At 59.9% G+C, this 57,324-nt stretch carries 51 protein-coding genes (1 of these 51 only partly in view); 27 read left to right on the top strand and 24 right to left on the bottom strand.

The window, feature by feature from the left end:
• A protein-coding gene (locus EIY72_RS16875) for a sigma-54 dependent transcriptional regulator (RefSeq protein ID WP_093220458.1) crosses the window boundary here: on the bottom strand, nt 1-1,244 show its 5' portion. Its footprint begins 82 nt before the window's first position; the window shows 1,244 of its 1,326 coding nt (coding positions 1-1,244); its start codon is at nt 1,242-1,244; its stop codon lies beyond the left edge, outside the window.
• A 343-nt stretch (nt 1,245-1,587) separates the two neighbouring features.
• Between EIY72_RS16875 and EIY72_RS16870 the strand changes: the two genes are divergently transcribed.
• The 3 genes from EIY72_RS16870 (at nt 1,588) to nhaB (ending at nt 4,997) form a co-directional block, all read left to right on the top strand.
• Nucleotides 1,588-1,854, top strand: a complete 267-nt coding sequence (locus EIY72_RS16870; RefSeq protein ID WP_093220455.1) for a hypothetical protein — start codon at nt 1,588-1,590, stop codon at nt 1,852-1,854.
• Between the two features lie 286 nt (nt 1,855-2,140).
• Complete coding sequence (locus EIY72_RS16865; protein WP_093220451.1) at nt 2,141-3,427, top strand: NHL repeat-containing protein; 1,287 nt, start codon at nt 2,141-2,143, stop codon at nt 3,425-3,427.
• 67 nt (nt 3,428-3,494) lie between these two features.
• Entirely contained in the window at nt 3,495-4,997 is a 1,503-nt protein-coding gene (gene nhaB, locus EIY72_RS16860) for a sodium/proton antiporter NhaB (RefSeq protein ID WP_093220447.1), read from the top strand.
• A gap of 47 nt (nt 4,998-5,044) precedes the next feature.
• Here nhaB and EIY72_RS16855 read toward each other — a convergent pair whose 3' ends face one another.
• The 3 genes from EIY72_RS16855 to gnd are packed head-to-tail and all read right to left on the bottom strand — an operon-like array spanning nt 5,045 to nt 8,360.
• Nucleotides 5,045-5,863: an HAD family hydrolase gene (locus EIY72_RS16855; RefSeq protein ID WP_093220442.1), complete on the bottom strand. Its 819-nt coding sequence runs from the start codon at nt 5,861-5,863 to the stop codon at nt 5,045-5,047.
• Nucleotides 5,860-7,383 carry a glucose-6-phosphate dehydrogenase gene (gene zwf, locus EIY72_RS16850; RefSeq protein ID WP_093220437.1) on the bottom strand — a complete coding sequence of 508 codons (1,524 nt, stop codon included), beginning with the start codon at nt 7,381-7,383 and terminating at the stop codon, nt 5,860-5,862. The genes EIY72_RS16855 and zwf overlap by 4 nt, the downstream gene beginning before the upstream one ends.
• Nucleotides 7,380-8,360 carry a phosphogluconate dehydrogenase (NAD(+)-dependent, decarboxylating) gene (gene gnd / locus EIY72_RS16845; protein ID WP_093220432.1) on the bottom strand — a complete coding sequence of 327 codons (981 nt, stop codon included), beginning with the start codon at nt 8,358-8,360 and terminating at the stop codon, nt 7,380-7,382. Before gnd ends, zwf begins: the two co-directional genes overlap by 4 nt.
• 272 nt (nt 8,361-8,632) lie before the next feature.
• Here gnd and EIY72_RS16840 point away from each other — a divergent pair, with 272 nt between their 5' ends.
• The 3 genes from EIY72_RS16840 to EIY72_RS16830 all read left to right on the top strand — a co-directional run bounded on the left by EIY72_RS16840 (nt 8,633) and on the right by EIY72_RS16830 (nt 11,121).
• Nucleotides 8,633-8,815, top strand: coding sequence for a DUF6026 family protein (locus EIY72_RS16840; RefSeq protein WP_093220427.1), 183 nt, complete (start codon nt 8,633-8,635; stop codon nt 8,813-8,815).
• A gap of 195 nt (nt 8,816-9,010) precedes the next feature.
• On the top strand, nt 9,011-10,747 hold the full coding sequence (locus EIY72_RS16835) for a phosphoethanolamine transferase CptA (RefSeq protein WP_093220422.1): 1,737 nt from the start codon (nt 9,011-9,013) through the stop codon (nt 10,745-10,747).
• 164 nt (nt 10,748-10,911) lie between these two features.
• The gene (locus EIY72_RS16830; protein WP_093220417.1) at nt 10,912-11,121 is read left to right on the top strand and encodes a hypothetical protein; all 210 of its coding nucleotides are present in this window, start codon (nt 10,912-10,914) and stop codon (nt 11,119-11,121) included.
• 80 nt (nt 11,122-11,201) lie between these two features.
• Here EIY72_RS16830 and EIY72_RS16825 read toward each other — a convergent pair whose 3' ends face one another.
• The gene (locus EIY72_RS16825) at nt 11,202-11,693 is read right to left on the bottom strand and encodes a GNAT family N-acetyltransferase (protein WP_093220414.1); all 492 of its coding nucleotides are present in this window, start codon (nt 11,691-11,693) and stop codon (nt 11,202-11,204) included.
• Nucleotides 11,694-11,787: 94 nt separating this feature from the next.
• A complete protein-coding gene (gene zapE / locus EIY72_RS16820) occupies nt 11,788-12,906 on the bottom strand; it encodes a cell division protein ZapE (protein ID WP_093220411.1) in 1,119 nt (372 codons plus the stop codon).
• A gap of 112 nt (nt 12,907-13,018) precedes the next feature.
• On the opposite strand from zapE, the gene EIY72_RS16815 reads away from it, so the two are divergent.
• Nucleotides 13,019-14,071, top strand: a complete 1,053-nt coding sequence (locus EIY72_RS16815; RefSeq protein WP_093220408.1) for an aldo/keto reductase — start codon at nt 13,019-13,021, stop codon at nt 14,069-14,071.
• A 114-nt stretch (nt 14,072-14,185) separates the two neighbouring features.
• Here the strand turns inward: EIY72_RS16815 and speB are convergent, their stop codons facing one another.
• Both speB and EIY72_RS16805 read right to left on the bottom strand, forming a co-directional pair.
• Nucleotides 14,186-15,142 (bottom strand): agmatinase, encoded by a 957-nt coding sequence (gene speB / locus EIY72_RS16810; RefSeq protein ID WP_093220404.1) that lies wholly within the window; start codon nt 15,140-15,142, stop codon nt 14,186-14,188.
• Nucleotides 15,143-15,160: 18 nt separating this feature from the next.
• Nucleotides 15,161-16,258 (bottom strand): polyamine ABC transporter substrate-binding protein, encoded by a 1,098-nt coding sequence (locus EIY72_RS16805; protein ID WP_093220401.1) that lies wholly within the window; start codon nt 16,256-16,258, stop codon nt 15,161-15,163.
• A gap of 101 nt (nt 16,259-16,359) precedes the next feature.
• On the opposite strand from EIY72_RS16805, the gene EIY72_RS16800 reads away from it, so the two are divergent.
• From EIY72_RS16800 to EIY72_RS16790, 3 genes are all read left to right on the top strand, one after another.
• Nucleotides 16,360-17,253, top strand: a complete 894-nt coding sequence (locus EIY72_RS16800) for a LysR family transcriptional regulator (protein WP_093220397.1) — start codon at nt 16,360-16,362, stop codon at nt 17,251-17,253.
• A 143-nt stretch (nt 17,254-17,396) separates the two neighbouring features.
• Entirely contained in the window at nt 17,397-18,503 is a 1,107-nt protein-coding gene (locus tag EIY72_RS16795; RefSeq protein WP_093220394.1) for an enoyl-CoA hydratase/isomerase family protein, read from the top strand.
• A gap of 3 nt (nt 18,504-18,506) precedes the next feature.
• Nucleotides 18,507-19,658, top strand: a complete 1,152-nt coding sequence (locus EIY72_RS16790; RefSeq protein ID WP_093220390.1) for an acyl-CoA dehydrogenase family protein — start codon at nt 18,507-18,509, stop codon at nt 19,656-19,658.
• Between the two features lie 107 nt (nt 19,659-19,765).
• Here the strand turns inward: EIY72_RS16790 and EIY72_RS16785 are convergent, their stop codons facing one another.
• The 6 genes from EIY72_RS16785 to EIY72_RS16760 form a co-directional block, all read right to left on the bottom strand.
• Nucleotides 19,766-20,539 (bottom strand): enoyl-CoA hydratase, encoded by a 774-nt coding sequence (locus tag EIY72_RS16785; protein ID WP_093220386.1) that lies wholly within the window; start codon nt 20,537-20,539, stop codon nt 19,766-19,768.
• Between the two features lie 14 nt (nt 20,540-20,553).
• Entirely contained in the window at nt 20,554-21,681 is a 1,128-nt protein-coding gene (locus EIY72_RS16780) for an acyl-CoA dehydrogenase (protein WP_093220381.1), read from the bottom strand.
• 156 nt (nt 21,682-21,837) lie between these two features.
• Nucleotides 21,838-23,031: an acetyl-CoA C-acyltransferase gene (locus EIY72_RS16775; RefSeq protein ID WP_093220377.1), complete on the bottom strand. Its 1,194-nt coding sequence runs from the start codon at nt 23,029-23,031 to the stop codon at nt 21,838-21,840.
• 12 nt (nt 23,032-23,043) lie between these two features.
• The gene (locus tag EIY72_RS16770) at nt 23,044-23,805 is read right to left on the bottom strand and encodes an SDR family NAD(P)-dependent oxidoreductase (RefSeq protein ID WP_093220372.1); all 762 of its coding nucleotides are present in this window, start codon (nt 23,803-23,805) and stop codon (nt 23,044-23,046) included.
• 15 nt (nt 23,806-23,820) lie between these two features.
• Complete coding sequence (locus EIY72_RS16765) at nt 23,821-25,500, bottom strand: AMP-binding protein (RefSeq protein ID WP_093220368.1); 1,680 nt, start codon at nt 25,498-25,500, stop codon at nt 23,821-23,823.
• Between the two features lie 136 nt (nt 25,501-25,636).
• Complete coding sequence (locus tag EIY72_RS16760) at nt 25,637-26,560, bottom strand: carbon-nitrogen hydrolase family protein (RefSeq protein ID WP_093220363.1); 924 nt, start codon at nt 26,558-26,560, stop codon at nt 25,637-25,639.
• An 84-nt stretch (nt 26,561-26,644) separates the two neighbouring features.
• Here EIY72_RS16760 and EIY72_RS16755 point away from each other — a divergent pair, with 84 nt between their 5' ends.
• A complete protein-coding gene (locus EIY72_RS16755; protein WP_093220358.1) occupies nt 26,645-27,553 on the top strand; it encodes a LysR family transcriptional regulator in 909 nt (302 codons plus the stop codon).
• An 8-nt stretch (nt 27,554-27,561) separates the two neighbouring features.
• On the opposite strand, the gene EIY72_RS16750 is transcribed toward EIY72_RS16755, so the two are convergent.
• The gene (locus tag EIY72_RS16750; protein WP_003224595.1) at nt 27,562-27,816 is read right to left on the bottom strand and encodes a hypothetical protein; all 255 of its coding nucleotides are present in this window, start codon (nt 27,814-27,816) and stop codon (nt 27,562-27,564) included.
• Nucleotides 27,817-27,982: 166 nt separating this feature from the next.
• Here EIY72_RS16750 and EIY72_RS16745 point away from each other — a divergent pair, with 166 nt between their 5' ends.
• The gene (locus EIY72_RS16745) at nt 27,983-28,300 is read left to right on the top strand and encodes an ElaB/YgaM/YqjD family protein (RefSeq protein ID WP_093220354.1); all 318 of its coding nucleotides are present in this window, start codon (nt 27,983-27,985) and stop codon (nt 28,298-28,300) included.
• A gap of 60 nt (nt 28,301-28,360) precedes the next feature.
• On the opposite strand, the gene EIY72_RS16740 is transcribed toward EIY72_RS16745, so the two are convergent.
• Nucleotides 28,361-29,401 (bottom strand): Ldh family oxidoreductase, encoded by a 1,041-nt coding sequence (locus tag EIY72_RS16740; RefSeq protein ID WP_093220349.1) that lies wholly within the window; start codon nt 29,399-29,401, stop codon nt 28,361-28,363.
• A 226-nt stretch (nt 29,402-29,627) separates the two neighbouring features.
• Here EIY72_RS16740 and EIY72_RS16735 point away from each other — a divergent pair, with 226 nt between their 5' ends.
• On the top strand, nt 29,628-34,466 hold the full coding sequence (locus tag EIY72_RS16735) for a dermonecrotic toxin domain-containing protein (protein ID WP_093220345.1): 4,839 nt from the start codon (nt 29,628-29,630) through the stop codon (nt 34,464-34,466).
• 110 nt (nt 34,467-34,576) lie between these two features.
• On the top strand, nt 34,577-35,578 hold the full coding sequence (locus EIY72_RS16730) for a FecR family protein (RefSeq protein WP_093220341.1): 1,002 nt from the start codon (nt 34,577-34,579) through the stop codon (nt 35,576-35,578).
• 56 nt (nt 35,579-35,634) lie between these two features.
• Here EIY72_RS16730 and pvdQ read toward each other — a convergent pair whose 3' ends face one another.
• A complete protein-coding gene (gene pvdQ, locus EIY72_RS16725; protein WP_093220337.1) occupies nt 35,635-37,980 on the bottom strand; it encodes a bifunctional acylase PvdQ in 2,346 nt (781 codons plus the stop codon).
• Nucleotides 37,981-38,226: 246 nt separating this feature from the next.
• Between pvdQ and EIY72_RS16720 the strand changes: the two genes are divergently transcribed.
• Nucleotides 38,227-38,598 carry a fe2+ zn2+ uptake regulation protein gene (locus tag EIY72_RS16720; protein ID WP_093220333.1) on the top strand — a complete coding sequence of 124 codons (372 nt, stop codon included), beginning with the start codon at nt 38,227-38,229 and terminating at the stop codon, nt 38,596-38,598.
• Between the two features lie 16 nt (nt 38,599-38,614).
• Here EIY72_RS16720 and EIY72_RS16715 read toward each other — a convergent pair whose 3' ends face one another.
• A complete protein-coding gene (locus EIY72_RS16715; protein WP_093220329.1) occupies nt 38,615-38,803 on the bottom strand; it encodes a hypothetical protein in 189 nt (62 codons plus the stop codon).
• 285 nt (nt 38,804-39,088) lie between these two features.
• Nucleotides 39,089-40,018 carry a LysR family transcriptional regulator gene (locus EIY72_RS16710; RefSeq protein WP_093220325.1) on the bottom strand — a complete coding sequence of 310 codons (930 nt, stop codon included), beginning with the start codon at nt 40,016-40,018 and terminating at the stop codon, nt 39,089-39,091.
• A 120-nt stretch (nt 40,019-40,138) separates the two neighbouring features.
• Here EIY72_RS16710 and EIY72_RS16705 point away from each other — a divergent pair, with 120 nt between their 5' ends.
• Entirely contained in the window at nt 40,139-41,134 is a 996-nt protein-coding gene (locus tag EIY72_RS16705; protein ID WP_093220321.1) for an aldo/keto reductase, read from the top strand.
• Between the two features lie 40 nt (nt 41,135-41,174).
• Here EIY72_RS16705 and EIY72_RS16700 read toward each other — a convergent pair whose 3' ends face one another.
• Nucleotides 41,175-41,705, bottom strand: a complete 531-nt coding sequence (locus EIY72_RS16700; RefSeq protein ID WP_093220316.1) for a hypothetical protein — start codon at nt 41,703-41,705, stop codon at nt 41,175-41,177.
• Nucleotides 41,706-42,088: 383 nt separating this feature from the next.
• On the opposite strand from EIY72_RS16700, the gene EIY72_RS16695 reads away from it, so the two are divergent.
• The 4 genes from EIY72_RS16695 to EIY72_RS16680 all read left to right on the top strand — a co-directional run bounded on the left by EIY72_RS16695 (nt 42,089) and on the right by EIY72_RS16680 (nt 45,051).
• Entirely contained in the window at nt 42,089-42,535 is a 447-nt protein-coding gene (locus tag EIY72_RS16695; RefSeq protein ID WP_093220312.1) for a DUF411 domain-containing protein, read from the top strand.
• A complete protein-coding gene (locus EIY72_RS16690; RefSeq protein ID WP_093230499.1) occupies nt 42,535-42,969 on the top strand; it encodes a YqaA family protein in 435 nt (144 codons plus the stop codon). Before EIY72_RS16695 ends, EIY72_RS16690 begins: the two co-directional genes overlap by 1 nt.
• Before the next feature lie 89 nt (nt 42,970-43,058).
• Nucleotides 43,059-44,084, top strand: a complete 1,026-nt coding sequence (locus EIY72_RS16685; protein ID WP_093220308.1) for an alpha/beta fold hydrolase — start codon at nt 43,059-43,061, stop codon at nt 44,082-44,084.
• A gap of 13 nt (nt 44,085-44,097) precedes the next feature.
• Nucleotides 44,098-45,051 (top strand): D-2-hydroxyacid dehydrogenase family protein, encoded by a 954-nt coding sequence (locus EIY72_RS16680; RefSeq protein ID WP_093220302.1) that lies wholly within the window; start codon nt 44,098-44,100, stop codon nt 45,049-45,051.
• On the opposite strand, the gene EIY72_RS16675 is transcribed toward EIY72_RS16680, so the two are convergent.
• The gene (locus tag EIY72_RS16675) at nt 45,048-45,821 is read right to left on the bottom strand and encodes a class I SAM-dependent methyltransferase (protein WP_093220297.1); all 774 of its coding nucleotides are present in this window, start codon (nt 45,819-45,821) and stop codon (nt 45,048-45,050) included. The genes EIY72_RS16680 and EIY72_RS16675 overlap by 4 nt on opposite strands.
• A 136-nt stretch (nt 45,822-45,957) precedes the next feature.
• On the opposite strand from EIY72_RS16675, the gene EIY72_RS16670 reads away from it, so the two are divergent.
• The 4 genes from EIY72_RS16670 (at nt 45,958) to EIY72_RS16655 (ending at nt 49,032) form a co-directional block, all read left to right on the top strand.
• Nucleotides 45,958-46,491: a tetratricopeptide repeat protein gene (locus tag EIY72_RS16670; protein WP_093220293.1), complete on the top strand. Its 534-nt coding sequence runs from the start codon at nt 45,958-45,960 to the stop codon at nt 46,489-46,491.
• A gap of 66 nt (nt 46,492-46,557) precedes the next feature.
• Nucleotides 46,558-47,043 (top strand): sigma-70 family RNA polymerase sigma factor, encoded by a 486-nt coding sequence (locus EIY72_RS16665; RefSeq protein WP_093220288.1) that lies wholly within the window; start codon nt 46,558-46,560, stop codon nt 47,041-47,043.
• The gene (locus tag EIY72_RS16660) at nt 47,040-47,801 is read left to right on the top strand and encodes an anti-sigma factor family protein (RefSeq protein ID WP_093220284.1); all 762 of its coding nucleotides are present in this window, start codon (nt 47,040-47,042) and stop codon (nt 47,799-47,801) included. The genes EIY72_RS16665 and EIY72_RS16660 overlap by 4 nt, the downstream gene beginning before the upstream one ends.
• 127 nt (nt 47,802-47,928) lie before the next feature.
• Entirely contained in the window at nt 47,929-49,032 is a 1,104-nt protein-coding gene (locus EIY72_RS16655; protein WP_093220280.1) for an RHS repeat-associated core domain-containing protein, read from the top strand.
• 17 nt (nt 49,033-49,049) lie between these two features.
• On the opposite strand, the gene EIY72_RS16650 is transcribed toward EIY72_RS16655, so the two are convergent.
• Together EIY72_RS16650 and EIY72_RS16645 are read right to left on the bottom strand one after the other, a co-directional pair.
• Entirely contained in the window at nt 49,050-50,354 is a 1,305-nt protein-coding gene (locus EIY72_RS16650; RefSeq protein WP_093220277.1) for an ATP-binding protein, read from the bottom strand.
• A gap of 4 nt (nt 50,355-50,358) precedes the next feature.
• Nucleotides 50,359-51,060, bottom strand: coding sequence for a response regulator (locus EIY72_RS16645; protein WP_093220274.1), 702 nt, complete (start codon nt 51,058-51,060; stop codon nt 50,359-50,361).
• A 265-nt stretch (nt 51,061-51,325) separates the two neighbouring features.
• Here EIY72_RS16645 and EIY72_RS16640 point away from each other — a divergent pair, with 265 nt between their 5' ends.
• From EIY72_RS16640 to EIY72_RS16630, 3 genes are all read left to right on the top strand, one after another.
• Nucleotides 51,326-52,483, top strand: a complete 1,158-nt coding sequence (locus EIY72_RS16640; RefSeq protein ID WP_093220271.1) for an efflux RND transporter periplasmic adaptor subunit — start codon at nt 51,326-51,328, stop codon at nt 52,481-52,483.
• A gap of 15 nt (nt 52,484-52,498) precedes the next feature.
• Nucleotides 52,499-55,597 (top strand): efflux RND transporter permease subunit, encoded by a 3,099-nt coding sequence (locus tag EIY72_RS16635; protein ID WP_093220267.1) that lies wholly within the window; start codon nt 52,499-52,501, stop codon nt 55,595-55,597.
• 178 nt (nt 55,598-55,775) lie between these two features.
• On the top strand, nt 55,776-56,417 hold the full coding sequence (locus tag EIY72_RS16630; protein WP_093220263.1) for a DUF1345 domain-containing protein: 642 nt from the start codon (nt 55,776-55,778) through the stop codon (nt 56,415-56,417).
• A gap of 26 nt (nt 56,418-56,443) precedes the next feature.
• Here EIY72_RS16630 and EIY72_RS16625 read toward each other — a convergent pair.
• Nucleotides 56,444-57,324: fibronectin type III domain-containing protein (locus tag EIY72_RS16625; protein ID WP_165939606.1), on the bottom strand; the 881-nt coding region annotated here is incomplete at its 5' end.

Raw genomic sequence — 57,324 nt, 5'->3', positions numbered from 1 at the left:
TCACTGTGTCGATTGAGCACATCGCACAGCGCCTGGCGTTCTGCACGAGTCTTGTAATCTTCGAGGGTGCCCATGGGCGTGGCGATGGTCAGTTGACTGATCAACCCCAGGTCACGCGCCTCGATTTGCCGACCTTCGGCCAATACCAGGCCACGGCGCACGCGGTTGGCCAACTCGCGCACATTGCCCGGCCAGTCATGCTTGCCCATGGCGATCAGCGCATCCTCACTGAAACTGCGAGGACGACGGCCGGTTTCGTGGCTGTAGAAATGCGAGAAGTGGTTGGCCAGCATCGACAAATCGCCATGCCGCTCACGCAGCGGTGCAGTCACCACTTGCAGCACGTTCAGGCGGTAGTACAAGTCTTCACGAAAGCGTTTTTTCTCGATGGCGGCCTCGAGGTCGACGTGGGTCGCGGCCAACACCCGCACATCCACCGGGATTGGCTGGCTGCCGCCTACTCGTTCGATGTGTTTTTCCTGGAGAAACCGCAGCAGATTGGCCTGCAACTCCAAAGGCAAATCGCCGATTTCGTCGAGGAACAATGTTCCGCCATTCGCCGCTTCGATCCGTCCAACTTTGCGTTGGTGCGCACCGGTAAAGGCACCTTTCTCGTGGCCAAACAGTTCGGACTGAATCAGGTGTTCGGGAATCGCGCCGCAGTTGATCGCTACAAACGGCTTGCTGTGGCGCTGGGACTGACGATGCAGCGTGCGCGCCACCAATTCTTTACCGGTACCGCTTTCGCCGCGAATCAATACCGGCGATTCGGTCGGTGCCAGTTTGCTCAATAACTTGCGCAGTTCGCGGATCGGTTTACTGTCGCCCAGCAACTCGTGCTCAGGCTGATCGATATGCACCGTGCCCTGCCCGCGCAGGCGTGCCATGCCGAAGGCGCGGCCGAGGGTGACCTGAACACGGGACACGTCGAACGGCAATGTATGGAAGTCAAAAAACCATTCGCAAACAAAATCGCCGACGTTTTGCAGGCGTAGGACTTCCTGATTCAATACGGCGATCCATTCGGTACCGCTGCGGCTGATCAGTTCTTTGACGGCATCGGGGCGCTCGAGGTGAAACGGCTGTAAACGCAACAATCCAACGTCACAACTTCGGTCGGCGGCGTTTTCCAATGTACAACTGTCGACATCCCACCCTACGGAGCGCAATCCCGGTAGCAGGCGATGGCAGTCGTCGCAGGGGTCCACCACTAATAGCCGTCGTAAAGCAGGCGCGTCGCTCATGACTATTCCTTGGCGCCAAATTTAAGAAAAAGTAGGAAAAACAGTCATTTGGCGGACTTGGCTGTAACATTAGCAAGAATTTGACAGGGCCTTGTACCGTTTGACTATAGGACCGCTATCAAATCAGTTATAAGAACCGACATAGTTAGTTACCTATCGAGTCTTTTCTTTCATTCAGCTTTCAAACGCGAGGCTTAATCCTGAGTATATGAAAGAAAGTGCAAATTTCTTTTGATTGGGTGTGACCCGAACCCCGGTTGCGGGCATCAGTACAAGTAACCAGCCGAACGGTAAGCCCAACCGTCGGCGGATCACTTGATTGAGCATACAGAGAGAAGACCCTATGAACGCCCCGCTCCGTATCAACGAAGCTCTTCTGATCGCCGACCGTGCATTTAAACCATTCAAATGCGTGGCCTGGGCACCACAAGATGGTCACGGTGAACTCAGCCTGACCGTGATCGACCGCACCAGCACCAGCATTGGTCGGACCCTGATTCCAAACAGCGCCTACACCGATCCGGCACAGCTCGAGCACCTGCTGGAACAAGCGCGCGCCGAATTGAGCCAGGAAGGCTACAAGTTGCAGTCGTGGACTATGCCGAACTAATTTTTTGTGCGGATTACTTGAAGGTAATCCGCGCCCTTTTCCTGTCATTAGTTAGCCGCTCGCGGGTATCACAGGTACTAATTTTCGCGTCCTTATTCGAACTTTTTGAGTCGGCAATACATCGCAGGCTTGTCAGTGGTTCGAAAAGACACTGTTGTGGCACACAACGACGCTCCACCTGTTAGTTCCGACAGTTGTGCATCTGCCCATTCAGGGATTGAATGTTTTCCTTATAAAGTCGCCAGCCAAACTTCCGGACCATGACGACTCGCAAGGAGATGCGTGCATGTCAATCCAGTCCGCTTTTGCCCTTCCCGATATTCGGCCGGATACCGGAACGCTCGATACGAGCTTCGCCCTCAACGGTAAAACCCAGATCTATTTTGCCAACAGTCTTTCCAGCATGGCCAACGGCATTACTCTCGATGCTCAGGGCCGCTTGCTGGTGGCCGCCAAGGTCGGCATGGCCGAAGGCAGTCGCTTTGGTCTGGCCAGAATGTTGGCAGACGGCTCGGCTGACCTGACCTTCGGCAAACAGGGCAGCGTCATCGGCCAATTCGAGAATGGTTTCGAAGCCACTGGCGCCAAGGTTCTGGTATTGCCCAATGGCAATATCCTGCTGGCTGGCCTGCATTACGAAAATGCCCACCGCACGCTACCCGCCCTTGCGCTGTTTGATCCACAGGGACAGCTGGTTGCACATTTCGGCGACAACGGACACTGTGTGGTGCGCTTGCCCGGTGGCCTTTCCCAAGGCGTGCGCGATGCCTGGTTGCCTCCCGGCGTGCCCGGTGCCGAAGCCTGTGACATCGGCGTGCAAGAAGACGGTCGCATCCTGTTGGTGGCCAATCACCATTTCGAACTGGCCGATCACGTCGGCCTGTTGATTCGCCTGGATGTCGAAGGCTCCCTGGACAGTTCGTTCAATGGCCGTGGCTTTGTCGTGGTCAGACACTTGTTGATGAATACCTGGCTCAGCAGCCTGCAGGTGCAGCGTGACGGTCGCGTGCTGGTGGGCGGGTCGATCAATTTTCCGGAAGAAGGTCTGTTGGCGCGCTACCACACCGATGGCAGCCTTGATACTACCTTCGCCGTGGACGGTTTCATGACGTTCCGGGTCCAGGGTCACGGCGCGCAAATCAGCCAGGTGGTGCAACAGGACAACGGTGACGTGCTGTGCTTTGGCAGCAGCCGTCAGCCGATGCACTGCCTGGCGTTCAAAGTGCACAGCAACGGGCGCCCGGACACGCATTGCAACGGCGGTCACCCGCAACGCCTGGCAATCGGCCACAACGGTTGCCAGTGGACCGGCGCACAGGCCCAACCCGATGGCAGTGTACTGACGGTCGGCGCGACTATCGGCGGCATAGAGGCCGACTTTCTGTTGGCGCGCTACTTGCCCGATGGCCGACTCGATGCCGGCTTCGCCAGCGACGGCTGGGTGCGCACCCGCCTAGGCCCTAGTCTGGATACCGCCACTTCGGTCGCCTTACAGGCCGATGGCAACATCCTCGTTGGCGGCTATTCTCTCGATGGCAACTACAAGGCCGTGGTCTCACGTTATCTTGGTTAGCCTGTCGCGCTTGATCTTCCAATCCGCATACGGCAACTTGCGCGCTTCTTAATACAAGGAGCATTTAATGTCCGGCTCGATGGCCCAGGCGTTCGCGCAAAATTTTCTCGGGCATTCGCCCCGCTGGTACAAGGCCTGCATTGTCGGCTTTCTCGTTCTCAATGCCTTGGTGGTATGGACCATCGGCCCGGTAGCGGCCGGCTGGTTGCTGGTGATCGAGTTCATCTTCACCCTGGCCATGGCCCTCAAATGCTACCCGCTGATGCCCGGCGGCCTGTTGCTGGTTGAAGCCCTGTTGCTGAAGATGACCACGCCCCAGGCGCTGTACGATGAGTTACTGCACAACTTTCCGGTGATCCTGCTGCTGATGTTCATGGTGGCCGGCATCTACTTCATGAAGGACCTGTTGCTGTACCTGTTCTCCCGCCTGTTGCTGGGTGTGCGGTCCAAGGCGCTGCTGGCATTGATGTTCTGTTTCCTGTCGGCGTTCCTCTCGGCTTTTCTCGATGCCCTGACCGTGACAGCGGTGATTATCAGTGCCGCGGTCGGTTTCTATTCGGTGTATCACCGCGTCGCGTCCGGCAACGATCCACGTCAGGACAGCGAGTTCAGCGATGACCAGCACTTGCCCACCCTGCACCACGGAGACCTCGAGCAGTTCCGCGCCTTCCTGCGCAGCCTGCTGATGCACGGAGCCGTGGGCACCGCGCTGGGCGGCGTGTGTACGCTGGTGGGTGAACCACAGAACCTGCTGATCGGCCATGAAATGGGCTGGCACTTTGCCGAATTTTTCACCAAGGTCGCACCGGTGTCCTTGCCGGTGCTGGTGGCCGGGCTGGTGACGTGCGTCTTGCTGGAGAAGCTGCGCTGGTTCGGCTACGGCACCTTGCTGCCCGACAACGTGCGTGCGGTCCTGGCCAATTACGCCGCCGAAGACAACGCCGAGCGCACATCACGCCAGCGCGCAGCACTGCTGGTGCAAGGCCTGGCCGCGTTGATCCTGATTGCCGGATTGGCGTTCCATGTCGCTGAAGTCGGCCTGATCGGCCTGATGGTGATCGTGCTGATCACCGCCTTCACCGGCATCACCGACGAACATCGCCTGGGCAACGCGTTCAAGGACGCCATGCCCTTCACGGCCTTGCTGGTGGTGTTCTTTGCCGTGGTCGCGGTGATTCACGATCAACAACTGTTTGCGCCGCTGATCCACTGGGTGTTGAGCCTGCCGGTGAATCAACAGCCGGGCATGCTGTTCATCGCCAACGGGCTGCTGTCGGCCATCAGCGACAACGTATTCGTGGCGACCATTTACATCACTGAAGTGAAGCGCGCATTCATGGCGGGTGAAATGACCCGTGAACACTTCGAGACGCTGGCCATTGCCATCAATACCGGCACCAATTTGCCGAGTGTCGCAACGCCCAACGGCCAAGCGGCGTTTCTGTTCCTGCTGACCTCGGCGATTGCCCCGCTGGTGCGTCTGTCCTACGGGCGGATGGTGTGGATGGCGGTGCCGTACACGCTGGTGATGGGCGTACTGGGCTGGTATGCGGTGAGTTACTGGCTCTGACAGTCTTGTAGGAGCGAGCATGCTCGCTCCTACAAGACTCATGGTTATCAAGGGAGGATGTAGCGCTCGATGGCCTGGGCCACACCGTCCTCGGAGTTGGCCGCGGTGACGACGTCCGCCTGACGCCTCACCGCCTCTTCCGCCTGCCCCATCGCAATCGACAGCCCGGCCACCTGAAACATCGCCGGGTCGTTACCGCCATCACCAATCGCCGCCGTTTGCGTCAGCCCCACGCCCAAGTACGCGGCCAGCGTTTTCAGGGCATCCCCCTTGTTCGCCTGCATCGCCGTGACATCCAGATAAACCGGTTGCGAGCGCGAGACCTGTGCCTGCCCCTCGACCTTGGGCAATAGTCGGGCTTCGAGTTCCACCAGCAGTTCGGTGTTTTCACTGGTGGCGACGATCTTGTCGATGCGCTCAAGGTAAGGCTCATAGCTGTCGACGACCACAGGCGGATAACCGAGGCCGTGCTGCTCACGCGGAACCATGGGGCCGTGGGCATCCTTGACCAGCCAATCGCCACCACTGAACACCCAGACTTCCACGTCCGGCAGATCGGCAAACAGGCTCAGTGCAGTCAATGCGGCGGTCGCCGGCAGGTAATGCGCGATCAGCAAACTGCCGTCCGGGTTGACGATTGTCCCGCCATTGAACGCGGCGGTCGGCACATCGACGCCCAAAGCTTCGATCTGCTGCAACATGGCCTTGGGCGGGCGGCCCGTCGCCAGGCTGAACAGAATGCCGGCCTCACGCAAGGCACGCACGGCATCAATGGTCCGTTGACTGAGACTGTGATCGGGCAGCAACAAGGTGCCGTCCATGTCGCTGAGCAGAAAGCGGATGTTCCGATTCGTGACTTCGCTCATCCGAGGCGATGCCAGACGCGACCGTCACGGGCCAGCAATTCTTCACCGGCCTTGGGGCCGTTTTCGCCCGCTGCATAGTTTTGTACAGCGCTGTCCTGCTGCCAGGCGTCAAGGAAGGGTTGCACGGCACGCCAGCCGTTCTCGATGTTGTCGGCGCGCTGGAACAGCGTCTGATCACCGGTCAGGCAGTCGTAGATCAGGGTTTCATAGCCGGTCGAAGGCTGCATCTCGAAGAAGTCCTTGTAGGCGAACCCCAGTTCGATGTTGTCCATCTTCAGCGTCTGACCCGGCCGCTTGGCCAGCAGATCGAACCACATGCCCTCGTTGGGCTGAATCTGAATGCGCAGGTAGGTCGGTTGCAGTTCGTCGACTTCGGTATCCCGGAACTGCGCGTAGGGCGCTGGCTTGAAGCAGATGACGATTTCCGTGTCGCGCACGCTCATGCGTTTGCCGGTGCGCAGGTAAAACGGCACGCCGACCCAGCGCCAGTTATCGATCATCACCTTTAGCGCAACGTAGGTTTCGGTATTGCTGTCGGGCGCCACGTTGTTTTCCTGGCGATAACCGGCCAGGGGTTTGCCGTCGATCTCACCGGCCGTGTACTGGCCGCGTACCGAGTTGGTCCGCGCTTCTTCCACTGTCCAGGGCCGAATTGCGCCGACCACCTTGGCTTTCTCGCCGCGCACCGCGTCGGCGCCAAAAGCCGCCGGGGGCTCCATGGCGACCATCGCCAGCAACTGGAACAGGTGATTGGGCACCATGTCGCGCAGGGCGCCGGTGTGTTCATAGAAGCTGCCACGGGTTTCCACGCCAACGGTTTCCGCGGCGGTGATTTGCACGTGGTCGATGTAGTGATTGTTCCAGAAGGCTTCGAACAGGCTGTTGGAAAACCGGCTGACCAGAATGTTCTGCACGGTTTCCTTGCCCAGGTAATGGTCGATCCGGTAGATCTGCTTTTCCGACATCACCTTGAGCAGGCAGGCGTTCAAGGCTTCGGCGGTTTGCAGATCGGAACCAAAGGGTTTTTCGATCACCACCCTTCTGAAGGCGTCGGGGGTTTCCTGCAGTAAACCGGCACTGCCGAGACGGCGCACCACTTCACTGAAAAAACGCGGCGCGGTGGCCAGGTAGAACACCGCATTGCCGGTGCCGCTGTCGGCGATTTTCGCCGCCAGCGCTTGATAAGTGCTGTCGTCGAGGAAATCGCCCTGGACGTAGCTGATGCCTTTGGCCAGTGAGTTCCACAGCGCCGGGTCAAGGGCTTGATCGCCCTTGCCGGTCCTGGTAGCCACTTCGTTGCGAATGAAGTCTTCGAGCTTTTGCGCGAAGCCTTCATCGCTGATGGCGTTGTGGTCAACGCCGATGATCCGCAGTCCATCCCCAAGCAATCCGTCGCGGCTGAGGTTGTACAGCGCCGGCATCAGCAGGCGCTTGACCAGGTCGCCGTGGGCACCGAACAAAAACAGCGTGGTCGGTGGCGCGGGTTCAGCCTTGGATTTTCTGCGGATCGTGTGGGTCATTTTTTCGGTGTCTCCACATGGCCGCCGAAGCCGAAGCGCTGGGCCGAAAGAACTTTGTCGCCAAAGGTACCCTGACCGCGGGAACGGTAGCGCGAGAACAGCGAGTTCGACAGCACCGGTACCGGCACGGCCTGTTCCATGGCAGCCTCGATGGTCCATTGACCTTCACCGCTGTCGGCCACGGAGCCGGAGAACCCATCGAGTTTGCCGTCGCTGGCCAGCGCATCGGCGGTCAGGTCGAGCAACCACGAGGACACCACGCTGCCGCGACGCCAGACTTCGGCGATGTCGGCGACGTTCAGGTCGAAACGCTGGTCTTCCGGCAGTTTCTCGCTGTTCTTGGTCTTGAGGATGTCGAAGCCTTCGGCGAAGGCCTGCATCATGCCGTACTCGATGCCGTTGTGGATCATCTTGACGAAATGCCCGGCGCCGGCAGGGCCTGCATGAATGTAGCCATGCTCGGCGCGCTCGTCGTCGGACTTGCGGTCCTTGGTGCGGGGAATGTCGCCCATGCCCGGGGCCAGGGTCTTGAACAGCGGGTCGAGGCGATTCACGGTCTCGGCATCGCCGCCGATCATCATGCAGTAACCGCGTTCCAGGCCCCAGACACCGCCGGAAGTGCCGACATCGATATAGTGCAGGCCCTTTTCCGCCAGGGTCTTGGCCCGGCGAATGTCGTCCTTATAGAAGGTGTTGCCGCCATCGATGATGGTGTCACCGGCTTCGAGCAAGGTGCTCAGGGTGTCGATGGTCTCTTCGGTCGGTGCGCCGGCCGGCAGCATGACCCACACCGCACGTGGCTTGGCGAGGCCTGCGACCAGCGCAGGCAAGTCCGCCGCCCCGTTGGCACCCTCGGCGACCAGGGTATCGATGAAAGCGGTATTGCGGTCATAAACAACGGTCGTGTGTCCGTTGAGCATCAGGCGCCGCGCAATATTACCGCCCATGCGGCCCAGTCCAATAATCCCGAGTTGCATGTGCTGATGCTCCTTACTACAAATAAATGTGTGACAAAGGTTATAGCCCACCGCGTTCATGAAGGTTAGTCCAGAGCGTGGCGGTGAAGTTTCCGGGCATTGTGCCCGATCCTTATGGATAACGTCGGGAAACCCGTCGAAGACACAACGACAATGAAAAATAAAAAAGTTCCCTTCAGGGATAAAAGAAATCAAAATTGGCCTCGATTGTAGGTAGGCCTCTGAAAAGCAGGCGCACCTACCATGGAGACCCGCCATTTGCGAGGTGAGCAATGGGCACCGTATACGCCGTACAGCCAGCACAAACCCTTTACGTCACTATTCGTCGCGATGAACTGCGTCAGTTGAAGGACGAGCGTGACCAGTTGAAGCTCGAACTGGCGCAATTGCGCTTGCAACTCAATGAAAACGCAGCCCCGACCCTGACCGCTGTGCAACGCACGCCCCTCACTTGATCCTTTGCTTGCGGAAGCAGCCACTGCTGCTTCCGTGACTGCCCCGCCCTGCCCCGCCGATCAACTCACGAAATTTTCACATTTGTTTCAAGATAATTACCTGTTAAGGCCGCTGGTTTCCGCGTGCCCTCCGTTCGTCGTCCGCGATATCCAATATTCGCAGCGGTGGAAGTGATATCTCGGCTGGAGTCCCGAATGAATTTGTTTAAACGCAGCAAGACAGCTGCGAATGGTTTCGACTGGGCCGGATTTATCTGGCTGTTCGTGTTTTTCTGGTACTTCTCCGGGATCACCCAACTGCTGATCCAGCTGACTGGCACCTCCGGTTTCAGTGGCTTCCGCCAGGCCTTTGTGATGAGCGCCATATGGCTGGCGCCTATGCTGTTGTTCCCCAGGCAGACTCGGGTAATGGCCGCAGTGATAGGCGTGGTGCTGTGGGCCTGCTCCATGGCGAGCCTGGGTTACTTCTTCATTTATCAGCAAGAATTTTCGCAAAGCGTCATCTTCATCATGTTCGAGTCGAACATTTCTGAAGCCGGCGAGTACATGACCCAATACTTCGCCTGGTGGATGGTGCTGGCGTTCATTGCCCATACCGCATTCGCCTATTTCCTCTGGACCCGCCTGCGCCCGGTGTACCTGTCCCGTGGCAAGGCCCTGGTGGCGGCAACGGCCATCGTGGTGGCCGTGGTCGGCTATCCGCTGGTCAAGCAGACGATGCGCACCGGCACCTTCGCCGAAGGTTTCGAGAAGTTCGAAACCCGCATCGAGCCGGCAGTGCCGTGGCAAATGGCTGTGGCCTACCACCGCTACCTGGACACCCTGGCCGGCATGCAGGACATGCTGAAAAGCGCCAGCAAGATCCCGCCGCTGCACAATCTGAAGAATTCGATGGCCGACCAACCGGCGACCCTGGTGTTGGTAATTGGTGAATCGACCAACCGTCAGCGCATGAGCCTGTACGGCTATCAGCGCAACACCACGCCGGAACTGGACAAGCTCAAGGATCAACTGGCGGTGTTCGACAACGTCGTGACTCCGCGCCCCTACACCATCGAGGCGTTGCAGCAGGTCCTGACCTTTGCCGATGAAGAAAATCCGGAGTTGTACCTGTCGACGCCATCGCTGGTCAGCATGATGAAACAGGCCGGTTACAAGACCTTCTGGATCACCAACCAGCAGACCATGACCAAGCGCAACACCATGCTCACCACCTTCTCCGAGCAAGCTGACGAGCAGGTGTACCTGAACAACAACCGCAACCAGAACGCCGCCCAGTACGATGGCGACGTCATCGAACCGTTCAACAAGGCCCTGGCCGATGCGGCGCCACGCAAGCTGATCGTCGTGCATCTGCTGGGCACGCACATGAGCTACCAGTACCGTTATCCGCCGACCTTCGACAAATTCCAGGACCGCAATGGCGTGCCGGACGGCGTACGTGACGATCAGGTGCCGACCTACAACAGCTACGACAATGCCGTGCTGTACAACGATTTCGTCGTGTCCAGCCTGATCAAGGACTACGCCAAGACTGATCCGAACGGTTTCCTGTTGTACCTCTCCGACCATGGCGAAGACGTCTTTGACTCGGCCGGCCATAACACCCTGGGACGCAACGAGGCCAAACCGACGGCGCCGATGTACACCATTCCGTTCATGGCCTGGGCATCGCCGAAATGGCGTGAAACCCACAACTGGAATTTCGCCGCCGACCTGTCGCGTCCGTACAGCAGCTCGCACCTGATCCATACCTGGGCTGATCTGGCGGGTTTGAGCTTCGACGAACTCGACCGCACGAAGAGCCTGGTCAGCGACAGCTTCAAGGCTCGTCCGCTGCTGATCGGCAACCCTTACGAGCGCGAGCAGAAAGCGCTGATCGACTTCAGCCTGATGAAGCCGAAAACACCACCCGCGGTGGTCAAGCAGTAATCCTTCCAAGGGGCCGATTCCGGCCCCTTTTTCATGCCCCTTTCTTTCCTGCAGGCAGCCACGACCGTTAATTCCCATTTAACGGAATCGGCGGATAATGGCATCTCGATATTGATTCTGATTCATGGACGAAAGGCATCCCACCGCTGTAGTGGAGGCACACCATGAAACGCACCGCATTGATCATCGCCGGCCTGATGGCTCTAGGCTCAACCAGCGCATTCGCCGAAGGCGGCGCCGAACGCATGCGTTACTACTTCGAAAGTCTGCGACTGGCCCAGCAGCAAGCCCTCGGGCAGGCCAGTCAAACCAACGAACTGCGGGTTCCAAGCGACCAGACCGCTCAGGTGACCGAGACCTACAGGCCAAAATGACCCACAGACCTGCGACGGCCAGCTCAGCCGTCGGAGATGAACTTCGGGCGCCCTGATGGGCGCCCTTTTTTTGCGTTCGATTAAAGTGGCTTGGTCCAGAACAGCATGCGCCCATGGGCAGGATCGAACACACCCGGCGCAAAGCCGAACTTGTCGTAGGACGCCTGGGCCACGGCGTTGCCTTCCAGCACTTCCAGGGTGATTTTGCAGCAACCACGCTGCCGGGCAATTTCCTCGACCTTTTGCAGCATCCGCTGGCTCAGGCCGATCCCGCGAAACTTCGGTACTACCGCCACATCGTGGACATTGACCAGAGGCCGACAGGCAAAGGTCGAGAACCCTTCGAAGCAATTGACCAGCCCCGCCGGTTCACCACCGACAAAGGCCAGCACGCTGAACGCATGAGGGCGCTTGGCCAATTCGCCGGGCAACTGCTCCAGTACGTCGGCCGGCAACGCATGGCCACCACCCATCGGGTCCTGGGCGTAGCTGTTCAAGACAAGACTAATCGCCTCGGCGTGCACCGCATTGGTGTAGCTGGCTTGCAACACAAGTATTTCCGCGGAATCCATTTCCAACCTCAATCGTATTAATTGGCCAGGGCGCACGAGTTGCGCCGCAGGGTCGGGAGACGATAGCGCGAGCGAGGGGGCCACCACAATCCGATCACCCTTGTGCAAAGCGCTCCAGTTGCATTTCCTGCAAGCGGCTCAAGGTGCGGCGGAAGGCAAACTCCAGGTAGCCTTCGGTGTACAGCGAGTCCATCGGCACCTCGGCCTCCAGGTACAACGGCACCTTGCGGTCGTAGCATTCATCCACCAGGGCAATGAAACGCCGTACGCCGTCATCGTGCACTGACAACTGTGGCAACTCGCGCTCGCCCGCCTCGACCCGTTCGGCGCCGTCCTCAGTGCCCCGGGCAATGCGCCCCGGACGTTTTTGCGCGCTGAGGCTGGGCACCTCACTCAACAGGATGGCGCTGTAGCGGTCGCACAAACCGATGAAATCCATGGCGGCAAACGGCTGCTCGCACAGATCGGCGTAGCGGGTCCAAAGCACCTTGGGGCTAGCCTTGACCACAGCCAGCGAGCGGTAGCCGACCTCGACCGGATCGGCGGACACCGCCTGGCCGGCCGTCAAACCGGCAAACACCTCGCCGAGTGTGCCGGCTTGACCCCGCTCGCACACCCAATAGCGTTGCGCCCCCGTCCCCGGGTGCAAACGATGGTCCTCGCCACCGTCCACGGCAATCACCTGCATATACTTTTTGATCGCCGTGATGGCTGGCAGGAAGCGGTCGCGGTTGAATCCGTCGGCGTACAACTGGTCCGGCGGCAGGTTGGATGTGCAGACCACCACCACGCCTTGCTCGAACATCACCTGAAACAATCGCCCGAGGATGATCGCATCGCCGATGTCGTTGACGAATAGCTCGTCAAAACACAGCACCCGTACTTCGGCGCTCAACTCACGGGCCAGGGCCTTGAGCGGATCGGCCGTGCCGGTCAACTGGAATGAACGTTGATGCACCCAGCCCATGAAGTGGTGAAAGTGCTGGCGCCGGGCCGGAACCCGCAGGCTTTGATAGAACTGGTCCATCAGCCAGGTCTTGCCCCGCCCTACGGGCCCCCACAGGTACACACCTGAAATGGCCGAGCGCCCTTCATGCAGGGCTTCGTGACACTTCTGCAGTGCCCAGACGGCGTGTTCCTGGGCTTCGTCCTGAACGAAGCCTTTTTGTGCGATCGCGCGCTGCCAAGCGCTGAGGGGGGAGTCAGTAGTCATGCGCGGCAGTATGCCATCGCGGAAAAGCAGAAGCGTCTTGACGGTTTAAATTATTAACATCATATTTTATATATGTCACTAAACATTTAAACCGTCATTCTGGAGTCATCCCATGCATTACAAGGTCTTCGGCCGTAAAACCGGCCTGCGGGTTTCTGAACTGGCGCTGGGTGCCGGCAATTTCGGCACCGGCTGGGGTCATGGCGCGGAGCGTAACGAGGCCAAACGCATTTTTGATGGTTATCTGGAGGCCGGCGGCAATTTCATCGACACCGCCAATGGCTATCAGGGTGGGCAGTCGGAAGCGATGCTCAGCGAGTTTATCGCGGCACAGCGCGACAGCCTGGTCATCGCCACCAAATACACCCTGGGAACTACAGCTGCCGCCGACATTTCCCACACCGGCAACAGCCGCAAGAACATGGTGCGCGCCGTCGAAGAAAGCTTGAAGCGCCTGAACACCGAGCACATCGATCTGTTCTGGGCCCACATGAGCGATGGCGTGACACCGATGGAAGAAATCCTGCGCGGCTTCGACGATCTGGTCAGCGCCGGCAAGATTCATTACGCCGGGCTGTCGAACTTCCCGGCATGGCGCATCGCCCGCGCCGACCTGTTGGCCGAGATTCGCGGTTTTGCACCGATTGCCGCGATCCAGGTCGAATACAGCCTCGCCGAACGCAGCGCCGAACGTGAACAATTGCCGATGGCTGAAGCCCTGGGCCTGGCCGCCACCTTGTGGTCACCGCTGGGTGGCGGTTTCCTGACTGGCAAGTATCGCAATAGCCAAGGCGATAACCGCGCAAACAAACTGGGTGTATTGATTCACGCAGAGAAGAGCGCCCGGGAAACCGCCCTGCTCGACACCCTGATCGGCGTCGCCGCCGAACTGGACGCGAGCCCCACCCACGTGGCCATTGCCTGGCTGCGGGAAAAAGCCAGGCGTTCGAGCACCGCGTTGATCCCGATTCTCGGCTCCCGCACCCGCGAGCAATTGGATGCCACGCTGGGTGCGTTGAATGTGCAATTGAGCGCTGAACAACTGGCACGTCTGGATGGCGTCAGTGACGTGCCCATGGGTGTACCACACGAGTCCATCAGTGGCTCGTCAGCACGGTTCAGCGGTGGGCAGGTGCTGGATCTGCCAATCATTCCGGTGGCCTGACAAATCAACCCTGGAGCGAGCCTGCTCGCGATGGCGATTGCTCATTCAACATCGCTGTCGCCTGATACTCCGCTATCGCGAGCAGGCTCGCTCCTACATTTAGATCGTGGGTTACTAGTCGACCTTATGTTTCGCCGCATACAGGCACAGCATCTCCATCGCCAGGGTCGCCGCCGCCAGCGAGGTAATCTCCGCGCTGTCATAGGCCGGCGCCACCTCCACCACGTCCATGCCCACCAGATTGATCCCGCGCAATCCGCCGAGAATCTCCAGCGCCTGCACCGTGCTCAAACCGCCGCACACCGGCGTTCCGGTACCCGGAGCGAAGGCCGGGTCCAGGCAATCGATGTCGAACGTCAGGTACACCGGGTTGTCGCCGACCCGCGCGCGGATCGCCTCGACAATCGCCTCGCAGCCACGGCGATGCACCTGGCGCGCGTCCAGCACCTGGAAGCCCTGGTGATCATCGTTGGTGGTGCGCAAACCGACCTGCACCGAGCGCGACGGATCGACCAACCCCTCCTTCGCCGCATGCCAGAACATGGTGCCGTGGTCGATGCGCTTGCCCTCCTCGTCCGGCCAGGTGTCGCTGTGGGCGTCGAAGTGGATCAGCGACAACGCACCATGCTTGCGCGCATGGGCCTTGAGCAACGGGTAGGTGATGAAGTGATCACCACCCAATGTCAGCATCGCCGTGCCGGCGTTGAGGATGTGCTCGGCGTGGACCTCGATGGCTTCCGGGGTCGACTGCGGTGAACCGTAATCGAAGTCGCAATCACCGAAATCGACCACCGCCAGATGATCGAACGGGTCGAAGGTCCACGGCCAGTGGCGCTCCCAGGCAATCCCGGCGGAAGCGGCGCGAATGCCGCGCGGTCCGAATCGCGCCCCCGGACGGTTGCTGGTGGCGGTGTCGAACGGCACACCACTGACCGCCACGTCGACGCCGCGCAAATCACGGCTGTAGCGACGACGCATGAAACTGGTGATACCGGCGTAGGTACTTTCGGCGGCAGTGCCGTACAGGCTGTCACGGGTCAGGGCTTGATCATTTTGCAGCGGGACGTCCATTGCAGGCTCCTCTTTTAGTTATTCGCGGCTACGGAAAGTGGTCCACAGACGGGTGCGCTGGCGCATGTCCTTGAGGCTCATGCTGCGGTCGGCGTACAGCCGCGCACGCATCTCGGCTTGCGGGTAAATGTCCGGGTCATTGCGCACGGCTTCGTCCACCAGTGGTGTGGCGGCCTGGTTGGCCGAGGCAAAGAACAAGGTATTGGTCAGCGCAGCCACGGACTCGGGGCGCAGCATGAATTCAATGAACTGACGGGCCGCTTCGGGGTGCGGCGCGTCCTTGGGAATCGCCAGGTTGTCTTGCCACACCAGCGTGCCTTCCTTGGGAATCCGGTAAGCGATTTCGTAAGGCTTGTTGGCCTTGTGCGCCTGATCGGCGGCCATGCTCGCATCACCGTTGTAGGTCAGCGCGATGCATACGCTGCCATTGGCCAGGTCGTTGATCTGCCGTCCGGTGGCGACGTACAGCACATTGGGCTGCAGCTTTTTCAACAAGGCATCGGCGGCCGCCAGATCATTCTTGTCAGTGCTGTAGGGATCTTTACCCAGGTAATGCAGGGCGACACCAATCACCTCTTGCGGTGAATCGAGAATGGCGATCCCGCAATCCTTGAGCTTACTGGCGTATTCGGGCTTGAACAGCAGGTCGAGGGAGTTGAGCGGCACATCCGGCAAGCGCTTCTTGACCGCCTCGACGTTCATCCCCAGCCCGAGGGTGCCCCAGGTATAGGGCACGCCGTAGCGGTTGCCGGGGTCGACCGCAGCGAGCTTTTCCAGCAGGTCCGGATCGAGATTGGCGTAACCCTTGAGGCCGGTGTGATCAATCGGCTTCAGCGCGCCGGCGGCCAGGCCCCGGGCCAGTACACTGGACGATGGCACCACGACGTCGTAGCCACTGCCACCGGTCAGCAATTTGGTCTCCAGCACCTCCGACGAGTCAAAGGTGTCGTAGCGCACGTGGATGCCGGTTTCCTGCTCGAACCGTTGCAGGGTTTCCGGGGCCACGTAATCGGCCCAGCTGTAGAGGTTGATGACCTTGTCCTTGTCATCGGCCTGAGCCGAAACAGCGGCAGCGAGCAACAGCGCGGGTAAACACAGCTTGAACATGGGAGCCATGACGAACACCTGACCAGAAGAAGTGGCTGCAGCATGCGTCGTCGGTTACATTGCATAAATATCAAGTTAATTAACCTGACTTTATAGCGGAGTAATGTTTGATGCTGGGCCAACTGCACGATGTCGACCTGCAACTGTTGCGCCTGTTTGTTCGGGTGGTGGAATGCGGCGGCTTCAGTGCGGCACAGGGTGAACTGGGGCTCAGCCAGTCGAGCATCAGCCAGCAGATGGCCAAACTGGAAACTCGCCTAGGTTATCGATTGTGCAGTCGAGGCAAGGGCGGCTTCCGGATCACACCCAAGGGTGAGCAATTGCTCCTCGCCACCCGCACGCTGTTCGAGTCCATCGAAGCCTTCCGCCATCAATCCAACGGTGTGGCCGGGCGCCTGATCGGCGAAGTGCGCCTGGGCTTGTCCGAAGCGCTCGACCAATCGGTATTGCAGCGGGTGGCCGACGCCATCCGCCGTTTTCGTGAGCGGGATGAATCAGTGCGCATCGAGTTGATCAGCGCCATGCCCGGGGAAATGGAGCGCCTGCTGCTGCAACAACGCCTCGATCTGGCCATTGGCTATTTCTCCCAGGCGCAAAGCGCATTCGACTACCGTGAGCTGTTCATTGAAACCCAGCATCTCTATTGCGCACCCGGTCATCCTTTGTTCGACAACGACGCAGCCGATGATGCGGCGCTGCATGCCAGCGATCGGGTCGATCACCCCTACCGCTTCCTGCGCAGCGACGAGCCGTTCCAGGGGCAACGCTGTTCGGCCCGCTCGGAGCAGGTCGAAGGAACCCTCGCCTTTATCCTGTCCGGCAAGCACGTGGGTTATCTGCCCAGTCACTTCGCCCGCAGTTGGGAGGAACAGGGTCTGCTCAAAAGCGTGCGTCAGGGTGACATGAGCTTTGACGTGATGTTTCAACTGGCCCGTCATCGCGCCCAGGTACCCGGCGACGCCCAGAAGGCCTTTGAAGAGGACCTGCTAGCGGCATTCAGCTGAAACAGCGCCTACACTCCCCATGCAAAAATGCACAGACACGCTGCACTTATCCGGGTTGTACAGGGCAAATTTGCACTGTTACGATCCGCCATCGCTCGCGCGCGAGCCTGTTCAAAAAAGACAATAAAAGCAGGGAGTTGGTGATGACTGCTCAGGTTTCATCGAAAGGGACTTTGTCCATGGATGCCACGCAAAACGAAGTGCTGGCCGAAGTTCGCAATCACATCGGCCATCTGACCCTCAACCGCCCCGCCGGCCTCAATGCACTGACCCTGGACATGGTGCGCAACCTGCACCGTCAGCTCGACGCCTGGGCCCAGGATTCACAGGTGCATGCCGTGGTGCTGCGCGGCGCCGGCGAAAAAGCCTTCTGTGCCGGTGGCGACATCCGCTCGTTGCACGACAGCTTCAAAAGCGGCGACACCCTGCACGAAGACTTCTTTGTCGAGGAGTACGCCCTCGACCTCGCCATCCACCACTATCGCAAGCCGGTGTTGGCCTTGATGGACGGCTTCGTCCTCGGCGGCGGCATGGGCCTGGTGCAAGGCGCAGACTTGCGTGTGGTCACGGAGAAAAGCCGCCTGGCGATGCCTGAAGTCGGTATCGGCTATTTCCCGGACGTCGGCGGCAGCTATTTCCTGCCACGCATTCCCGGCGAGCTGGGGATCTACCTCGGCGTCAGCGGGGTGCAGATCCGCGCAGCCGATGCGCTGTATTGCGGCCTGGCAGACTGGTACATCGACAGTGCCAAACTGGTAACGCTGGACGAAAAACTTGATCAGCTCGAATGGCGCGACTCGCCGCTCAAGGACCTGCAAGGCGTGCTGGCGAAACTGGCGGTACAGCAACTGCCCGACGCGCCCTTGAGCGCCTTGCGCCCGGCCATCGACCACTTCTTCGCCCAGCCCGACGTGCCGAGTATTGTGGAACAACTGCGCCAGGTCACCGTCGCCGACAGTCACGAATGGGCAACCACCACTGCCGATCTACTGGAAACCCGCTCGCCACTGGCCATGGGCGTGACCCTGGAAATGCTGCGTCGGGGGCGTGAGTTGAGCCTGGAGCAATGCTTCGCCCTGGAGCTGCACCTGGACCGCCAGTGGTTCGAACGCGGCGACCTGATCGAAGGCGTACGTGCCTTGCTGATCGACAAAGACAAGACACCACGCTGGAACCCACCGACCCTGCAGGCGCTGGACGCCGAGCACGTGGCGAGTTTCTTCAGCGGGTTTGAGCAGAGCGGGAACTGAACCATGCACGATATCGAATTGAGCGAAGAGCAAGTCATGATCCGCGACATGGCCCGGGATTTTGCCCGTGGCGAAATCGCACCTCACGCCCAGGCGTGGGAAAAGGCCGGCTGGATCGATGATGCGCTGGTGGCGAAGATGGGCGAGCTGGGTCTGCTGGGCATGGTGGTTCCCGAAGAATGGGGCGGCACCTATGTCGACTACGTGGCCTACGCCCTGGCCGTGGAAGAGATTTCCGCTGGCGATGGCGCCACCGGCGCGTTCATGAGCATTCACAACTCGGTGGGCTGCGGGCCGGTGCTCAACTACGGCAGCGAAGCACAGAAGCAGACCTGGCTGGCGGACCTGGCCAGCGGCAAGACCATCGGCTGCTTCTGCCTGACCGAGCCCCAGGCCGGTTCCGAAGCCCATAACCTGCGCACCCGTGCAGAACTGCGCGATGGCCAATGGGTGATCAACGGCGCCAAACAATTTGTCAGCAACGGCAAGCGCGCCAAACTGGCGATCGTGTTTGCCGTCACCGATCCCGACCTGGGCAAACGTGGCATCTCGGCCTTTCTGGTACCGACCGACACCACCGGTTTCATCGTCGACCGCACCGAACACAAGATGGGCATCCGCGCCTCTGACACCTGCGCCGTGACCCTGAACAACTGCACCATCCCCGAGGCCAACCTGCTCGGCGAGCGCGGCAAGGGCCTGGCGATTGCCCTGTCCAATCTCGAAGGCGGGCGCATCGGTATTGCCGCGCAGGCGCTGGGGATCGCCCGTGCTGCGTTCGAGGCGGCGCTGGCCTACTCCCGCGACCGCGTGCAGTTCGGCAAAACCATCAACGAACACCAGAGCATCGCCAATCTGCTGGCCGACATGCACATGCAACTGAACGCCGCACGCTTGCTGATCCTGCATGCCGCGCGCTTGCGCACAGCGGGCCAGCCTTGCCTGTCGGAGGCATCACAGGCCAAGTTGTTTGCTTCGGAAATGGCTGAAAAGGTCTGTTCGTCCGCCATTCAGATTCATGGCGGCTACGGGTATCTGGAAGATTATCCAGTGGAGAAATATTACCGGGATGCGCGGATTACGCAGATTTATGAAGGGTCGAGCGAGATTCAGCGGATGGTGATTGCCCGCGAACTGAAGAACTATCTGGTTTAGCGTTTAAAAACTTCGCGAGCAAGCTCGCTCCCACAAAGGATCTCGCAAACACGGAGGTTCAATGTGGGAGCGAGCTTGCTCGCGAAGGCGCCAGTCTGATCAGCGCATTACTTGCCGACAAACTCCGCTTCACGCTTGGCGATAAACGCTGCCATACCTTCCTTCTGATCCTGCGTCGCAAACGCTGCGTGGAACACCCGACGCTCAAAGCGCACGCCTTCGGACAGGCTCACTTCAAAGGCACGGTTGACGCTTTCCTTGACCATCATCGAGATCGGCAACGATTTTTTGGCGATCAACGCCGCCACTTTCAACGCTTCGTCGAGCAACTCATCGCTTGGCACAATGCGCGCAACAATCCCGCAACGCTCGGCCTCAACGGCATCGATCAAACGTCCGCTCAGGCACATTTCCATGGCCTTGGCCTTGCCCACGGCGCGGGTCAGGCGCTGGGTGCCGCCCATGCCCGGCAGCACGCCGAGGTTGATTTCCGGCTGACCGAATTTGGCGTTGTCACCAGCCAGGATGAAATCGCACATCAACGCCAGTTCGCAGCCACCCCCCAAGGCAAAACCGTTAACCGCGGCAATCAGCGGCTTGCGGCGGTTGGCCACGCGGTCACTGTCACTGAACAGGTCATCGAGGTAGATCTGCGGGTAAGTCAGCTCGGCCATTTCCTTGATGTCGGCACCGGCGGCGAAGGCTTTCTTCGAGCCGGTCAGTACGATGCAGCCAATGTTCGAGTCGGCTTCCAGGCCATCGAGGGCGTGGTTCAGTTCGCCGATGATCTGCGCGTTCAACGCGTTCAGCGCTTGCGGACGGTTCAGGGTAATCAGGCCGACACGGCCATGGGTTTCCAGCAAAATCGTTTCGTAGCTCACAAATGTTCTCCTTCTTATAGATTGCGCGAAATGACCATGCGCTGAATATCGCTGGTGCCTTCGTAGATCTGGCAGACCCGCACGTCGCGGTAGATGCGCTCCAGCGGGAAGTCGTTGAGGTAGCCGTAACCGCCCAGGGTTTGCAGCGCCGAGGAGCATACCTTCTCGGCCATTTCCGAGGCGAACAGTTTGGCCATCGAGGCTTCGACGAGCGCCGGCTGACCGCTGTCACGCAGAGCGGCGGCGTAGTGCACCATTTGCCGTGCCACGGCGATCTGGGTGGCCATGTCCGCCAGACGGAACGCCACGGCCTGGTGCTCGATGATCGGCTTGCCGAAACTTTCGCGCTCACGGGCGTAATCGCGGGCGGCTTCGAACGCGGCTCGGGCCATGCCCACCGATTGCGAAGCGATACCGACGCGACCGCCTTCGAGATTGGCCAGGGCGATCTTGTAGCCCTCACCCTCCTCGCCCAAGCGGTTGGCCACCGGCACCTTGAGGTTCTCAAAGAGAATCTGGCAGGTGTCGGAGGCGTGCTGACCAAGTTTGTCCTCGACCCGGGCCACGCTGTAGCCCGGCGAGTCGGTCGGCACGATGAAGGCGCTGATCCCGCGCTTGCCGGCATTAGGATCGGTCACCGCGAACACGATCACCACCCCGGCGTTCTGCCCGGAGGTGATGAACTGCTTGCAGCCGTTAAGCACGTAGTGATCGCCTTCCAGGCGCGCACGGGTTTTCAACCCACTGGCGTCGGAACCGGCCTGGGGTTCGGTCAGGGCGAAGGCGCCGAGCATCGCACCGCTCGCCAGCGGCTTGAGGAAGCGTTCTTTCTGATCGTCGTTGCCGTAATTGAGGATGGGCACGCAACCGACCGAGTTGTGCACGCTCATGATGGTCGAACAGGCGCCATCGCCGGCGGCGATTTCTTCCAGGGCCATGGCGTAGGCCAGGTAACCGGTGTCACAACCACCCCATTGCTCCGGTACCAGCATGCCGAAAAAGCCCAGTTCGGCCATCTCGCCGATGGCTTCCTTGGGGAAACGATGTTCGCGGTCCCATTCGGCGGCAAAGGGTTTCAAACGCTCCTGGGCAAAATCCCGGGCGGCGTCGCGGATCTGCTGTTGTTCGTCGTTGGGTAGCATGGAAAATCCTTAAACAACCGTGAACAAAAAACGCGTTGAAATACAGAACCTGTGGGAGCGAGCTTGCCCGCGATGGGGGCGTGTCAGTCAACACAAATGCCAACTTAGCTACCGCCTTCGCGGGCAAGCCCGCTCTCACAGTGATTTGCATCAGCCTCAGTAGAGGCATTCCACGGCCATGGCCGTGGCTTCACCACCACCAATGCAGATCGCCGCCACCCCACGCTTCAGACCCTTCTGGCGCAGGGCCGACAGCAAGGTCACAAGAATCCGCGCGCCCGATGCGCCGATCGGGTGACCGAGGGCGCAGGCGCCGCCGTGCACGTTGAGTTTTTCGTGGGGGATTTCCAACTGGGTCATCGCCACCAGACTGACCACGGCAAAGGCTTCGTTGATTTCGAACAGGTCGACCTGATCCAGCGACCAGCCGGTTTTCTTCACCAGCTTCTTGATCGCACCAATCGGCGCCACCGGGAACAGGCTCGGGGTGTCGGCAAACGCGGCGTGACCGTGAATCACAGCCAGCGGTTTCAAGCCTTGTTTCTGTGCTTGCGATTGGCGCATCAGCACCAGCGCCGCCGCACCGTCGGAAATCGAGCTGGAGTTGGCCGCGGTCACCGTGCCGCCATCGCGGAAGGCCGGTTTCAACGAGGCAATCTTGTCCAGCTTGGCTTTCGGCGGCTGCTCATCATTGCTGATCAGCACCTGCTCCTTGCCGACCGTCACCGTCAAGGGCACGATTTCATCCTTGAAGCGGCCGTCCTTGATCGCCTGCTGCGCACGGGTAGTCGAGGTGATGGCGAAGGCGTCCTGGGCTTCGCGGCTGAAGCCGTTGCTTTCGGCACAATCCTCGGCAAAGGTGCCCATCAGGCGCCCCTTGTCGTAAGCGTCTTCGAGGCCATCAAGGAACATCGAGTCGAGCACCCGGCCATGACCCATGCGATAGCCGGCACGGGCGCGATCCAGCAGGTACGGCGCATTGGACATGCTTTCCATGCCACCGGCAACCACCACCTCGGCGCTGCCCGCCAGCAGCATGTCATGGGCCAGGATGGTCGCTTCCATACCGGAGCCACACATCTTGTTCAGGGTGGTGCAACGGGTCGACTTATCCAGGCCGGCACCGAGTGCGGCCTGGCGTGCGGGCGCCTGCCCCTGGCCCGCCGGCAGTACACAACCGAACAGCACTTCATCGACGCCATCGGTGGCAACACCGGCGCGCTCGATCGCCGCCTTGATGGCGGCAGCCCCCAGTTGTGGTGCGGTCAGGCTTTTCAGGTCGCCCTGGAAGCCGCCCATCGGCGTACGCACGGCACTGACGATAACAATTGGATCGTTGGACACTGTCATGACAAATCCTCCTTACTTGGCGGCCATGCGCAAGGCACCGTCGAGACGGATCACCTCGCCATTGAGCATGCTGTTTTCAATGATATGCCGGACCAGCGCGGCGTACTCGGCCGGTTTGCCCAGGCGCTGTGGGAACGGCACGCCGGCCGCCAGGGAATCGCGCACTTCCTGGGTCATGCCGGCCATCATCGGCGTTTCGAAGATGCCCGGGGCGATGGTCATCACTCGGATGCCGAATCGCGCCAGTTCACGGGCTGCCGGCAAGGTCAGGCTGACAATCGCGCCTTTGGACGCCGCATAAGCCGCCTGGCCAATCTGACCATCGTATGCCGCCGCCGACGCGGTGTTGATGATCACCCCGCGCTCGCCGTCGGCGTCCACCTCGCTTTCGGCAATCGCCGCCGAGGCCAGGCGCAGCATGTTGAAACTGCCAATCACGTTGACGTTGATCACCTGGCTGAAGCTGGCCAGTGCGTGAGGGCCGTTCTTGCCGAGAATTTTTTCGCCACGCACGATGCCGGCACAGTTGACCAGGCCATTGAGCCCGCCGAAGGCTTTGACCGTCGCCTGCACCGCCGCTTCAGCCGCCGCCTCGTTGCTGATGTCCGCCACCACGCTGTGCGCGCCCAGGCGTTGGGCCTGGGCCGCAACGGCTTCGGCGTTCATGTCCACCAGCATCACTTTGGCACCGGCCGCCACCAATGCTTCAGCGGTCGCCGCACCGAGGCCGGATGCGCCGCCGGTGACGATAAAAACCTTGTTCTCGATTTGCATGTTGTTTCCTTCGATTCAAGCTGTAGCGTTCTTGGCCGCGGCCTCTTGAGCCTTGGCGATTTCCTGGTTGCGCAAGATAAAGCGCTGCAATTTGCCGCTTGGGGTTTTCGGCAACTCGCTGACAAATTCGATTTCACGGGGGTAGGCATGCGCCGCCAGGCGCTTGCGCACGTGCTGGCGCAATTCCTCGGCCAACGCAGGCTCCGCGCGGTACTGGGCACTGAGCACGACGAACGCCTTGACCAGTTCGGTACGCTCCGGATCCGGCTTGCCGATCACCGCCGCTTCGACCACAGCCGGGTGCTCGATCAAGGCGCTTTCCACGTCGAACGGGCCGACCCGGTAACCGGAAGTGGTGATCACATCGTCACTGCGGCCGACAAAACTGATACTGCCATCGGGGTTCCATTCAACGGTGTCGCCGCTCAGGTAGTACTCGCCAACGAACGCCTTGGTCGGGCCACCGTCGTAACCGGCGAACCAGCACATTGGCGACTGGCTACGGTCGATGGCCAGAATGCCCGGCTGCCCGACGCCGAGTTCGTTGTACGCATCGTCCAGCACCACGATACGGTGACCGGGCGAAGCAAAGCCGGCAGCGCCCATGTGAATCGGATGTTCCAGACCGTGGTGATTGCACAGCACCATGCCCAGCTCGGTCTGGCCGTAGTGATCGTGGATGACCACACCCAGGTGATCGGCGAACCAGCGAATCACTTCAGGGTTGAGCGGCTCGCCGGCGCTGCTGACGATGCGCAACCGGCCCTTGATCGACCGGCCCTTGATCGACCGGGCGAACTCGTCACCGCCGGCAATCAGCAAACGGTAAGCCGTCGGTGAACCGGTCAGGTTGGTGATCCCGTACTTGTTGATGACACGGCAGGTGCTTTCGAGGGTAAAGGGGCCATCGTAGAAGGTGATCGGATGGCCCATGGACAACGGTCCGGTCACGCCGAAATAGATGCCATAGGCCCAACCCGGATCAGCGACGTTCCAGAACGCGTCTTCGGGGCGCAAGTCCACGGCGTCACGGGTGTAGCTCTGGAAGGCGACGATGGCCTTGAGCGGCACTGACAGCGCTTTTGACGGGCCAGTGGTGCCCGAAGTGAACATCAACAGGAACGGATCTTCACCGGTCAGCAGCAGCGGTTCGCAATCAGCGGAAAAATTGGCCAGTTCAGCCCAGAAACTGTAATCGCCACGGACGATGCCCTGGCCCTTGGCGCCCGCGACGGTAACGATGGTCGGGCAGTCGGCCACTTCCGCGAGCTTCGGCCGATTGACCGCATCAGTGACCACGACTTTGGCACCGGAACTGTTCAGGCGGTGCTCGATGGCTTTGGGACCGAACGCGGTAAACATGGGTTGATAGACAGCACCAATACGCCAGGTCGCAAAGACGGTGATCAGCAATTCGATATTGCGAGGCAGCAAGCCGGCGACCTTGTCGCCTTTCTTCACGCCCTGGGCCAGCAGGAAATTGGCGAAACGCGCAGCCTTGTCTTGCAATTCAGTGAAGGTGTAAGTCGCACTGGTACCGTCGCGACCCTCCCAGAACAGGGCGATGCGCCCCGGCAAAGCGTGCCGGTCACAGCATTCGATACAAGCGTTGAGCGCCGCCAGGTCGCCCGAGAGTGCGGCGTCAACGGTGTGCTGGTAATTGAATTGAGTCGTAGCAGACAAGTAATCGCGCATTGCCAGAATCCCTCTGTATTTTTATTAGGTTGGGGGGAACCGTCATCAACAGGGAAATACTCGCTCTGCGCGGGTGGGCGGGCAATGGTCAAAGTTATCAAGTTGTCTGACTGCTTTGGCCAAAGCCCGGGAGGCTTCAGGCGGTGAAGCGCACCCCCGGTCTGGCGCGTTCGTCGACTGTCAGTTCGAACACATCCGGGCGCGCGTAGTGGCCGACCACGTCATAGTCATAGCGGGCCCGCACCAACTCGTCCGTGTCGATTTCTGCACAGAGCAATCCGGCCGTATCGCGTAATGGGCCGGCCAGCACATCGCCCATGGGGCCGACTATCACACTGCCGCCGGCAATCAGTGGTCGTTCTGCCGGCCAGTTGGCGATGTCCAGCCCAAGTGCCTGGGGTGATGCCTGAACCTGACAGGCGCTGACCACAAAGCAACGCCCTTCGTGGGCAATATGGCGCATGCTGACCTGCCACATCTCGCGCTCATCCACGGTCGGTGCACACCATACCTGCACGCCTTTGGCATACATCGCCGTGCGCAACAACGGCATCATGTTTTCCCAGCACACCACCGCGCCTATACGCCCGACCTGGCTGTCGATCACCGGCAGGGTCGAACCATCGCCCTTGCCCCAGATCAGCCGTTCGGTGCCGGTCGGCATCAGTTTGCGGTGTTTGCCGACGAGTCCCGCCTCCGGGTCGAAGTACAAGGCCGTGCAATACAGGGTGCTGCCGGCACGCTCGATCACGCCGATCACCAGATTGGCCCCGGTGCGTGCCGACAGGTCGGCCAACGCCTCGGTTTCCACACCGGGCACATCAATCGCATTGGCGAAGTATCGCGCAAAGGCTTCGCGTCCTTCCGGCAGGCGATACCCCAGCTGAGTGCCGAAACCCTCGCCTTTCGGGTAGCCACCCAGCAGCGCCTCGGGCATCACCACCAGGCCGGCTCCGGATTCGATGATCGCGTTTTCATAGGACAGGATCTGTTCCAGGGTTTCGCCCTTGCCGCCGGGCAAGGCGCCGATTTGCAGGGCTGCAACGATTGACTTGGGCATTTCAGAGTCTCCTTTGGCTTCAGGTATTGCTCATTGTCCGGCGTCACGCAATCATGAATAAAGACCGATTGACTGCTAACAGATATGACTCTTATGAATATCGCCGACATGGACCTCAACCTGCTCAAAGTCTTCGAAGCGTTACACGAAGAATCCAGCGCCAGCCGCGCCGCGCTGCGCCTGGGCGTGACGCAATCGGCGGTGAGTGCAGCCTTGCGGCGACTGCGTGAGGTATATGGCGATCAGCTGTTCGTACGCACCGGTCGCGGCCTGGCGCCCTCGCTCAAGGCCAACCAGCTCAAACCTGTGGTCAGCGAGGCGCTAAACAAGTGCCGACAAAGCCTGGCGATGGTCGATCCCGCCGCCCACCACTACGAGGGGCGGTCGGTCACCGTGGGTTTGTCGGATGATTTCGAGATTGCCTACGGACGTCGTTTGATCGACGAAATTGCCCATTGCGCACCGAAGCTGAGACTGATCTTCCGGCAAACCCACAGCCAGATCGTCGCCCAGGCGCTGATGGAGCGCAGCATCGACCTGGCGATCACCGCAGGTGGATTTGCCGAGCGCCTGCTCAGTCGGCAAGTGTTGGGTGAAGGGGGATATTTGTGCCTGGTGGATCCGTCGAGCCTGGGTGTGGATCAGCAGACCATCAGCCTGGAAGAGTTTGTCGCCCGTGAACACATTCTGGTGTCTTCCGGCGGGTTCATCGGCATCACCGATGAAGGCTTGGCGGCCTTGGGACTGAGCCGACGAGTGTGTGCCTCGACCACGCACTTCGCCGCGCTGCCGCATTTGCTCAAGGGCAGTCAGGCGGTGGCAACCATCCCGGCGCATGCCGCGCAAAGCACCGCGGCACTCAGCGGGCTGGCACTGCTGCCCTGCCCTCTGGACTTGCCGCGTTACCCGATTGAACTGGGCTGGCGCACCAGCACGCAGCTCGATCCGGTGGTGGTCAAAGTGCGCGAAGCCATCGTGCGGTGCTTCGCCTAACGGGCGGTTTACTTGTTGGCCGCCATCAGTCGATTGACTTCACTGCGCACCATGTTGGCGAATTCCGGGGGCGACATGCCGTCCAGTTCGGCGCGCACCCATTCAGCCCATTTGCCTTTGCGCTTGGAACGTTCGCCGAACAGCCGCGCCGCTTCGCCCTTGGCTTTGCCCAGGTTGTTTTGCCAGAGTTCGAACAGACGGGATTTTTCGTCTTCAAGCGCCGCGCGCTCGGCAAGGGACTTGTCGGCCAGATTGAAACTCATGGGGGAAATTCCTGCTGCGTAAAATAGGCGACATCTTACACTGTAGGACGAAACGTCCTGCGCCAGTTTTTCGGATAGATGCCCACACAAGGCAAATTAGCTGCAACTTTTCCGACAGCCGCAGACTCCATTGTTCACTGTCCACTTACCTGCAAGGAGTACGTCAATGGCCCGCAAAAGCGCCGCGCAAGCTGCCGAAGATCAAATCAAGGATCTGGCATTCAGTGAGCTTCAGACGTTGATCGAGGAATCGGAAAAGCTGCTCAACAGCAGTGCATCCCTGGTGGGAGAAGAAGCAGAAACCCTTCGCGGGCAAATCGCCCAGAAACTGCAGCAGGCACGGGATTCAGTCAGCAGCGTGCGTGACCGGACCAAACCGGCGGTGGAGGCTACCGAAACCTACATTGGCGGGCATCCATGGCAGACCGTGGCCGTGTCCGCCGGGTTTGGCCTGGTGGTGGGGTTGTTGCTCGGTCGTCGCTAAGCTCTCCCTGCCCCCTGCAGGAGCGAGCCGGCTCGCTCCTGCAGGTCCAAGGCAATCTGCTCAGATCCCCGCCAGTTCACGCAAGTTCGCCAGCGTCTGTGCATCCAGCGCAATACCTTCAGCTTGGGACCTGGCTCGCTGGTGATGTCGACGATCTCCGGGCAAACGCTTCAACCCCACGCTGTGCATCTGCCGCACCAGTTCCTTGCTGCGCTCGGCAAAGCCTTGCCCAGCGGCTTTGCTCGGGTCGATCACGATCAGCAACTGACCAGTCCAGGGTGTCTTGGCGCCGGGATGGTTCTTCCAGTCGAACTCGAAGGAGAAGTTGCCACCCGTGAGCGCCGCCGCCAGCAACTCCACCATCATCGACAGCGCCGAGCCTTTGTGACCGCCAAAAGGCAACAACGCACCGCCTTCCAAAATCGCCTTGGGGTCCGTGGTTGGCTGGCCGAGGCTGTCCACGCCCATGCCTTCGGGCAAACGCTCGCCCTTGCGCGCGGCGATTTGTACGTCACCGTGGGCAATGGCACTGGTCGCGAGGTCAAAGACAATCGGCTCGCCATCAGCTTTAGGCGCGGCAAAGGCAATCGGGTTGGTGCCGAACAAGGGGCGATCGGCGCCATGGGGCACCACGCAGGTCATGCTGTTGACCACGCTCAACGCCACCAGGCCCTCATAGGCAAAAGGTTCGACATCCGGCCACAAGGCGGCGAAATGGTGCGAATTGCGAATCGCCAGCACGGCAATACCCGCGTTGCGGGCCTTTTCCACCAGTAATCCACGCGCCGCCGCCAGGGCCGGCTGGGCAAAACCGTTGCCGGCATCGACCCGGACAAAACCCGAGGCCACGTCTTCGACGAGAGGCACGGCCTGGCCGTCGACCCAGCCACTGTTCAACGTGGAAACATAACCGGGAATCCGGAATACCCCATGGCTGTGGGCGCCATCGCGCTCGGCGCCGGCACAGTTCAGCGCCAGGGTCCTGGCGACATCGGCAGAGGTGCCGTGCCGGACGAAAATCTGTTCGAGCAACCCGACGAGGGCGTCGAAATCGAGCGTGTGTTTGGCCGAACTGACTGCCATTTCAGGCGATGCGGTCATCTGAAGCTCCAGTTTTATTATTAAGTACGGGCAACAGTTTGAAACGAGGTTGCGGAGCAACCGGTAAAACTCATCGATTAAGCACTTTTATACCCGAGTTCTGTCAAGCCTCGAAAGTTCGCCCGGCAAGCAATATGTACCGCACTCGCCCAGCGCATTGTTCTTATGGTTTTTCCCCCGACCTGACCACGGCGATCAGCTTGATCGTCCTTAATAAGGAAAGACCATGGATACCTCTCCTCTACCGTACTTCTTTGATGAGGCAGAACGTGCATCCGCCGGCAAACAGCCCGGCGACCGCGAAAAGGCTCTGAGCCTGACGATGGACGATCTTGTCTGGTTGAAGAATGTCTACCTGGCCACCCATGCTGCACGCACGGGCGCCAAAAAACCCATGCATGCCAAACGCCTATTGCTCGACAATCCAGGCAAGACCGACATTCCGCTGGCGGGTGCCTTTGCCATGAGCCGGGCCGGCAATGGCGAAGTCACCCTCTACACGCCCTGGAAGGGGCTGACCAAACTCGCCGACCTGGACGATCTCACCAGCAAGCTTCAGGGGTGGCTCAAAGAGGACACCGGCAAGCGTGAACTGCTGCGCTATCTCTCCATCGAACAGCGTCATGCAGCGCTGGCGATCGCCGAGCCCGACATTTCCACACAGGACATCGTTGGGGCCGTGTTCGAGGATCAGGAACAGACGCTGAAACTCAACCAGGCACAGAACGACATGACGATGCTGGGCGAACTGCTCAAGACCCCATCGCTGCAAGGGATGCTGGATGAGACGCTGAAAAACGCATTGCTCAGGCGTTTTCCCAAACTGGACCAGCGCCTGACTCGCCTGGAGATCCTGATCCATAGCCCCACAGGTCTGGATGGCACCCGGGGTCAGCAAATAAGGTCCTCGCTGTCCTTGAGCGAAGCCCTGCTGCAGTATTACTTGACCGGTCAATGGCCTGAGGGTGATTCCCGCCGTTTTACCCACCCGTCCCACGGTATGAGCAGCGAGGCCGATAACCAGGCCTGGGAAAGTGCCGTCACTGAAATCGCCAACAGTTTCACGCCTCACCTGCAAAGTCTGCTGGAAACCTTCTGGAACAGCCCGATGAGCCTGGGGCTGTCACGCGAGGCGTTCGTTTGCGAAAGCCTGCACGATACCTTTTGTCTTGACCTGCTCCTCAAGCGCCAGAAAAAAACATTAACGACTACCGAGTACCTGACCCTGATGAAGGTCAGCCTGGCGCCTGCCGCGAACGATTCGCAGCGCATCGAAAAAGTCCGCGTCAGCGCGCCCTTCAAACACCATGTCGAACTGGCTTCGACCTTGATGATCGGCAGTGCGGACTCACTCGGTTTTCTGTACACGCAGTCCAAGGGCGTCGAAGCCGCCAGCGACCTGCCCACCGTGCGCAAGCTCGTGCTGCAGATGATGAAGACAGAAGGCCATGAAGACACATTGCTCAACTTCATGTCCCTGGACGAACGCGGGACTTTTCTGTCATTGGAGCCAGACGAACGAATCATTGTCGGTGTACCGACGGGTCGGCCGGTGTTTGAGCGGTTGATGGCCGACATACTCGACAAACAATTGCGCAATTTGAGCTTCGCCTTGAATCGCTACCGGGAAAGTGAAGGCACTCTCGAACCACATGCCCTATTCGACAAGGCGCTGGATGTCAGGGGACTGCTCGATGATCGGTTGCTGGCGGCTGATGCCGCAGGACGCTGGAGCACCCGCGCCGATCCGCGCTGGAGCGCTCAACCCGCCACGGTAAGGGCCGAAGTGGCGAAGGATCAGTTGAGGCAGCTCAACACCCTTGAGCAGGCTATGCAGCAACGCCTGGCAGTGCACCCGGACATTCCCGCGACAACCCGGACCACTGAGGAAGCACAGCGTGTCGTCGACTCGTCCTTGACCGCTTTGCAATCGAATTTCGCCCATATTTTTTCTATCGCATTGCGCAGTGAGCTGACGCTGCGCGCCGCCACACGTAGCCTGGGTGAAGCGGAACAGTCCCTGATCAAAACAGTACTCGATAGCCCTTTACGCCTGCAGCGAGGGGCGTTTAACGGCTTCTTTCCGGACGTATTTTCCCTGGCATTGTCAGCCAGTGGGGCAACTACCGCCTTGAAATTGGCCAGCTGTTTTGTCGTGACCGAGCGCGGGGGCCTGGACCCGCGGCACTCTGGCAAGGCGATTTTATGGACGCCTGCGTTTGGCTATGAAGTCTTCAATGCATTGTCACCGTTGCTGACTGAATTGAACCAACGAATCAAGGACCCGGCGCAGCGCTTGACCCTTCTGGAGAATCTGGGCCGATGCGAAAGACTGCCCGGCAGATCGTACGCCCTGGCGCCGCTGCAACGTATCGACGGGCACTTTATCGACGAGGTGCAAAAAAACCACGTTCTTCTCGACCGCGTAAGCGTGACCCGTGCACTGGCCTCGAAAATCGCCCCGGCGCCCCTGGCCAATCTTTTGAAGCTGGTAGCCCTGCGCTTGCCGCTAACGGGATTGAGTCGCGCAACCGACATCGCGCTGGCCATTACCACCCAACAAAAACTCCCGGCATGGCTGGCCAAAACTTCCATCAAAGAACTGAGCCTGCACAAGGAGCTGCTTGAGCAATACCTCGACCATGTCAAAGATGATCAGGATTACCTCAGCGGCATTGACGCCCTGGCACGTACGGCGCATCAGGCACTCACCCAACAACTGAAGACGGACGCCCTGGACATTGACCCTGATCAGGTTTCAATCCAGATCAGCGCCGGCCCTACCTCCGCGGCCAGCAGCCAGACACTGACTGACTTCGCCTTGAATCATCTGGACGGTCTGGATCAGGCCCATTTCAGTCTGGTGTCGCTCAATACCAACGTCATTCCCGAAAAAATGGACCAAAGCTATGTCAAAGGCCTGGTACGAAATCTGAAACTGGGTGAGCAGCAGCAGAAAAAACTCAACGAGGCCTTGGCGGACACCCCCGCGAATGCTGCGCGCCGAACGCGTTTCTACGGGCAATTACCCTGGCAGTTGATGCACTTCGCCCACTCGGAAAAACTGCAGGAGCGGTTGAGCGAAACCGGCTTCGACCTGGTACGGCAAATCATGGACATGCCCGACGGCATCGCTCGTTCGACCCTTGAGGGCGCCAGCGCCATCATTCGCCCGCTGGAGTTCACCGGCTCGAAAAGTGGCGAGATCATCAAGGTGCCTGGTGTCTACCTGATTGGTTCCTCCGCCAGCGGCTCTACAGGTCAGGTCCTGCTTGCGCCCTACAGCCCTCGGCACGGGCTCAAGGAATACGATGATGAACAACAGCTGCTGACGGAGCTCAAGACCCGTGAATCGTTGTGGGACTGGGTACTGATGAACCTGCCGTTTACCGAGCGGGTGATGCTGGAATATCGCATGGCCCTGCGGCAGAACCGCGTCGCCAGGGATACGCAGTCCACTACCGATGCCTCCGATAGCGTTGCGTTGGTATCACGACCCATCCAGGGCAATGCGCTCAAGCACTTGTTCAATGACAACGTCGCGCTATTGGGTCGGTTGCTCGGCTGTCAGTCCGACCCTCGCAGGAAAAGCGAATGGGCAACCATCAAAGAAGTGCTGGGTGAGGACTTGCACGCAGCCTACTCGTTTCTCATGGGCAAACTTGCCTATCCCTTGACGGTCTGGCGCAGTTACCGAGACATCAAGCAATCCGCCGAAGACCTGCAAACCCACAAATGGCGGGCAGCAATCATGGCGTTCATCAGTGGCATTGCCCAACTGGCTTCGCTTCGGCAATCGTTGCCGCCGACGTTGACATCTGCTTCATCGCCTGGCCTCCCCACGCCAGTCCCGGCGAACACCCGGGAAAAATGGCAAGACATCCACATCACCGCCCCGGATCGCACAAGCCTGAGTCGTCATGAAAGCCACGACGTCGAACTCCGTTCACTGACACACGATTCGACTTTGGGGCTCTACAGTCATTCAACCGGCAAAAAACGCTACGCAGCGGTTGAAGGCAAAGTGTACCCAGTCATCAAGCGTGGTATCTGGTGGCGCATCGGTGATGCCGATAGCCATGGCCCCAGGATAACCGCGAACACATCAACACAATGGCATCTGGCCGAAGACACACCGACAGCCCGCTACTGCTTGCTCAGACGGCTCGACACTCTGTTTACGGTTTGGGATGGCATGTTCGTCGATGCCCTCGGGATGCCCAGAATCCGTCATCTTTATCCGCAAAAAGCGCGAAAAATCGAGGAAGCACTCGATCTGGCAACCAGCTATGCCTGGAACAGTTTTCAGAACCTGCAACTGCTGAAAACATCCACTGGCGTCATCACTCCCGTGCACCAGCTGATCATGGATTTTGCCGACCTGCCGCAGGTGTTGCCCGCCCATGTCGCGAAGCTTGAAAGAGTCGTGGGCGACCTGCTGACAGCCCTGCTGGAACCCACACTGCGCAAGACCAATTCCAGCCGTATTGCCGTCGGTAGAGTGATTGACGATCCGCTGGGCACTTTCGCCTTCACAGTACCCAAGGACCTGCAGCGCAGGATTTATCTGGCTGAGCGCTTCTTCTCCCCGCGGTTCGATTACTATCGGCCGCACCTCACTGACAGCGCCTTCCCCATCAGCACCCACGCACGGGCGACGACAATCATCCATGAGCTTTCGCACATTGCCTGTGGCGCCGAGGACATCGCCTATCTCGATTCCGGCAGACCATTCCCCGACTTGATTGGCACAGCCAGCACTATAGCCACTGACCTGAAAACTGAATTGGAGGCACTTCAGGACACCGCGCTTTCAATCAGGACGCCTTATACCGAGTTGTTCATGGATTACGATCCGGATACCGGCGCATGGATCGAGCCGGAGATCGACTCCCCCGCGGCGAAACTTGTCTTGTCCCTGACTGGCGAAGACAACCTGAGCGGAGCACGCACTTCCTTCAAGAAGAACCCAATGATCAGACTCGATGTAAAACTGGCAAATGCCGACAGTGTCGCCTGGTTGATCACCCGTCTTGGACGTCATTTACACACCACAACCCCATGATTGCGGCCATGAATGCACAGAAAAAAAATACACGTTGATGGTTAATTGCCATGACTGATGTTCTCGCCGGCTGCCTCGAAGGTTAGAATGCGGGAAATCAGGACCAGTCAATGACCGAACACACGCTCACGGAAACCGAACACGACGCCATCACCGATGCCGCAGCGCATTGGTGTATGCGTCTGCACGCCCATGACTGCACCGAGCAAGAGCGGCAAGCGTTCGAGCAGTGGCGTGACGCGCATCCATTGCACGCGTTTGAATACGAAGCGATGCTGGAAATCTGGGACGTCGCCGGCGACCTGCCGCGTCCCGAGCCCGTCGCCGCTCCGGTTCGCCGGCAGGTTCAATCCGCCTGGCGAACCTGGGGTGTCGCCGCCGCAATCTGTGCCCTGGCAGTGCCATTGGCCGGTTACGGCGGCTGGCAGCTGGGTTGGGTGCCCAACACCTATCAGCATTTCGAATCCACCGATAATGTCCGTACGGTGACGCTCAAGGATGGCAGTCAGGTGGAGCTGAACCTGGGCACTGAGCTGACCTACAGCAACTACAAGGATCAGCGCCAGGTCACCCTGAAAAAAGGCGAAGCCTTCTTCAGCGTCAGCCATGACACACGCCATCCATTCGTGGTCAAGGCTGCTGAAGGTCGAATCCGGGTTACCGGGACCAAATTCAATGTCTGGATGTACGAAGATCAGGTCAAGGTCAACCTGATCGAGGGCTCGGTGCTCGTCAGCAGTAACGATGACCTGACGGGAGACGGCCTGCGTCTGGGCCCGGCCATGCAAGCCAGCTATGGCCATGGCGACTTCATTCCGCGCATCAGCCAGACCTATGAGAATGACAGTTCGCTGGCCTGGCGCCAGGGCAAACTGGTCCTCGATGACCTCGCGCTCAACGAGGCACTGCCACTGATCAATCGTTATCTGGACAAGCCGCTAAGGGTCGCCGACAACAGCACAGGCGCGATCCGCATCGGCGGGATCTACAACATCAAAGAGATCAACGGCCTGGTGAAATCCCTGCCGCGGGTATTGCCGGTGTACCTGACCCGCAATCAGGACGGCGACCTGGTGGTCAACGCCATTCCGCAGAAGTCCCCCAAAACCTGAAAAGGCCGCTACCCCTGACGGGCGCGGCCTTCTTTTTCTATCAAAACACCTTCAACTCATTTACCAGCGACGCTTGCAGCGTGTTCATCCTGCTGTCGGATCGTCTGTACCTGATAGTGTGGATCGGCGCTGATCTGCTGCTCGGTAAACGGCAGGACGCTCAGTTGCTTGTTCGAAAAGGCCTCGGTCTGGTCCCGTGAATAGGCCGACGCCGGATCACTGGACAACGAAAACGCCAGCAGCCCCTTGGCCTGTGGCCCCTTGTCATCGAAGGTCACGATCTGCAAGTAACTGGTACCGCTGACCACCTCACGCTTGCCGTCGGAGCGCGGCACGCTTTGAATGGCGTTGTAGACCCCCAATTCTCCCGGTCCACCATGAATCGCCGTCTGCTGCCCACCACTGCTGACCACCTGAACATCACCCCAACGACTGTCCGGCTTGAGGCCTGCCGTTTTCACCTGCTCGATCGAAGCCAGCAGCGCCTCACGCAACGTTTTCGCCACCTCCGGACGCTCAATGGCCAACCCGCGCGGGGTATGCAGCGGGTCTTGCGGATCGAAGGCCACTCGCCATGCCTGCGGTATTTGCCCGAGCGCCTGCATGACATTCTGGAAATGCACAAATCCGAGACCGCTGTTCAGGTTCGCATGCCAGTCCCAGTTTTTCAGGCTGAAGCACACCGGCGTCAGGGCTTCTGCGTCGTTCCCCTGCTGCGCTTCGCAGAACTTCAGCACATCAGGCATCACCTGAACGGCCTGGTACACCTGGTCGTCCATGACCATGTGTTGCAGGTCCATCGACCCGATTTTACCGGCCTGGATCAAGGCGCCAAGCCGATCCAGCGCAAAGCGCGAACGCCACCCCAATGGCTGTTTTTCCTGGCTGATCAATGGCGAGTAGCCGGTCAGGGGCTGCGCCGGGTTGGCCATCCACGCAGAGTCGTTGGAATGCTGAACGAAGTCCTTGCGCAACAGTTGCGGCAAGTTGGTCGAGGCGACGATGCCTGGCTGCGCTGCCTGCGGATCGATGTCCCAGGCACAGACGCTGCGGCTGCCATCAAGCATGATCATCTGATAGCCGACGCGTGGGTCAGTACACTCGGTCAGTTTCGCCGCACTAACGTTGGGCACCACCGAGAGATTCATGTACAGCGTCTGCCCCTGATCGTCGGCGGCGAGTGTGTTGACCCATGGAATCCCCTGGATCTGCTGAACCGATGCCTGAAAGTCCTTCAGATTGCTGGCGCGATTCATTGCATACCACTGTTGCAGCACACGGTCGTTATCCAGGTTCGCGTCGCGCAGGCTGTAGGCGTACTGATGATCCCAATCGAGTTTGCCGGGCCATTGCACAATCGGGCCGAATTTTGAACTGTAAATCTCGCGGGTAACGGCCCGAACCTGCCCGTCTGCCTGTTTGACGTTGACGGTCAGCGTCTGTTTGTCCAGCGGCAATGACTTGCCATCCAGCAAGTAGCGCGTCGAGTCCCTGGGGTCCAGTTGCAGACGGTACAGGGTGAAGTGCTTCGACGAGTCCACGGTGTGGGTCCAGGCCAGGTGCTGGTTGAAACCGATATTGATCAGGGGCAGCCCCGGCAGCGCCGCCCCCATCACGTCCAGCTGGCCGGGGATGGTCAGGTGCATCTGATAGAAACGCATGCCACCGACCCAGGGAAAATGGGGATTGGCCAGCAGCATGCCGCGACCGTTGAAAGAGCGGTCGCTGCCGATTGCCACGGCGTTGCTGCCCCGGTCCAGGGCAAAGCGTTGCCGGCGCGCGTCGGCGACCTTGAACGTGGCGGGTGCCTCGGCGCCCTGTGTGACCGATCGAGGCGGTGAGGCGCCGGCCAGCGCTTCGGCAAATTGCCCGACGCCACCTTCGACCAACAGCCGACGGGTCAGTTTGACCAGATCGGCCGTGGTGATGTCACGCACCCACTCGCCCTGACATTGCGCAGGCAGTCCCTGTGGGCGCCGTTCGGCCAGTGAGCGGTTATAGCCCGCTACGTAACCCTCGATCAGCTCGCGCACTTGCGGGGTTTGCTTCCGCCAGAAATCAGCCACTGCGTGCGAGGTATTCAGCCAGGTGAAAAAGACATCGCTGGCCAGATTCTCGCGCTCCTCGACCGTGAACTGATCCGGCCCGAAGTAGCGTGAGCGTTCGCCATTTACGGTGGTGATTTCGTTAGCTAGCAGGCACAAATTGTCCTGAGCGTAGGCGTAGCCGATGCCGTATCCCAATCCCCGTTCGTTTTCGGCACGAATATGCGGTACGCCAAAACTGGTGCGGCGGATATCGGCGGAGGTCTGGACAGGTTCGCTGCGCGCGTTCGCGGCAAGGGTCAGCCCTAGCATCGAAACCACCAGGCTCAACCTGGTTAACTGGCTGGAAATAATCACGCTTGCTCCTGATCGAAAAAACCATGGTCACAGCCACACGCATACGCACGCCCTGCGCCTCCCTGAAAGGACGAAGCAAGCAACAAAAATTTAGGATTTCGAGGTTATTTTCAGCCAGCTGACAGGTTCCTGACACGCTGCCGACAAAATTTCTACATTTGAGCCTTCATGATTTCCGTGGCTCATACGTCTAGTCATGTAAGAGCGCCCCATTTTCCTGATCAGGCTCTGAAAAGGAGTTTTGCCATGTTCAACTCGCACCTGCCAACGGACGGTAGCACTGCGCCAAAGGGTACTTCCATGGGAGTCGGCGTGTTCGAGCCGCGTACCGAGCGTCACGGCAACGAACGGATCAGGGTCCTGCTCAAGAGCTTCGGCCTGCGCACCAGCCTGATTCGCCTGAAAGTCATCGATGCCCTGCTGACTGCCGCCGAAAGCGACCGCAGCCTGGGGGTGCGCGGGGTGCACAGTCACCTGCTGGAACTGGACATTCCCCTGTCCTTCCTGAGTGTGCGCGAAGTGCTCAAACGCCTGTGCAGCGAAGGCGTGATCGTCCTCAATCCGGACAAGAGCTACAGCCTGCATCCACAGGCTGCCGCCATACTCCACATCGAGTAATCGGGTCGCCCTGGCCTCAGGGCTTGACCTTGCGCCGCATCACGCCATTGATGACGACCACGACCACCGCCACGCCGATGGCGATGTACTGGAACGTCTTTTCGCTGATGACGCCGGTGTTCTGCAACCAGGAAAGGCCAAGCATGATCCCCAGTACCGACAGGGCGATCAGAATCGAGTATTTCAAACGTTGCGACTGTGTCATTGCGGGGTCCTGAAGCTGGAAATGTATCCGGTTTGTATCGAAATGCATGCCAAGCCACTACCCTGTTTCGGGGATAAGCGGCTACAAGCGGGGTCACATGTTACAGCCGATGAAGAGTTTTAGCTTCATAGCGGCGTTAACCATGAGGATTTCCAAATGTTGCGTCGAATCACACTGCTGATTCCCCTGCTAGCCATCCTGACCCTGAGCGGTTGCATCGTTTACCCCCACGGAGGCTGGCACCACGATCACTATGATGACCATGGGTACTATCATCGATAATCATCATCCAGCACCCTGAACCTTTCTATCAAAATCATTACTAGGCTGGGCACACAGCTCCACCAGCCAATCGACAAACACCCGTACCCGCCGAGACAACTGGCGGTGCGGCGGATACAGCGCCGTCAGCGGTAACCCCGGTGGCGGCACTTCCCTCAACACCTCGCACAAACGCCCTTCTGCCAGTTGCCTTGCAACATGGTAGTAGGGCATCTGCACCAGCCCGTAACCCGCCTCACACGCCGCCAGATAACCATCAGCGCTGTTTACTGCCACCTGTTTAGGCAGATCAATTGCGCGTATCTCGTTATCAACGACAAACTCCAGCCCGAAGCGTTTTCCGCTGACGCTGGAAAAGTACTCAACCTCCAGATGCCCCTGCAGATCGGCAACGCTTGACGGAGTGCCGTATCGTTGCAGATAGCCGGGACTGGCGCAGGTCACCTGCTCCAGCATCACCAGCGGCCGTGCCACCAGCGAATCGTCCAGCGACGCGCCGCCGCGCAATACACAATCTACGCCTTCGCGAATCAGGTCGACAGGCCGGTCATTCAAGCCGATTTCCAGCTCGATCAAGGGATACCGGGCCGTAAACTGCGGCAGCGCCGGAATCACGATCAGGCGCCCGATGCCCGCCGGCATGTCCACCCGCAACAAACCCTTGGGGTTGTTTCGCGCGGCACTGAACACCGCTTCGGTCTCCTCCAGATCCGCCAGCAAACGCACACAGCGCGGGTAATAGGCCGCACCGTCGAGGGTCAGACTGATCTGCCGCGTGGTGCGTTGCAGCAGCTGCACACCCAAATGCGCTTCCAGTTGTTTGATAAGCACAGTCACGGAGGCGCGGGGCATTTGCAGGCTGTCGGCAGCCTTGGCAAAGCCACCCAGTTCGACGATCCGAGTAAAGACGCGCATGGCATTGAAACGGTCCATAACGAGTTTGCACCGCCTGATTATTTTGATTTCACGAATAGTGATAGCAGTTTTAGCCGGTTTATCTGGTTTCTGTCGAGGTGAACAATGGTCCCTCATTTCGCCAACGGAGCTGCTGTCATGCAAACACGTCAACTGGGCAAGAACGGCCCGCAAGTGTCCGCCATCGGCCTGGGCTGCATGGGCATGACCGATTTCTACACCACAGGTACCGACACCCGCGAAGCCACGGCTACCCTGCACCGCGCACTGGAGCTGGGCGTCAACCTGCTCGACACCGCCGATATGTACGGCCCGCATACCAATGAGGAACTGATCGGCAAGGCGATTGCAGGCAAACGCGAGCAGGTGTTCCTGGCCAGCAAGTTCGGCATCGTCCGCGACCCGGCCAACCCCACCGCCCGCGGTGTCAACGGCAGGCCTGAGTACATCCGCCAGGCCATCGACGGTAGCCTCAAGCGCCTGGGCGTTGAAACCCTCGACCTGTACTACCAGCATCGCATCGACCCCAACGTGGCCATCGAAGAAACGGTGGGTGCCATGGCCGAACTGGTGACCGCCGGCAAGGTGCGTTACCTGGGTTTGAGCGAAGCCTCCGCATCGACGCTGGAGCGAGCTCACAAGGTGCATCCGATCAGTGCGCTGCAGAGTGAATACTCGTTATGGAGCCGCGATCAGGAAGAGAATGGCTGCCTGGCCACATGCCAGCGCCTGGGTATCGCTTTCGTGCCCTACAGCCCGTTGGGGCGTGGTTTTCTCACCGGTGCACTGAAAAGTCCGGAAGACTTTGCCGCAGACGATTATCGTCGCTTCAGCCCGCGTTTCCAGGGCGAAAACTTCGCGAAAAACCTGTTATTGGTGCAGCAGGTCCAGGCCCTCGCTGCGCAAAAGGGTGTGACCGCAGGCCAACTGGCGCTGGCATGGGTCCTGGCACAGGGTGATTACCTGATCCCGATTCCCGGGACCAAACAGCGCAAATACCTTGAGGAAAATATCGCGGCGCTACAAGTGACATTAAGCCCGCAAGAGCTGCGCGCGCTGGAAGCGATCTTTCCGGCAAACGCTACGGCAGGCCTGCGTTATCCGGAAGAAGTGATGAAGTTGCTCGACCGTTGAAGGCCACCGGCCCGCTCGATCATCGAGCGGGTCCAACCGGTCAGGCCTTCGCCGAGACACCATTGAGTGATTTGGCTGAAGTACCGCTGCTCTTGCCGTAGGTTTCCAGGTTCTGCAAGACGTAGATGGCTTTCTTGAATTCGGGAATCAGGTAGTTGCCGTACTTGTTCCCCTTGATCGCATTGTTCTGGATGCTGTCCAGTTGAGTGGCGAAATACTCCAGTGCGTTGAACTTGGCATCCGGGTCCTTCACGCCAAAACGGTCGAATTTGTCGCCGGCATTGCTCAACGTCACCGCCGTCACGTCGGAGATCAATCCGCGCTCTTTCAAAAAGACGCTGAGGTTGCCCAGGGACTTGACCGACACGTTGGAAGGGTCAAAGCCCTTCATTTGTTTGCGCAAGTCCATCTTGTCCATCTTCGCGGTGTCCAGCGCGATGGGGTTGTTGCCCACCAGCGCCAGCATCTGCCGCACCTTGTCGCTCTGGCTGACTTGCTTGGATCGGCTGCCGGTGTCTCGCACCAGCAGCCCCGCTTTCGCGGTCCAGGATCCGGTTAGGCCGATAGTCATGGAAACTCCTTGTTTGCCCCTGTTGATGGGTCGCGAGTATCGGCTTGAGTGTTGACGGCACCAACCTTTAATTGGCGATTTTCACAATTTTTGTACATTTACGATACAAACCGGAAAACCCCGGACAGACAGGCTCCTGGGCAGCTTCGAAGAAAAGCCGTGAAGGTCATGGCGGGCTCATCAACTGTCTTTTGTATCAATTCCAATACCTTGCCGCGCATCTTCAAACTGACATATTAGTCATGTATCGCTCATCCGCCTGACAGCCTTGATCTACGATGATCATGCGAGCTTTTTCGTAGTAATTCGAAACACTCCTGACATGCCTGACCGGAGAAAATGGTCAGAATGCGTTTTTTTGCCCGCTAGCCGAGATCCCTTCCATGCGTACCCACCTGCGTCTGATCACCCTGAGCGCCCTCCTCCTGTCCTCCCTGGCCCAGGCTGCCGACCTGATCCCGATCGAGGTGCACCGCGACGCCAATTGCGGCTGCTGCAAAAAATGGATCAGCCACCTGGAGGCCAACGGGTTCAAAGTTGAAGACCATGTCGAAGCCGACATGAGCCGCTTCAAGCAGCTGCACGGCGTGCCACCGCGCCTTGCGTCGTGCCACACCGCATTGATCAACGGCAAATTCGTCGAAGGCCATGTGCCGGCCGATCAAGTGCTGGCCTTGAGCAAGCGTGATGATCTGCTGGGCGTTGCCGCCCCCGGCATGCCCATGGGATCGCCCGGAATGGAGATGGATGGCATGAGCGACGCCTATCAGGTGATCGGCCTGAAAAACGATGGTACTGATGTGGTGGTCGCGGACTACCCGGCCCATTGATCTTCGGTGCGTATATTGGGCTGTTCTTCGCCGCATTCGGTGCGGCGACCTTGTTGCCGTTGCAGTCCGAGGCCGTCCTGGTGGGGTTGTTGCTCAGTGACCGCTATGAGCTCTGGATGTTGCTGGCCATCGCGACCCTGGGCAATGTGCTCGGCTCACTGGTCAACTGGTGGCTGGGGCGTGGTATCGAGCGTTTTCGCGGGCGGCGCTGGTTCCCTGTAAAGCCGGCTCTCCTGGAAAAAGCCCGGACCCATTACCAAGGCTACGGCCACTGGTCGCTATTGTTCAGCTGGTTGCCGGTGATCGGCGATCCGCTGACGCTGGTGGCCGGCGTGATGCGCGAACCCCTGGGTCGTTTCCTGTTGATAGTCACCCTGGCCAAGGGCGCCCGTTATTGTGTGCTGGCAATGGCAACACTGGGCTGGATGAGTTGAACGATCATGAACATCCATTGCCTGTGCTTAATCTCGCCCTAATCAAGCCGCACCAGCATCGGCTGCTTTCTGAAATGGAGTTTCCCTCTATGCCGCTTTCCTTCCGCCGCTGGCTGCCCGGTCTGCTCCTGACCGCCGCCCTGCCCGCCATCGCCCATGCCGACGGCCCGGCCTATGGCCCCGAGTTGCAAGGTTTCGAATACCCGTACACGGTCAAACACTTCGCCTTTCAATCCCAGGGCCAATCCCTGCAAATGGGCTACATGGACGTTGCCGCCCACGGCAAGGCCAACGGTCGCAGCATCGTGCTGATGCACGGCAAGAACTTCTGCGGCGCCACTTGGGACAGTTCGATCAAGGCGCTGAGCGAGGCCGGTTACCGAGTGATCGCACCGGATCAGATCGGCTTCTGCACCTCCAGCAAACCGGAACACTATCAGTACAGCTTCCAGCAACTGGCGACCAACACCCAGCAACTGCTCAAGGCCCTCGGCATTCAGAAAGCCACGCTGCTAGGGCACTCCACCGGCGGCATGCTCGCCACCCGATATGCACTGCAATACCCCGAACAGGTCGAGCAACTGGCAATGGTCAACCCGATCGGTCTGGAAGACTGGAAGGCTCTCGGCGTGCCGTACCGCACCATTGACCAATGGTACGAACGAGAACTGAAGCTCACTGCCGACAGCATCCGCACCTATGAACGCAACACCTATTACGAAGGTCGCTGGAAACCCGAGTTCGATCGCTGGGTGGACATGCTCGCCGGGCTGAACAAGGGGCCGGGGCAAAAACAGGTCGCGTGGAACTCGGCGCTGATCTACGACATGATCTTCACTCAACCGGTGTACTACGAATTCAAAAACCTGAAGATGCCGACCCTTCTGCTGATCGGGACATCCGACTCCACCGCCATTGGCAGTGACATCGCCTCGCCTGAGGTCAAGGCGAAGCTCGGCCATTACGACGTCCTCGGCAAGGAAGTCGCCAAGCTGATTCCGCACTCGACCCTGGTGGAGTTCCCCGGCATGGGCCACGCCCCGCAGATGGAAGAACCGCAACAATTCCACCAGGCCCTGCTCGCCTGGTTGAGCAAAAACAACCCCGTGCAATAAAGAGGAACAGCGGATGACGGTGCAGATCGCGGTAATCGATGACTGGCAGGGCGTGGCTCAGGGTGTGGTGGACTGGTCGGCGCTGGATGCCATTGGCCAGGTGAGTTTCCTGCATGACTACCCCGCCGACAATGAAACCCTCGCCCGGCGCCTGGCCGGGTTCGAGGTGATTTGCGTGATGCGCGAACGCACCCGTTTCGATGAAGATTTGCTGCGCCGTCTGCCAAAACTGAAACTGCTGGTGACCGGTGGCATGCGCAATGCTGCCCTTGACCTCAAGGCTGCCGCCGCGCTGGGCATTCAGGTCTGCGGCAGCGACAGCTACAAACACGCCGCACCGGAATTGACCTGGGCTTTGATCATGGCGGCTACGCGCAATCTGGTGGCCGAAGCCAATGCCTTGCGCGCCGGGCAATGGCAGCAAGGCCTGGGTGGCGACCTGCACGGCAAGACCTTGGCCATTCTCGGCCTGGGCAGCATTGGTCAACGTGTCGCCCAGTTCGGTCAGGTGTTCGGCATGCGGGTCATCGCCTGGAGTGAAAACCTCACCGCCGAACGGGCTGCGCAAGTCGGCGTGACCCATGTCAGCAAGCAGGAACTGTTCGAACAGGCAGACGTGCTGTCGGTGCACCTGGTGCTCAGCGAACGCAGTCGCGGTCTGGTGGATGCGCAAGCGCTGGGCTGGATGAAACCCACGGCGTTGCTGGTCAACACCGCTCGCGGGCCGATTGTCGACGAAGCGGCTCTGATCAAGGCCCTGCAGAAAAATCGACTGGCCGGTGCAGCGCTGGATGTGTTCGAACAGGAACCCTTGCCCGCCCATCACCCGTTCCGGACACTGGACAATGTACTGGCCACGCCCCACGTCGGTTACGTCAGCCAGCAGAATTACCAGCTGTTTTTCTCACAGATGATCGAGGATATTCAGGCCTGGTCGGCAGGCACGCCGATTCGCCTGCTCGGTTAACCGCGCTTGACCGCCACAAAGGTGGCCGTGTCGTAAGGCACGGTCACCACCTCTTTGCCGCGCAGGTCCGGCTCTGCGGCAATCAGAGCGCGAATCTGCTCGTCAACCTTACCCCGCACCAGTGCCGGTAGTGCCGCGATGAAGCTGGTGGAGCGCACTCGGTTGAAAATAACGTCTTCCGGCGAGCCGGTATGCCCGTGGCTGAAATGCTGCTCGTGCAGCGGGCCGAACGCAGGGTGCGGAAAGGCATGACGCCAGGCGCCGGTGTAGTAGCGCGGGGTGTCACCCTCCAGCGCATTGACGATGGCGTCCAGTTTCGGTACCCAGCTCACCTGGGTGTCGCGCAAGTTCCACACCAATGCCAACTTGCCACCGGGTTTCAGTACCCGGGCGATTTCCGTCAGCGCTTCACTGCCGGCGAACCAGTGAAAGGCCTGGGCGCAAACCACCACATCCACCGAAGCGTCGGGTAGCGGCAAGTCCATCGCCGTACCATTGACCGCCAGTACACCGGGAAACGCGGCGGACAGTTTTTCCAGCATTTGCGGCACCGGCTCCACGGCAATCACCTGCGCGCCGGTATCCACCAGCCGGGCAGTGAACTTGCCAGTGCCAGCCCCTAGGTCGATCACGGTCTTGTCATCCTCCAGCCCCAGCTCATCGCTCAGCCATTGCGCCACTTGCGGCGGATAGTCAGGCCGGCCGCGCACGTAGGTGTCGGCAACCTGCTTGTAACCGGCGGCCGCCGAATGATGGACTTGATCTCTCATGGCCTGTCTCCCGACTATGGCGAATGCTGACGAGCATAGCGCCTGAAAATGAGCTTTCCTTGAAAAACAGCGCCGTCAGGCAATGAATAATTGTTCATGCTGCGGTGTTCATCCTGTACCGCCCTGGAGGATTGCCATGAACAACCGTTTCGCTCTGTTCACCAGCCCGCTGCTGATTGCTCTCGCCCTGACCAGCGCCCACGTGATGGCCCACGGCGACGATGATGCACCGGCCAAGCCCAATTGCCCGAAAGGCCAGGTCTACGACACCCGGTCGCAAAAATGCGTGCGCCAGACCAGCAGCCTGGTACCGGATGAAGACCGCACCAATTACGCTTACCAACTGGCCAAGGACGGGCGCTACGAAGAAGCCCTGGCCCTGCTCGACACCCTGAAAAATCCGAACACGGCCAAAGCCCTTAACTATCGCGGCTACGCCACGCGTAAACTGGGGCGCACCGACGAAGGCATCGGCTATTACCTGCAATCGGTCCAGCTCGACCCGCACTATGCGCAAGTGCGTGAATACCTGGGCGAGGCCTATGTGATAAAAGGCCGCCTGGACCTGGCGCAGGAACAGTTGCAGCAGATCAAATCCATCTGCGGCAATACCCGCTGCGAGGAATACCAGGACCTGGCCGAAGCCATCAACGATTCATCGAAAACCTGACAGCCCGAGCGGACGGAGGTCGCCATCGCCAGCGATCAGACAATACGAGCAGAACTGAACCAGCATCTGGCGCGTTTATGGCGCTATGGCCTGCTGTTGTCCCGGCAACGGCACGTGGCCGATGACCTGGTGCAGGCGACCTGCGTACGGGCACTGGAACGCGCCGGGCAATTCATCGAGGGCACACGCATGGACCGCTGGTTGTTGAGCATTCTGCATTCGATCTGGCTCAACGAAGTCCGCGCGCGCAAGGTGCGCCACGGTCAAGGCTGGGCTGACGCCGATCAGGCGCTGTCATTTGACGGCGAATACGCGGCACAAACCCATGTGCTGGCGGCGCAGGTCATCCGCCGCGTCGACGCACTGCCCGAAGCCCAGCGTGAAACCGTGTTTCTCGCCTACGTTGAAGGCTTGTCGTACCGCGAAGTCGCCGACGTACTGCAAGTACCCATCGGTACCGTCATGAGCCGGCTGGCCACGGCTCGGGCAAAACTGGCCGAATACCCGCCGCTACACGTCGTGTCGGCCCCCACCAGTGGAGAGCGCCCATGAACGCGAAACCCTCTGACGAACAACTGGTGGCCTACCTCGACAACCAACTGGATCAGGAACAACGTGAACGCATCGACGCGGCCATTGCCGCCGACCCGATGATCGGCTTGCGCCTGCAATGGCTGAACCGCAGCAGCCTGCCGTTCAAGTCAGCCTACGACGAGTTGACGAAGCAGGCGCCGGTGCATCGCCTGCAAGCCATGCTCGACACCCTGCCCCCACCCGCCCGCCCTGGCCTCAATCGCCGCTGGTTTCTCGCGGCGGCAGCCGGACTGGTAGCTGCCAGCGTGCTCGCCGACCGACTGTTTCTCAACTGGCAACTGAGTCAGGAAAAGGAAAACTGGCGCGGCCTTGTGGCCGAATACATGTCGCTGTACGTGCCACAGACGCTCGACCACCTACCCGGAGACGACGCCACGCAGCGCGCGCAATTGCGCACCATCGACGCACGCTTGGGCTTGAGCCTTGCCCCGGCCAAACTGGCCTTGCCCCGCGCCGAACTCAAGCGCGCGCAGATCCTCGAATACGAAGGCGTGCCCATCGCCCAGATCACCTACCTCGATCCAGTCCACGGCCCGATGGCGCTGTGCGTGACGCGCTCCAACAGCGGCAGCCGACACATTGCCCAGGAGCAAAGGCACGAGTTGAACATCGTTTACTGGGCCGACATGGAACATGCCTGGATGTTGATCGGGCATAACCCGATGGACGACTTGCAGGACATGGCGACAGTGCTAAGAGGGCGACTGAATACCTGAATCGCTCCGGGCGATCACGACATCGGGGCTATTTATTGCGCTCCCCCACTATCAGTTCTGACAGTAGACGAAAGGCGAATCGCGGCTGACGATGGGAAGCCCTTAAATCCTGTGTGGAAGCCAGGCAATGTCGACTTACTCTCGCACAACCCTGCTATCGAGCTACCAGTACGACGCCCTTGACCGGTTGGCTCAGCTTTCTCCCGCTGCCGCAGACAAGCTTCAGCGGTTTTACTGTAAAAGCCGTCTTGCTACAGAAGTTCAAGGTGCGGTGCGACGCAGCATCATCCAGCATGATGACCTGCCAGTGGCGCAACAATCGCGTCAAAATGACCGGCTCGACACTGCGCTGCTGGCAACCAACCAGCAGCGATCAGTGCTATATGCCGGCAGTGCCACTCAAACACAATCCGGCACCTATACACCCTATGGTCATCCATCCCCAGCGAACGGTTTGCTCGGCCTGCCAGGCTTCAACGGCGAACGACGGGACCCGCTGACCGGGCATTATCATCTGGGCAACGGTTACCGGCAGTTCAACCCGGTGTTGATGCGATTCAACAGCCCGGACAGTTGGAGTCCCTTTGGTGAAGGCGGATTGAATACCTACGCTTACTGCCTGGGTGACCCCGTCAATCGCAGCGACCCGAACGGTCACTTTGGTCAATTTCTCATCGCTGTCGTTAAACCGTATGTCCTTTCACGTAAGTTTTTATTTTTTTCAGGCTTGGCGGTTGGGACAACTACATTAGGAGTTGGCGTTGTGACCGGAGACAAGAACGTCATTATCGCTGGAACACTGGTACTTGCTGGCCTTACGGTGGTGACTATCGGGTCCGCTTTCTCAGCATCAGCCAGCAGTGCAGGTATTGCCCCATCATTAGGCCGTGGGCCAAGCCTTACCCCATCATTGGGCCGCAGGCCAAGTCTTGCCCCATCAATAGGCAACAGACGAAGCCTTAGTCCAGCATTGGGCAGCGGGGACATAGATCCGCCGCCGCCCTACAGCCTGGTGCCACCACGCCATGGAGAGCAGCCGCCAGATTATGCCTCCCTGGTGTTTGATTCACGCCCTACACACCCGATACCTCACCAGCCAAAGCCAACTTCTGTCGAAAACATCGAACTTGCGATGATCCGGTCAGGATCGCCCCCAATCACTCGTCAGCGTTCAGACAGTATAAGATCCACAGGCGCTAGCTCGCGGCGTAACTCAAGTTCGTTTGCATAGAGTCCAGATCAACTTTGTCATGCACCGGACGTCGGCAACCACAATCGGAACCGCGCTCCCCCCAAGGGCGACGCTTCTACCGTCAACGTCCCGCCCTGAGCCTCCAGGGCGCGACGGCTGATGGCCAGTCCCAGACCAAAACCACCGGTGGCCCGATCGCGGCTGCGGTCGAGGCGGTAGAACGGCTCGAAGATCCGTTCGCGTTCATCATCCGGAATGCCAATGCCGTCATCGTCCACCCAGATTTCACAGCCGCCGGCGTACACCTGCACACCGATCTGAATGCGTTTTTCACAGTAGCGCATGGCGTTGCGCAGCAGGTTCTGCAAGGCGCGGGCGGTCAGGCGCGGGTCGAGGCTGAAGCGTTCGAGCTGGCCGTGCAGAAGCACGTCAATGACGATGTCCGGGGACTCCAGTTCTTCGTCGACGCTGCCCAGAATACTGTCGATGAATTCGTCCAGCGATACCTCGACCTGTTCCGGCAAACGCGCCGGGTTTTGCAAACGGCTGTAGGACAGCAACTCCAACACCAGCTCATCCAGTTCGCGAATGTGCGCGATCAGGCTTTGCAAGCGCTCACGACTGGCCTGCGGCATTTCCTCGGACAGCGCCAACGCCAGGCCGAAATCCAGGCGTGTCAGCGGCGTGCGCAGTTCGTGGGACACGGCATTGAGCAAATCGCGCTGCTGGTTGAGAAGGTTCTCGATATCCCCGGCCATGGTGTCGAACACGTGGGCCAGGCTGCCGATGTTCGAACTGGCAGGGATCTGCGTACGTTCGCTCAGGTGTCCTTTACCGAAGCGCTCGGCCGTGAACTTCAGGCGCTCCAGATCACGCCAGTGCGGGCGCAGCCACAACAACAGGCAGGCGAGCATGGTCGCGCCAATCAGCACGTTGATGCCCCAGTACAACAAGTTGACATCCAGCGGGTCCGGCGGCACCACCATCTGCACCACAGTGTGCTCATCGAGCGGCGCGACTGCCAAAGTACGCCAGCCCCAATCGCCCACCCGCACTACGTTTTCGCCCCGCTGCAAACGCTGCTGTTCTTCCGCAGACAGGCTGGCATCGTCGTTGCCACTGAGCAGTATGTGCAAGGGTTTGAAGTCCTTGTCCATCTCGGCCGCCAGTGCTGGCCATTGCTCGGTCGGCACCGCGTGGAACTGTTTGACGATCAGCGTTTGCAAACCCCGGGAGTAATCGAGGTTGTAGGTGACAAAGCGTTCCTGGAACACTTTCACCACCAGGTCCGGCACCAGGTAAATCGCCGCGCTGAACGAGACAATGGTCACCAGGTACAGGCGAAAGAGAATTCGAAACATCGCCTCAGCATTCCCACTCGGAACGGCTGAACAGATAGCCTTTGCCCCACACCGTCTTGATCTTGCGTGCCTCGCCGGCGTGATCGTCGAACTTGCGCCGCAACTTGGAGATCGCCACGTCCACCGAGCGGTCGGTACCGTTGAACTCGATGCCGCGCAGGCGCTGGAGGATCTGGTCGCGGCTCAGCACTTCACCGGCGTGGCGGGCCAGTACCACCAACAGGTTGTATTCGCCGCTGGACAGTTCCACCAGTTGCTCGCGCCAGGTCACGGTACGCTCGGACAAGTCGATGCACAGGTTGCCCATCAGGATGCGGTCGTTGACGGTCTGCGGTTCGCTGAGGCTGCTGCGCCGCAAAAGGGTGCGGACACGGGCCAGCAGCACCCGCGGCTCGCAGGGTTTGGTGACGTAGTCGTCGGCGCCCATTTCCAGGCCCAGCACTTGATCGTGGCTGTCGTCGCGAGCGGTGAGCATCAGGATTGGCAGCGCCGCCGAGTCGGCGCGCAGCAGACGACAGACCTGCAAGCCGTCGAGGCCGGGCAGCATCAGGTCGAGAATCACCAGGTCCGGCGGGCTGACCCGCGCGCGTTCGCGCACCTGATCGCCACGACCGATCACGCTGACGGAGTAGCCGTTGCGTTCCAGGTAACTGGCGATCAGTTCGGCGAGTGCGGTGTCGTCTTCGACCAGGAGGATGTTGGGCATGGGTGTTTCCAGAAAGTGCTGTGGCGCCAGCCATGCCGCCATCGCGAGCAAGCTCGCTCCCACAAGGACCGTCGTTCAACTGTAGGAGCGAGCCTGCTCGCGATAGCAATCGGGCAGGCGCAATAAAATTCAAGGCCTGAAGGATATACGCCCTCACCCATGCGTGAGTAAAACCCTTACACAATTTCACACAGCACCAACAAAGCTTCACCGCTACCCTCGCCGACGCCCAGTAGGATGCTGGGGGTCTTTATTGGGGTATTACATGTCGAAGAATCTGCTTGCCAGGCTCAGTCTGATTGCGCTGGCGTTGACACTGGGCGCCTGTGACAAGTCCTCCACCGCCGAAGAACAGGCGCCATTGGCCACCGTGCGCATCGAAACCATCGAAGCCCGCCCACTGACCATCAGCAGCGAGCTGAGCGGGCGCATTGCCGCGCCGCGCATCGCTGAAGTCCGAGCCCGTGTCGCCGGCGTGGTCTTGCAACGGACCTTCCGCGAAGGCAGCGACGTGAAGAAAGGCGACGTGCTGTTCCGCATCGACCCGGCCCCTTTCAAAGCCGATCTGGACAGCGCCGAAGCCGCCCTGCGCAAGGCCGAGGCCAATGCCTTCCAGGCCAAGCTGCAGGAACAGCGTTACGCGCAACTGATCGACGACAAGGCCATCAGCGGCCAGGACTACGACAACGCCCGCGCCAACGCACGGCAAACCGCCGCCGACGTGGCGGCGAGTAAAGCCGCGGTCGAACGGGCGAAACTCAACCTCGGCTACGCCACTGTCACCGCACCGATTTCCGGGCGCATTGGCCGGGCGCTGGTCACCGAAGGCGCCTTGGTCGGACAGAATGAAACCACGCCATTGGCGCTGATCCAGCAGCTGAACCCGATTCACGCCGACTTGACCCAATCCACCCGTGAACTCAACGACCTGCGCCGGGCCTTCCGTTCCGGGCACTTGCAGCAAGTCGGCCAGGATCAGGTCAAGGCCACGCTGATTCAGGACGACGGCAGTCTTTATCCCTTGCCGGGCAAGCTGCTGTTCGCCGACATCACGGTCGATCCGGGCACCGGCCAGATCATCCTGCGCAGTGAGTTTCCCAACCCGGACCTCGACTTACTGCCGGGCAGTTTCGTGCGGGTACGTCTGGAGCAGGCGGTCAACCAGCAAGGCATCAGCGTGCCGCAGCGAGCCGTGCAGCGTGACAGCGCCGGCATCGCCCAGGTGCTGCTGCTCGATGCCGAACAGCGCGTTGGCCGCCAGCCCATCGAACTGGGCGCCGTGCAGAACGATCGCTGGGTCGTCACGGGCGGCCTGAAACCGGGCGACCGCATCGTCATCGAAGGCCTGCAGCACGCCCGCCCCGGCGAGAAAGTGCAGATCGACGACACCCCTCTTCCACTTGCCCAGGTGACTGGCCAGTAAGCAGGACGCTTGTTTATGCCGCAGTTTTTTATCGACCGCCCGGTATTCGCCTGGGTGGTCGCCCTGTTCATCCTGCTGGCCGGTGCCCTGGCCATCCCGCAGCTGCCGGTGGCGCAATACCCCGACGTCGCCCCGCCACAAATCGAAATCTACGCCGTGTACCCGGGCGCTTCGGCGCAAACCGTGGACGAAAGCGTGGTCAGCCTGATCGAGGAAGAACTCAACGGCGCTGATCATCTGTTGTACTTCGAATCCCAGAGCAGTCTCGGCAGCGCCACCATCAAGGCTACCTTTCAACCGGGCACCAACCCGGAACTGGCCCAGGTCGACGTGCAGAACCGTTTGAAGGCCGTCGAGTCACGGCTGCCGCAAGCGGTGAACCAGCAAGGTTTGCAGGTGGAGAAAGTCTCCTCGGGCTTCCTGCTGCTGATCACCCTTACCTCCCGCGACGGCAAACTCGACGACGTGGCGCTCAGTGATTATCTGGCGCGCAACGTGATGAACGAGATCAAGCGCCTGGACGGCGTCGGCAAGGCACAGCTGTACGGCGCCGAGCGCGCCATGCGCATCTGGATCGATCCGCAGAAGCTGATCGGTTTTAACCTGACCCCGGCCGACGTCAACGCCGCCATCGTCGCACAGAACGCCCAGGTGTCGGCCGGCAGCATCGGCGACCTGCCAACCCGCAGCGCCCAGGAAATTACCGCAACCATTCTGGTCAAGGGCCAGTTGTCGACCCCTGAAGAGTTCGCCGACATCGTGCTCAAGGCCAATCCGGACGGCTCCACCGTACGCATCGGTGACGTGGCGCGTGTCGAGATCGGCAGCCAGGAGTACCAGTTCTCCACACGCCTGAACGGCAAGCCGTCCACTGCGGTAGCCGTGCAACTCTCGCCCGGCGCCAACGCCCTGAACACCGCGACCCTGGTGCGGGCGAAGATGGACGAGCTCAAGCGTTACTTCCCGGCCAACGTCGAGTATTCGATCCCGTACGACACCTCGCCTTTCGTCAAGGTGTCGATCACCAAAGTGGTCTACACCCTGGGTGAGGCGATGCTGCTGGTGTTCGCGGTGATGTTCCTGTTCCTGCAGAACATTCGCTATACGCTGATCCCGACCCTGGTGGTGCCGGTCGCGCTGATGGGCACCTTCGCCACCATGCTGGCGCTGGGTTTTTCGATCAACGTGCTGACCATGTTCGGCATGGTGCTGGCCATCGGCATCCTGGTGGACGATGCCATCGTGGTGGTGGAGAACGTCGAGCGGATCATGGCCACCGAGGGACTGTCGCCCAAGGAAGCCACGCGCAAGGCCATGACCCAGATCACCGGCGCCATCATCGGTATCACCCTGGTGCTGGTGGCGGTGTTCATCCCGATGGCCTTCATGCAGGGCTCGGTGGGGGTGATCTACCAACAGTTCTCGCTGTCGATGGCGACCTCGATCCTGTTCTCGGCCTTCCTCGCCCTGACCTTGACCCCGGCCCTGTGCGCAACGCTGCTCAAGCCGATTGCCAAGGGCGAGCATCACGAAAAGACCGGTTTCTTCGGCTGGTTCAACCGCCGATTCGAGCAACTGACCGAACGTTATCAAGGCTGGGTGGCCTACGCCCTGAAACGCACCGGGCGCTTCCTGCTGATCTACGGCGTACTGCTGGTGGGGCTGGTGGTATGTTTCGCTCGCCTGCCCTCTTCGTTTTTGCCGGTGGAAGACCAGGGTTACACCATCACCGACATTCAACTGCCACCGGGCGCGAGCAAAAACCGCACGGTGCAGGTCGCCGAGCAGGTCGAGGCGCACAACGCCGGCGAGCCGGGCATCAGCGACAGCGTGGTGATTCTCGGTTTCAGCTTCTCCGGCAGTGGTCAGAACGCGGCGCTGGCCTTCAGTACCTTGAAGGACTGGTCGAAACGGGGCAGCGAGGACTCGGCCGGTTCAATTGCCGACCGCGCCAACGCCGCTCTCGGTCAGATCAAGGACGCGGTGCTCTTCTCCGTCCTGCCGCCGCCGGTGGACGGCCTGGGCACGTCCAGCGGTTTCGAGTTCCGCTTGCAGGACCGCGGCGGACTCGGTCACGCAGCGCTGATGGAGGCACGCACTGCATTCCTCGACGCCGCCGAGAAAAGTCCGATCCTGATGAACGTGCGCGAAAGCGCGCTGGCCGAAGCACCGCAGGTGGAACTGATCGTCGACCGCAAGCAGGCCAACGCGCTGGGTGTGTCCTTTGCCGACGTCGGCAACGTCCTGTCCACAGCCGTCGGCTCGGCCTACATCAACGACTTCCCCAACCAGGGGCGGATGCAGCGTGTGGTGGTACAGGCCGAAGGCGATCACCGCAGCCAAGTCGATGATCTGCTGAAAATGCACGTGCGCAACTCCCAGGGCAAAATGGTGCCGCTGTCGGCGTTCGTGCAGGCCAGATGGACCCAGGGCCCGGCGCAGTTGACGCGTTACAACGGCTATCCGGCGATCAGCATTTCCGGTGAACCCAAGCCCGGTCACAGCACCGGCGAAGCCATGGCGGAAATCGAACGCTTGGTGGCCCAGGGCCCGGCGGGACTTGGCCAAGAGTGGACCGGTCTGTCATTGCAGGAACGCCTGTCCGGCAGTCAGGCGCCAATCCTGCTGGGGCTGTCGCTGTTGATCGTGTTCCTTTGCCTGGCGGCGTTGTACGAGAGCTGGTCGATTCCGACCTCGGTGCTGCTGGTGGTGCCCTTGGGCGTCCTCGGTGCCGTGCTGGCCGTGACCTTGCGCGGCATGCCCAATGATGTGTTCTTCAAGGTCGGGCTGATCACCATCATCGGCCTGTCGGCGAAAAACGCGATCCTGATCATCGAGTTCGCCAAGAGCCTGTACGACGAAGGCCACGACCTGATCGACGCTACGCTGCAAGCGGCACGCCTGCGTCTGCGGCCGATTGTCATGACCTCGCTGGCGTTCATCCTCGGCGTGGTGCCGCTGGCGATTGCCACCGGCGCCAGTTCGGCGAGCCAGCAGGCGATCGGTACCGGGGTAATCGGCGGGATGATCACCGCGACGCTGGCCGTGGTGTTCGTACCGGTGTTTTTTGTGGTGGTGATGAAACTGGTGCGCAAACGCCACAAACAAGACTAACCAAGACTGCAATACCTGTAGGAGCGAGCCTGCTCGCGATAGCGGTGTCACAGTCAGGCATGACTGCGACTGGCTAACCGCAATCGCGAGCAGGCTCGCTCCCACAATGGGCTCATGGATTTCAAGATGAGTAGCTCCTGAGCTAAGGTGTCTGCACACCTTCCGCCATCGAGCCCACATGCCCTACCTCACCCACACCCACCCGCGCCTGTCTGCCGCAGCCACCCTTGGCCTGGCGGTGGGCATCCTGGCACCGGCCGACTCGATCATCAGCAAGATCCTCTTCGGCTGGAACGCAGGCGTCTGGACCTATCTGATCCTCATGCTGTGGCTGACCGCCCACTCCAAGGCCCCGGACGTCAAGCGCATCGCCGAGATCGAAGACGAGAACGCCGGACTGGTGCTGTTCGTGGTGTGCATCGCCGCTATTGCCAGCCTCGCCACCATCACCGTCGAACTGGCCGGCAGCAAAGATTTGGAAACCACACGAAAGCTGCTGCACTACGGATTTACCGCATTGACCGTGATTGGTTCATGGCTGCTGATCGGGGTGATTTTCAGCGTGCACTACGCGCGGCTGTTCTACACCTGGGACGGCAAGGACCCGGCGTTGCGCTTCGCCGAGGGTTTGCTGACACCCAACTACTGGGACTTCCTGTATTTCTCCTTCACCATAGGCGTCGCGGTGCAGACCTCCGATGTCGGCGTGGCCACGCGGGAGATGCGCAAGATCGTGCTCGCGCAATCATTGATCGGCTTTCTGTTCAATACGGCGATACTCGGGTTTTCAATCAATATCGCCGCAGGACTGTTTAGTTGAGTCGTACTGTGACTTTCCTGCATTGCTCAATTCGCCGGCGTGGTCACCTTTAACATCAATGGCTCTCCATAGAACTGAGATGCATCGTGGGCACTGATACTGACGGTGTATTCAGTTGATGCCTTGAGCAGCGTCAGTGACACTGACTGTGCAGGTGTTTCGACCTTGCGGTAAGAGCCATTAAAGTCGTCCGCCTCGATTCTGTAACCAAGCAATCCTATAGCGTCTTCGGGCCGATTCCAGGCAAGATCTATCCGCGTAGGCCTGACTGATGTCCGTACATTCCTGGGTGGACCTATGGGTGGCGTACTCACACGGACGCTGGCGCTGGTCTCCGATTGATTTCCCGCCGCGTCGATAGCCCGTACCGAAAACTGGTAAACGTTTCCGGCAATCAGTCCAATGGCCAGATAACCCGGTGTAGAGTCCTTGGTCGTATCGATAAATTGACCATCTCTGAGTATTTCGTACCCTGTCACACCGACATTGTCACTCGATCTATTCCAGATGAGCGCAGCAGCCCGGGTTGAAACGTTCCCGGCCACCAGACCAGTCGGTTGTGTCGGTTTTGTCGCATCCCTTGTACTGAACGTGACGGAGGTGCCGGGAGAAAAGTTGCCGGCAGCGTCATAGGCATTAATAACTGCCGTGTAGGCAGTGACCTCTCTTAAACCATTGAAAATATGCCGGGGATTCGTGATGTAAACGGGAGATCCGTTATTGAGTGAAATGATATAGCCCGTCACCGCAACGTTGTCTGTGGAGGGTGTCCAGGACAGCGTGGCCGAGCTGCCACTCAGGTCACTTACGACAGGCGTTCCTGGTCTGGAAGGTGCGGTCACATCCTTGGTGCTGAAAGTAACAGCTGCTCCGTCGGACAGATTGCCTGCGGCATCCCGGGCCTTCA

It is taken from the genome of Pseudomonas vancouverensis (assembly GCF_004348895.1).
GTDB lineage: Bacteria > Pseudomonadota > Gammaproteobacteria > Pseudomonadales > Pseudomonadaceae > Aquipseudomonas > Aquipseudomonas vancouverensis.
The sequence above is the reverse complement of the archived record's forward strand: the minus strand, read 5'-3'. Positions and strand labels throughout refer to the sequence as shown.

Excerpts from the sequence above, each read along its gene's own strand:
- zapE (WP_093220411.1), bottom strand. The coding sequence starts at position 12,906 with ATGACTACTGACTCCCCCCTCAGCGCTTGGCAGCGCGCGATCGCACAA.
- EIY72_RS16670 (WP_093220293.1), top strand. The coding sequence starts at position 45,958 with ATGAACAACCGTTTCGCTCTGTTCACCAGCCCGCTGCTGATTGCTCTC.
- EIY72_RS16630 (WP_093220263.1), top strand. The coding sequence starts at position 55,776 with ATGCCCTACCTCACCCACACCCACCCGCGCCTGTCTGCCGCAGCCACC.
- EIY72_RS16750 (WP_003224595.1), bottom strand. The coding sequence starts at position 27,816 with ATGAGTTTCAATCTGGCCGACAAGTCCCTTGCCGAGCGCGCGGCGCTT.
- EIY72_RS16800 (WP_093220397.1), top strand. The coding sequence starts at position 16,360 with ATGCTGGGCCAACTGCACGATGTCGACCTGCAACTGTTGCGCCTGTTT.
- EIY72_RS16650 (WP_093220277.1), bottom strand. The coding sequence starts at position 50,354 with ATGTTTCGAATTCTCTTTCGCCTGTACCTGGTGACCATTGTCTCGTTC.
- EIY72_RS16705 (WP_093220321.1), top strand. The coding sequence starts at position 40,139 with ATGCAAACACGTCAACTGGGCAAGAACGGCCCGCAAGTGTCCGCCATC.
- EIY72_RS16640 (WP_093220271.1), top strand. The coding sequence starts at position 51,326 with ATGTCGAAGAATCTGCTTGCCAGGCTCAGTCTGATTGCGCTGGCGTTG.
- EIY72_RS16840 (WP_093220427.1), top strand. The coding sequence starts at position 8,633 with ATGGGCACCGTATACGCCGTACAGCCAGCACAAACCCTTTACGTCACT.
- EIY72_RS16655 (WP_093220280.1), top strand. The coding sequence starts at position 47,929 with ATGTCGACTTACTCTCGCACAACCCTGCTATCGAGCTACCAGTACGAC.
- EIY72_RS16815 (WP_093220408.1), top strand. The coding sequence starts at position 13,019 with ATGCATTACAAGGTCTTCGGCCGTAAAACCGGCCTGCGGGTTTCTGAA.
- EIY72_RS16660 (WP_093220284.1), top strand. The coding sequence starts at position 47,040 with ATGAACGCGAAACCCTCTGACGAACAACTGGTGGCCTACCTCGACAAC.
- EIY72_RS16780 (WP_093220381.1), bottom strand. The coding sequence starts at position 21,681 with ATGCTACCCAACGACGAACAACAGCAGATCCGCGACGCCGCCCGGGAT.
- EIY72_RS16755 (WP_093220358.1), top strand. The coding sequence starts at position 26,645 with ATGACTCTTATGAATATCGCCGACATGGACCTCAACCTGCTCAAAGTC.
- EIY72_RS16635 (WP_093220267.1), top strand. The coding sequence starts at position 52,499 with ATGCCGCAGTTTTTTATCGACCGCCCGGTATTCGCCTGGGTGGTCGCC.
- EIY72_RS16775 (WP_093220377.1), bottom strand. The coding sequence starts at position 23,031 with ATGACAGTGTCCAACGATCCAATTGTTATCGTCAGTGCCGTGCGTACG.
- EIY72_RS16680 (WP_093220302.1), top strand. The coding sequence starts at position 44,098 with ATGACGGTGCAGATCGCGGTAATCGATGACTGGCAGGGCGTGGCTCAG.
- EIY72_RS16745 (WP_093220354.1), top strand. The coding sequence starts at position 27,983 with ATGGCCCGCAAAAGCGCCGCGCAAGCTGCCGAAGATCAAATCAAGGAT.
- EIY72_RS16675 (WP_093220297.1), bottom strand. The coding sequence starts at position 45,821 with ATGAGAGATCAAGTCCATCATTCGGCGGCCGCCGGTTACAAGCAGGTT.
- EIY72_RS16825 (WP_093220414.1), bottom strand. The coding sequence starts at position 11,693 with ATGGATTCCGCGGAAATACTTGTGTTGCAAGCCAGCTACACCAATGCG.
- EIY72_RS16805 (WP_093220401.1), bottom strand. The coding sequence starts at position 16,258 with ATGGCTCCCATGTTCAAGCTGTGTTTACCCGCGCTGTTGCTCGCTGCC.
- EIY72_RS16645 (WP_093220274.1), bottom strand. The coding sequence starts at position 51,060 with ATGCCCAACATCCTCCTGGTCGAAGACGACACCGCACTCGCCGAACTG.
- EIY72_RS16835 (WP_093220422.1), top strand. The coding sequence starts at position 9,011 with ATGAATTTGTTTAAACGCAGCAAGACAGCTGCGAATGGTTTCGACTGG.
- EIY72_RS16720 (WP_093220333.1), top strand. The coding sequence starts at position 38,227 with ATGTTCAACTCGCACCTGCCAACGGACGGTAGCACTGCGCCAAAGGGT.
- gnd (WP_093220432.1), bottom strand. The coding sequence starts at position 8,360 with ATGCAACTCGGGATTATTGGACTGGGCCGCATGGGCGGTAATATTGCG.
- EIY72_RS16830 (WP_093220417.1), top strand. The coding sequence starts at position 10,912 with ATGAAACGCACCGCATTGATCATCGCCGGCCTGATGGCTCTAGGCTCA.
- EIY72_RS16715 (WP_093220329.1), bottom strand. The coding sequence starts at position 38,803 with ATGACACAGTCGCAACGTTTGAAATACTCGATTCTGATCGCCCTGTCG.
- EIY72_RS16865 (WP_093220451.1), top strand. The coding sequence starts at position 2,141 with ATGTCAATCCAGTCCGCTTTTGCCCTTCCCGATATTCGGCCGGATACC.
- EIY72_RS16740 (WP_093220349.1), bottom strand. The coding sequence starts at position 29,401 with ATGACCGCATCGCCTGAAATGGCAGTCAGTTCGGCCAAACACACGCTC.
- EIY72_RS16695 (WP_093220312.1), top strand. The coding sequence starts at position 42,089 with ATGCGTACCCACCTGCGTCTGATCACCCTGAGCGCCCTCCTCCTGTCC.
- EIY72_RS16760 (WP_093220363.1), bottom strand. The coding sequence starts at position 26,560 with ATGCCCAAGTCAATCGTTGCAGCCCTGCAAATCGGCGCCTTGCCCGGC.
- EIY72_RS16685 (WP_093220308.1), top strand. The coding sequence starts at position 43,059 with ATGCCGCTTTCCTTCCGCCGCTGGCTGCCCGGTCTGCTCCTGACCGCC.
- speB (WP_093220404.1), bottom strand. The coding sequence starts at position 15,142 with ATGGACGTCCCGCTGCAAAATGATCAAGCCCTGACCCGTGACAGCCTG.
- nhaB (WP_093220447.1), top strand. The coding sequence starts at position 3,495 with ATGTCCGGCTCGATGGCCCAGGCGTTCGCGCAAAATTTTCTCGGGCAT.
- EIY72_RS16855 (WP_093220442.1), bottom strand. The coding sequence starts at position 5,863 with ATGAGCGAAGTCACGAATCGGAACATCCGCTTTCTGCTCAGCGACATG.
- EIY72_RS16790 (WP_093220390.1), top strand. The coding sequence starts at position 18,507 with ATGCACGATATCGAATTGAGCGAAGAGCAAGTCATGATCCGCGACATG.
- EIY72_RS16735 (WP_093220345.1), top strand. The coding sequence starts at position 29,628 with ATGGATACCTCTCCTCTACCGTACTTCTTTGATGAGGCAGAACGTGCA.
- EIY72_RS16710 (WP_093220325.1), bottom strand. The coding sequence starts at position 40,018 with ATGGACCGTTTCAATGCCATGCGCGTCTTTACTCGGATCGTCGAACTG.
- EIY72_RS16700 (WP_093220316.1), bottom strand. The coding sequence starts at position 41,705 with ATGACTATCGGCCTAACCGGATCCTGGACCGCGAAAGCGGGGCTGCTG.
- EIY72_RS16770 (WP_093220372.1), bottom strand. The coding sequence starts at position 23,805 with ATGCAAATCGAGAACAAGGTTTTTATCGTCACCGGCGGCGCATCCGGC.
- EIY72_RS16730 (WP_093220341.1), top strand. The coding sequence starts at position 34,577 with ATGACCGAACACACGCTCACGGAAACCGAACACGACGCCATCACCGAT.
- zwf (WP_093220437.1), bottom strand. The coding sequence starts at position 7,383 with ATGACCCACACGATCCGCAGAAAATCCAAGGCTGAACCCGCGCCACCG.
- EIY72_RS16870 (WP_093220455.1), top strand. The coding sequence starts at position 1,588 with ATGAACGCCCCGCTCCGTATCAACGAAGCTCTTCTGATCGCCGACCGT.
- EIY72_RS16765 (WP_093220368.1), bottom strand. The coding sequence starts at position 25,500 with ATGCGCGATTACTTGTCTGCTACGACTCAATTCAATTACCAGCACACC.
- EIY72_RS16795 (WP_093220394.1), top strand. The coding sequence starts at position 17,397 with ATGACTGCTCAGGTTTCATCGAAAGGGACTTTGTCCATGGATGCCACG.